Annotated in this window: 52 protein-coding genes and 5 pseudogenes (1 of these 57 running past the window's edge); 37 read left to right on the forward strand and 20 right to left on the reverse strand. The window is 60.0% G+C overall.

Translation table 11 applies throughout. The annotated features are described in order from the left end of the window. Positions 1-183 precede the first annotated feature (183 nt). Both GL286_RS15400 and GL286_RS15405 read right to left on the reverse strand, forming a co-directional pair. Positions 184-1,365, reverse strand: coding sequence for a Fic family protein (locus GL286_RS15400; RefSeq protein ID WP_155096474.1), 1,182 nt, complete (start codon positions 1,363-1,365; stop codon positions 184-186). A gap of 690 nt (positions 1,366-2,055) precedes the next feature. After that, positions 2,056-2,361, reverse strand: coding sequence for a hypothetical protein (locus GL286_RS15405; RefSeq protein WP_155096475.1), 306 nt, complete (start codon positions 2,359-2,361; stop codon positions 2,056-2,058). 465 nt (positions 2,362-2,826) lie between these two features. Here GL286_RS15405 and GL286_RS15410 point away from each other — a divergent pair, with 465 nt between their 5' ends. From GL286_RS15410 to GL286_RS15425, 4 genes are all read left to right on the forward strand, one after another. Then, positions 2,827-3,765, forward strand: a complete 939-nt coding sequence (locus tag GL286_RS15410) for an IS110 family RNA-guided transposase (protein WP_155096476.1) — start codon at positions 2,827-2,829, stop codon at positions 3,763-3,765. Positions 3,766-3,818: 53 nt separating this feature from the next. Continuing rightward, positions 3,819-3,977, forward strand: coding sequence for a hypothetical protein (locus GL286_RS15415; protein ID WP_155096477.1), 159 nt, complete (start codon positions 3,819-3,821; stop codon positions 3,975-3,977). A 142-nt stretch (positions 3,978-4,119) separates the two neighbouring features. Continuing rightward, positions 4,120-5,487, forward strand: a complete 1,368-nt coding sequence (locus tag GL286_RS15420) for a DUF1254 domain-containing protein (protein ID WP_155096478.1) — start codon at positions 4,120-4,122, stop codon at positions 5,485-5,487. Positions 5,488-5,601: 114 nt separating this feature from the next. Further along, a complete protein-coding gene (locus GL286_RS15425; RefSeq protein WP_155096479.1) occupies positions 5,602-6,288 on the forward strand; it encodes a type IV secretory system conjugative DNA transfer family protein in 687 nt (228 codons plus the stop codon). A 127-nt stretch (positions 6,289-6,415) separates the two neighbouring features. Here the strand turns inward: GL286_RS15425 and GL286_RS15430 are convergent, their stop codons facing one another. Beyond that, the gene (locus GL286_RS15430; protein ID WP_155096480.1) at positions 6,416-7,465 is read right to left on the reverse strand and encodes a GSU2403 family nucleotidyltransferase fold protein; all 1,050 of its coding nucleotides are present in this window, start codon (positions 7,463-7,465) and stop codon (positions 6,416-6,418) included. A 205-nt stretch (positions 7,466-7,670) separates the two neighbouring features. On the opposite strand from GL286_RS15430, the gene acs reads away from it, so the two are divergent. From acs to GL286_RS15465, 7 genes and pseudogenes are all read left to right on the forward strand, one after another. After that, a complete protein-coding gene (gene acs / locus GL286_RS15435; protein WP_155096481.1) occupies positions 7,671-9,572 on the forward strand; it encodes an acetate--CoA ligase in 1,902 nt (633 codons plus the stop codon). 122 nt (positions 9,573-9,694) lie between these two features. Next, positions 9,695-9,952 (forward strand): DUF4212 domain-containing protein, encoded by a 258-nt coding sequence (locus tag GL286_RS15440; protein ID WP_155096482.1) that lies wholly within the window; start codon positions 9,695-9,697, stop codon positions 9,950-9,952. A gap of 3 nt (positions 9,953-9,955) precedes the next feature. Beyond that, positions 9,956-11,853: pseudogene (locus tag GL286_RS15445) on the forward strand (sodium:solute symporter family protein). A gap of 52 nt (positions 11,854-11,905) precedes the next feature. Beyond that, a pseudogene (locus tag GL286_RS15450) lies at positions 11,906-13,722 on the forward strand (DUF294 nucleotidyltransferase-like domain-containing protein). After that, complete coding sequence (locus GL286_RS15455; RefSeq protein WP_155096483.1) at positions 13,722-14,228, forward strand: hypothetical protein; 507 nt, start codon at positions 13,722-13,724, stop codon at positions 14,226-14,228. The pseudogene GL286_RS15450 and the gene GL286_RS15455 overlap by 1 nt, the downstream one beginning before the upstream one ends. Beyond that, positions 14,228-14,599, forward strand: a complete 372-nt coding sequence (locus GL286_RS15460; protein WP_155096484.1) for a response regulator transcription factor — start codon at positions 14,228-14,230, stop codon at positions 14,597-14,599. The genes GL286_RS15455 and GL286_RS15460 overlap by 1 nt, the downstream gene beginning before the upstream one ends. Then, positions 14,593-16,488: a 3'-5' exonuclease gene (locus GL286_RS15465; protein ID WP_155096485.1), complete on the forward strand. Its 1,896-nt coding sequence runs from the start codon at positions 14,593-14,595 to the stop codon at positions 16,486-16,488. Before GL286_RS15460 ends, GL286_RS15465 begins: the two co-directional genes overlap by 7 nt. Here the strand turns inward: GL286_RS15465 and GL286_RS15470 are convergent. After that, positions 16,485-17,360 carry a DMT family transporter gene (locus GL286_RS15470; RefSeq protein ID WP_155096486.1) on the reverse strand — a complete coding sequence of 292 codons (876 nt, stop codon included), beginning with the start codon at positions 17,358-17,360 and terminating at the stop codon, positions 16,485-16,487. The genes GL286_RS15465 and GL286_RS15470 overlap by 4 nt on opposite strands. Before the next feature lie 280 nt (positions 17,361-17,640). Continuing rightward, a complete protein-coding gene (locus GL286_RS15475; RefSeq protein WP_211596372.1) occupies positions 17,641-18,120 on the reverse strand; it encodes a MarR family winged helix-turn-helix transcriptional regulator in 480 nt (159 codons plus the stop codon). Positions 18,121-18,401: 281 nt separating this feature from the next. Between GL286_RS15475 and ectA the strand changes: the two genes are divergently transcribed. The 10 genes from ectA to GL286_RS15525 all read left to right on the forward strand — a co-directional run bounded on the left by ectA (position 18,402) and on the right by GL286_RS15525 (position 27,473). After that, positions 18,402-18,944: a diaminobutyrate acetyltransferase gene (gene ectA / locus GL286_RS15480; RefSeq protein WP_211596374.1), complete on the forward strand. Its 543-nt coding sequence runs from the start codon at positions 18,402-18,404 to the stop codon at positions 18,942-18,944. 18 nt (positions 18,945-18,962) lie between these two features. Beyond that, a complete protein-coding gene (ectB, locus tag GL286_RS15485) occupies positions 18,963-20,237 on the forward strand; it encodes a diaminobutyrate--2-oxoglutarate transaminase (protein WP_155096487.1) in 1,275 nt (424 codons plus the stop codon). A gap of 17 nt (positions 20,238-20,254) precedes the next feature. Beyond that, a complete protein-coding gene (locus GL286_RS15490; RefSeq protein WP_155096488.1) occupies positions 20,255-20,647 on the forward strand; it encodes an ectoine synthase in 393 nt (130 codons plus the stop codon). Positions 20,648-20,677: 30 nt separating this feature from the next. Next, positions 20,678-21,601: an ectoine hydroxylase gene (gene thpD, locus GL286_RS15495; protein WP_155096489.1), complete on the forward strand. Its 924-nt coding sequence runs from the start codon at positions 20,678-20,680 to the stop codon at positions 21,599-21,601. Between the two features lie 60 nt (positions 21,602-21,661). After that, positions 21,662-23,107 carry an aspartate kinase gene (locus GL286_RS15500; RefSeq protein ID WP_155096490.1) on the forward strand — a complete coding sequence of 482 codons (1,446 nt, stop codon included), beginning with the start codon at positions 21,662-21,664 and terminating at the stop codon, positions 23,105-23,107. 21 nt (positions 23,108-23,128) lie between these two features. Then, positions 23,129-23,974, forward strand: a complete 846-nt coding sequence (gene ehuB, locus GL286_RS15505) for an ectoine/hydroxyectoine ABC transporter substrate-binding protein EhuB (protein ID WP_155096491.1) — start codon at positions 23,129-23,131, stop codon at positions 23,972-23,974. 20 nt (positions 23,975-23,994) lie between these two features. After that, a complete protein-coding gene (gene ehuC / locus GL286_RS15510) occupies positions 23,995-24,672 on the forward strand; it encodes an ectoine/hydroxyectoine ABC transporter permease subunit EhuC (RefSeq protein ID WP_155096492.1) in 678 nt (225 codons plus the stop codon). A 3-nt stretch (positions 24,673-24,675) separates the two neighbouring features. Continuing rightward, the gene (ehuD, locus tag GL286_RS15515) at positions 24,676-25,368 is read left to right on the forward strand and encodes an ectoine/hydroxyectoine ABC transporter permease subunit EhuD (protein ID WP_155096493.1); all 693 of its coding nucleotides are present in this window, start codon (positions 24,676-24,678) and stop codon (positions 25,366-25,368) included. Beyond that, the gene (gene ehuA / locus GL286_RS15520; protein WP_155096494.1) at positions 25,365-26,150 is read left to right on the forward strand and encodes an ectoine/hydroxyectoine ABC transporter ATP-binding protein EhuA; all 786 of its coding nucleotides are present in this window, start codon (positions 25,365-25,367) and stop codon (positions 26,148-26,150) included. The genes ehuD and ehuA overlap by 4 nt, the downstream gene beginning before the upstream one ends. A 453-nt stretch (positions 26,151-26,603) precedes the next feature. Continuing rightward, positions 26,604-27,473, forward strand: coding sequence for an AraC family transcriptional regulator (locus GL286_RS15525; protein ID WP_170295228.1), 870 nt, complete (start codon positions 26,604-26,606; stop codon positions 27,471-27,473). A 27-nt stretch (positions 27,474-27,500) separates the two neighbouring features. Here the strand turns inward: GL286_RS15525 and GL286_RS15530 are convergent. From GL286_RS15530 to GL286_RS15565, 8 genes and pseudogenes are all read right to left on the reverse strand, one after another. Then, positions 27,501-28,022, reverse strand: a pseudogene (locus GL286_RS15530) (transposase). Positions 28,023-28,329: 307 nt separating this feature from the next. Next, complete coding sequence (locus GL286_RS15535; RefSeq protein WP_170295229.1) at positions 28,330-29,952, reverse strand: MFS transporter; 1,623 nt, start codon at positions 29,950-29,952, stop codon at positions 28,330-28,332. Between the two features lie 14 nt (positions 29,953-29,966). Beyond that, complete coding sequence (locus GL286_RS15540) at positions 29,967-31,826, reverse strand: amidohydrolase (protein ID WP_155096497.1); 1,860 nt, start codon at positions 31,824-31,826, stop codon at positions 29,967-29,969. A gap of 39 nt (positions 31,827-31,865) precedes the next feature. Beyond that, complete coding sequence (locus GL286_RS15545) at positions 31,866-32,267, reverse strand: DoxX family protein (RefSeq protein WP_246184976.1); 402 nt, start codon at positions 32,265-32,267, stop codon at positions 31,866-31,868. Further along, the gene (locus GL286_RS15550) at positions 32,251-32,556 is read right to left on the reverse strand and encodes a GNAT family N-acetyltransferase (RefSeq protein ID WP_155096499.1); all 306 of its coding nucleotides are present in this window, start codon (positions 32,554-32,556) and stop codon (positions 32,251-32,253) included. The genes GL286_RS15545 and GL286_RS15550 overlap by 17 nt, the downstream gene beginning before the upstream one ends. Positions 32,557-32,629: 73 nt before the next feature. Continuing rightward, the gene (locus tag GL286_RS15555; RefSeq protein WP_155096500.1) at positions 32,630-33,316 is read right to left on the reverse strand and encodes a hydrolase; all 687 of its coding nucleotides are present in this window, start codon (positions 33,314-33,316) and stop codon (positions 32,630-32,632) included. A 42-nt stretch (positions 33,317-33,358) separates the two neighbouring features. Beyond that, on the reverse strand, positions 33,359-34,333 hold the full coding sequence (locus GL286_RS15560) for an alpha/beta fold hydrolase (protein WP_155096501.1): 975 nt from the start codon (positions 34,331-34,333) through the stop codon (positions 33,359-33,361). Then, positions 34,323-34,619 (reverse strand): XapX domain-containing protein, encoded by a 297-nt coding sequence (locus GL286_RS15565; protein ID WP_155096502.1) that lies wholly within the window; start codon positions 34,617-34,619, stop codon positions 34,323-34,325. The genes GL286_RS15560 and GL286_RS15565 overlap by 11 nt, the downstream gene beginning before the upstream one ends. A gap of 170 nt (positions 34,620-34,789) precedes the next feature. Here GL286_RS15565 and GL286_RS22880 point away from each other — a divergent pair, with 170 nt between their 5' ends. Next, entirely contained in the window at positions 34,790-35,692 is a 903-nt protein-coding gene (locus tag GL286_RS22880) for a helix-turn-helix domain-containing protein (protein ID WP_211596376.1), read from the forward strand. On the opposite strand, the gene GL286_RS15575 is transcribed toward GL286_RS22880, so the two are convergent. The 3 genes from GL286_RS15575 to GL286_RS22925 form a co-directional block, all read right to left on the reverse strand. After that, entirely contained in the window at positions 35,657-36,577 is a 921-nt protein-coding gene (locus tag GL286_RS15575; RefSeq protein WP_155096504.1) for a helix-turn-helix domain-containing protein, read from the reverse strand. The two genes, GL286_RS22880 and GL286_RS15575, sit on opposite strands and share 36 nt — an antisense overlap. Positions 36,578-36,590: 13 nt before the next feature. Continuing rightward, positions 36,591-37,475, reverse strand: a complete 885-nt coding sequence (locus GL286_RS15580) for an AraC family transcriptional regulator (protein ID WP_155096505.1) — start codon at positions 37,473-37,475, stop codon at positions 36,591-36,593. A gap of 168 nt (positions 37,476-37,643) precedes the next feature. After that, positions 37,644-38,591 (reverse strand): helix-turn-helix transcriptional regulator, encoded by a 948-nt coding sequence (locus GL286_RS22925; protein ID WP_155096506.1) that lies wholly within the window; start codon positions 38,589-38,591, stop codon positions 37,644-37,646. A gap of 938 nt (positions 38,592-39,529) precedes the next feature. On the opposite strand from GL286_RS22925, the gene GL286_RS15590 reads away from it, so the two are divergent. The 8 genes and pseudogenes from GL286_RS15590 to GL286_RS15625 form a co-directional block, all read left to right on the forward strand. Then, positions 39,530-40,705: an IS5 family transposase gene (locus GL286_RS15590; protein WP_155096507.1), complete on the forward strand. Its 1,176-nt coding sequence runs from the start codon at positions 39,530-39,532 to the stop codon at positions 40,703-40,705. A gap of 13 nt (positions 40,706-40,718) precedes the next feature. Further along, positions 40,719-42,194: an ABC transporter substrate-binding protein gene (locus tag GL286_RS15595; RefSeq protein WP_211596378.1), complete on the forward strand. Its 1,476-nt coding sequence runs from the start codon at positions 40,719-40,721 to the stop codon at positions 42,192-42,194. A gap of 67 nt (positions 42,195-42,261) precedes the next feature. Next, on the forward strand, positions 42,262-43,131 hold the full coding sequence (locus GL286_RS15600) for a carbohydrate ABC transporter permease (protein ID WP_155096508.1): 870 nt from the start codon (positions 42,262-42,264) through the stop codon (positions 43,129-43,131). Further along, positions 43,121-43,927 carry a carbohydrate ABC transporter permease gene (locus GL286_RS15605; RefSeq protein ID WP_155096509.1) on the forward strand — a complete coding sequence of 269 codons (807 nt, stop codon included), beginning with the start codon at positions 43,121-43,123 and terminating at the stop codon, positions 43,925-43,927. The genes GL286_RS15600 and GL286_RS15605 overlap by 11 nt, the downstream gene beginning before the upstream one ends. 17 nt (positions 43,928-43,944) lie before the next feature. Beyond that, complete coding sequence (locus GL286_RS15610; protein ID WP_155096510.1) at positions 43,945-44,679, forward strand: glycerophosphodiester phosphodiesterase family protein; 735 nt, start codon at positions 43,945-43,947, stop codon at positions 44,677-44,679. Further along, the gene (locus tag GL286_RS15615; RefSeq protein WP_155096511.1) at positions 44,676-45,722 is read left to right on the forward strand and encodes an ABC transporter ATP-binding protein; all 1,047 of its coding nucleotides are present in this window, start codon (positions 44,676-44,678) and stop codon (positions 45,720-45,722) included. The genes GL286_RS15610 and GL286_RS15615 overlap by 4 nt, the downstream gene beginning before the upstream one ends. Continuing rightward, complete coding sequence (locus GL286_RS15620) at positions 45,719-46,603, forward strand: MurR/RpiR family transcriptional regulator (protein ID WP_170295232.1); 885 nt, start codon at positions 45,719-45,721, stop codon at positions 46,601-46,603. Before GL286_RS15615 ends, GL286_RS15620 begins: the two co-directional genes overlap by 4 nt. Positions 46,604-47,021: 418 nt before the next feature. Then, a pseudogene (locus tag GL286_RS15625) lies at positions 47,022-47,486 on the forward strand (transposase); the annotation flags it as partial. 127 nt (positions 47,487-47,613) lie between these two features. Here the strand turns inward: GL286_RS15625 and GL286_RS15630 are convergent. Next, positions 47,614-48,180, reverse strand: a complete 567-nt coding sequence (locus GL286_RS15630) for a LuxR C-terminal-related transcriptional regulator (protein ID WP_155096512.1) — start codon at positions 48,178-48,180, stop codon at positions 47,614-47,616. Positions 48,181-48,294: 114 nt separating this feature from the next. Here GL286_RS15630 and GL286_RS15635 point away from each other — a divergent pair, with 114 nt between their 5' ends. From GL286_RS15635 to GL286_RS15665, 7 genes and pseudogenes are all read left to right on the forward strand, one after another. Then, the gene (locus GL286_RS15635) at positions 48,295-49,470 is read left to right on the forward strand and encodes a thiolase domain-containing protein (protein WP_155096513.1); all 1,176 of its coding nucleotides are present in this window, start codon (positions 48,295-48,297) and stop codon (positions 49,468-49,470) included. Positions 49,471-49,494: 24 nt separating this feature from the next. Continuing rightward, positions 49,495-51,006, forward strand: a complete 1,512-nt coding sequence (locus GL286_RS15640; RefSeq protein WP_155096514.1) for a class I adenylate-forming enzyme family protein — start codon at positions 49,495-49,497, stop codon at positions 51,004-51,006. 54 nt (positions 51,007-51,060) lie between these two features. Next, the gene (locus GL286_RS15645) at positions 51,061-52,146 is read left to right on the forward strand and encodes a C4-dicarboxylate TRAP transporter substrate-binding protein (RefSeq protein ID WP_155096515.1); all 1,086 of its coding nucleotides are present in this window, start codon (positions 51,061-51,063) and stop codon (positions 52,144-52,146) included. Between the two features lie 4 nt (positions 52,147-52,150). Continuing rightward, the gene (locus tag GL286_RS15650) at positions 52,151-52,693 is read left to right on the forward strand and encodes a TRAP transporter small permease (RefSeq protein WP_155096516.1); all 543 of its coding nucleotides are present in this window, start codon (positions 52,151-52,153) and stop codon (positions 52,691-52,693) included. Between the two features lie 79 nt (positions 52,694-52,772). Then, positions 52,773-54,089 (forward strand): TRAP transporter large permease, encoded by a 1,317-nt coding sequence (locus GL286_RS15655; RefSeq protein WP_155096517.1) that lies wholly within the window; start codon positions 52,773-52,775, stop codon positions 54,087-54,089. Positions 54,090-54,108: 19 nt separating this feature from the next. Beyond that, entirely contained in the window at positions 54,109-54,891 is a 783-nt protein-coding gene (locus tag GL286_RS15660) for an SDR family NAD(P)-dependent oxidoreductase (RefSeq protein WP_155096518.1), read from the forward strand. 85 nt (positions 54,892-54,976) lie between these two features. Next, positions 54,977-55,589 (forward strand): annotated as a pseudogene (locus tag GL286_RS15665) (IS5 family transposase); the annotation flags it as partial. Between the two features lie 183 nt (positions 55,590-55,772). Here GL286_RS15665 and GL286_RS15670 read toward each other — a convergent pair. The 3 genes from GL286_RS15670 to GL286_RS15680 all read right to left on the reverse strand — a co-directional run. After that, on the reverse strand, positions 55,773-56,015 hold the full coding sequence (locus GL286_RS15670; RefSeq protein WP_246184978.1) for a YMGG-like glycine zipper-containing protein: 243 nt from the start codon (positions 56,013-56,015) through the stop codon (positions 55,773-55,775). Between the two features lie 115 nt (positions 56,016-56,130). Then, positions 56,131-57,486 (reverse strand): sensor histidine kinase, encoded by a 1,356-nt coding sequence (locus GL286_RS15675; protein WP_155096521.1) that lies wholly within the window; start codon positions 57,484-57,486, stop codon positions 56,131-56,133. Then, positions 57,483-57,671 carry the final stretch of a response regulator transcription factor gene (locus GL286_RS15680; RefSeq protein ID WP_155096522.1) on the reverse strand. 489 nt of this gene lie beyond the right edge of the window, so only the last 189 of its 678 coding nucleotides appear in the window; its start codon lies beyond the right edge, outside the window; the stop codon is at positions 57,483-57,485. The genes GL286_RS15675 and GL286_RS15680 overlap by 4 nt, the downstream gene beginning before the upstream one ends.

The following is a 57,671-nucleotide window of genomic DNA, read 5'->3' on the forward strand; positions in this document are numbered from 1 at the left end:
CGCGGCGATCACCATGGGGCCGACGACGCGCTCAACCACAAAGCTGGCGGAGGAGGCCCCATGGGCGGCGACGAAAAACGCGCGGCCTGAAAACGAAGACGAGTGACAACTCCTTTGACAAACACCGCTTCGGTGATTACTGCCGCGCCGCATGGCGGCGAGCCGAACGTCAGCGATGGGCCGCTATGTCATTATTGGAATCGGATCCGTGCCTTCGCTGATGATCGCGAGATATCGTTGATAGCTAAACACGCGCCGGCGCCGACGTCCGGTGATTTCTATCACAATGCCCAAGCGTTCCAGATCGGCCAGAGCGGCATTGACTGTCGGTGCGGACAGGCCGGTGTTCTGCACCGCCTGCGTTGCTGTCAGAAACGGATTTTGCTGAAACAGATCGTGGATGCGCAGCGCAGAGCCGGGCCGATCGCTTTCAGCCGTGATGCGCTCGCGGTCCGTCTTGAACAGATCCACTATCCGTGTGGCGGCATCGAAGGCCTGGTTGGCGGTTTCCGCAACACCGGTCAGGAAAAAATCGAGCCAAGCTTCCCAATTGCCGTATTGCCGGACCTCCTGCAGCAGGCGGTAATAGTCGGCACGGTGGGTCTTGAGATAAAGGCTGAGATAAAGCAGCGGCTTGCGCAACACATCATTGACGCAAAGGTACAGGGTCACCAGCAAGCGTCCTATACGGCCATTACCATCCAGAAACGGGTGGATGGTTTCAAACTGGACATGCAGCAAGCCAGCTTTGATCAGCGCGGGGAGTTTGGAGTCTCGCTCGTGCATAAACCGCTCCAGGGCATCAAGGCAGGCGTCCATCTCGGTGACCGGCGGTGGCACGAAGAGGGCATTTCCCGGCCGCGATCCTCCGATCCAGTTCTGCGACCGCCGGAATTCGCCGGGATTTTTAGTGCCACCGCGGCCGCTCTGCAGCAATCGTTCGTGCATTTCACGGATCAGTCGAAGCGACAGCGGCAGTTCCTGCAGCCGTTCAAGTCCATACATCATAGCATCGACATAGTTTGACACCTCGCGGATGTCGTCGATCGGTTCGCCAGCAGCGGCTTCGGTTTCAAAGCGCAAAAGATCCGTCAGGGTCGACTGGGTCCCCTCGATCTGCGATGAAAGCACAGCTTCTTTGCGGACATACATATAGAGAAACAGCTCCTGCCGTGGCAGTAGTGTTGTGATCCCGTCCAGACGGCCCAAGGCGCGTTCAGCGAGGCTCAGTCTGTCGAGCAGTTGCAATACATCGATATCTGGCTTGGGAGGCAGGGGCGGCGGAACAAATGCGCGCACAATCTCGCCCGCGACAGGGGTTTCCAGACTGCGTCCAAGACGCGGATTCAGAGGTGGTTCGTTCATGGCGGCACATTGGCATATGTAGCGTTATTTAAGCAATGGCGCGTTCTGTTTAATAACGGTACTTCTAAAGTAAGCGCACTTAAATAGCCGGAACGAACCAGGCGACGTGGCCTGCCTAAGGTTGACCTTGTTCCGTGATCCCGGATTGGGAGTTAATTTACTCTCAGCACAGGAGATCAGTCATGAGCAAGGAACCACGTCGCCGTTCTCAGCTGCCATTTCATCGAGGATCTCGCTGCGCACTGTCTGAGTGACGGTTAAGCGGAGCGCGACCAAGTAGTTGACGAAGGACGGCTTGGTCCGCAGCGTATCCAGCTCATCAAAGATTTCGCTGCGCGGTGTCTGTGCGGCGGCTTCGGTGGATGCTGCCGCGCAGCATAGTGACAGGCCGAGCGACGGGTAAGGGCCGGCCCAGCCTATCCTGGGGGCAGGACGCCCGCTTCAGCGAAGCCCGCCATTCCTGTCCCACAGCATGTTGGGCGGAACGCTTCGCCGCCATTCAGAGCGGGGCGACGACACTCGGCTGTTCGCAGGTGCAGCATTGCGCGTGATCCGATGCGGCCGCTCGGACTTGGCTGATGCAGCACGGCGGCATTCTCCATTGCGGCCATTGATGCGAAGCGCAGCGAATGAGGTTGTTTGCGAATTCAGAAACGCCTCAACTGGCGGTCAGCCCGTCCCTTCAGGCCATCAACGACCTTCGCTCGTTACTCTGCATCCACCAGGTGTTAGCCATCGGCTCGAGGTGAAAGGATTAGAGATCTCTTCTCCAGCCTTCTCCTTCTTCTGAAGAATATAGCGCATCCGTTCATACTGGTCGCGGCAGGTCGTTTCAGCTGCGATCTGCGCGATATCCATGCGACTGAAGACATGCGGGTTGAGACCCATGATCGCAGCCTCTTGGACATGGCCCGGAGACAGCGGTTTGCTATCTGCAAGAGCCGATCCCGTCGCAACAGAGAAAACCAATGCGACGAGAGAGAGTTTCCTGAACATCTGATGCCTCCACATATGGTTCCAATGCATGTGGTCACTCTGGTGCGTCGTTAGTAGAGCAACTTGCCTGGGTAAGGTTACCACCGACGGAGACAACGCCCATCAATTGGGCCAGACAAGCAGACACCTGTAGAGGAGGAGGCGAAAAGAAGCCGTCGATGCAAGGCCCCGCATCGCGTCCCGCCGCACTTGCGGGGTTTTCGCTGCGAGGCTGGTTGAACGGCCAGATAGGGGAACGACGCCGCGCAAAATCGGCGGTGCTTGTCTTATGGAATTCCCGGCTCCCGAGGCAAAAGGGAGCCGCTGCCCAGCACCGCAAACTGCGGGGCAGCGGCGGGGGTGGCGTCGTGCGGAGCTTGGTCTTGAAGGACCGCGGTCGAGTTTGACGAGCCCCCGTCTTTTCTAACGACCTGAACGGATACGTGGGCTGCGGGCCCGAACGACAAGCATAGGTAGGAAGAAAAGATGGCCAAGGATACCATCGGCATTGATGTGTCGAAAGATCGTCTCGACACCTTCTGGCATTCCCGGGCTGAGGCATGTTGCCTGCCCAATAGCCCAGAAGGTTTCGGTCAATTATGCGACTGGCTGGGAAAGCAGGAGGATGTTCTGATCGTCTTCGAGGCGACCGGCGCCTATCACCGGGGGCTTGAACGGCATCTGAGCCTGACAGGGAAGCCTTTCATCAAGGTCAATCCAAAGCAGGCGCGGCGCTTTGCGCAGGCAATCGGACGGTTGGCAAAGACCGACAGCGTCGACGCCAGAATGCTGGCCCGCATGGGTGTTGTGCTGGACCTGACGCCTCAAGCTGTCGAAGGCGAAGATGTTCATGATCTCAGAGAGTTGCTGACTGCACGTCGCGCTTTGGTCAAAGATCAGGTGACCGCGAAGACGCGGCTTGCCACCGCACTGAACCCGCTGGTGCGCGAACAGCTTGCTCGCCGCATTGAGGACATCGGGGCTGATATCCAGGCGCTGGACGAGGTCATCGCGCAGATCGCCAGACAGCGTGGCACCCTTGAAGAGCGCATTCGCCGTTTGATGACCATTCCGGGGATCGGTCGTCTGACTGCGACCACTATGCTGATCGACATGCCGGAGCTGGGATATCTCGAGAGCAAAAAGATCACCGCCTTAGCCGGACTTGCGCCAATGACGCAGCAATCTGGCAAGTGGCAGGGCAAGGAACGGATTACCGGCGGACGGGCATCAATTCGGCGCGCGATCTATATGCCGGCACTTGTCGCCATCCGCTTCAACCGGGACCTCCACGACAAATATCAGCAGCTGCTAAAAGCCGGCAAGGCGAAGAAAGTCGCTATTACCGCCATCATGCGACGCATCATCATCCTTGCGAACACCTTGCTGCGCGAGAGGCGAGATTGGCTGCCTGAACGCCCTTGACTAAGACGGATACTCGACCGACTGGTTAAGTGCGGGATGCTCGATCGACTGGGATGTCCCGCAGAGCAACGCCCAGTCAGGCCCGTTCCGTTCGTTTCATCACGGGCTTCTGGTCGATCTCGGTCTACGATGCCGAAGGATATTATTTGCCGAACGTCAAGAACGCCTATACGCTGAACAAACTGACCGCGAGGCCCGATGCCACAGCATAACGGTCCAATTCGCAGGATGCGACGGCGCGGTCGTGAACTGCCTACCAACGCCGGAGGGCTGGAACTGAATGGTGCGCCGCTACCGCCCCGAGACCAGCATTCTTGATGGCAAATTGGTTTTCCCAAAATCGGAGGAAGTGCGATGAACCGTCGGACTCTGCTTCAGATAAGCGTCGCGGCCGCAGTGTTGCCAAGCCTGCCGCTGCACGCGCAGGATACAGGCGCCCTAGCGCATGAGGCGTTTCTTTATGCCTATCCGATGGTGAAAAATTACCTCACCCTCTACCAATATGCGCTGGAGGCGGGAGGCAAGCAGTACAAGGGTCCGCTCAACACGCTGACCAGTATCGCCCGAGTCTATACACCCGAAGACACGGCGATCATCACCCCCAATTCCGACACACCCTATTCTTTCATGGTCATGGACCTGCGCGCCGAGCCGCTGGTCGTGACCTTGCCCGCCATCGAGGCGGATCGTTACTATTCAGCCCAGATCATCGATCTCTATACCCACAATGTCGACTATCTGGGGACGCGGATGGATGGCAATGGCGGTGGGGATTTTCTGATCGCAGGGCCGGGCTGGCAAGGTGAGGCTCCTGCCGGGATCAAGCGCGTGGTTCGGATACCGACCGATCTGGGTCTTGTCGTCATCCGCACCCAGCTTTTTGCGCCTGATGACATCGGCAAGGTCGAGGCGATTCAGGCTGGTTACAGCGCACGGACATTGTCGGCCTATGAGGGCAAGCCTGCCCCGGCTCCAGCGCCTGCCATCGACTGGCCCGTGATCGACGACGACCGGATGCTAAGCGAGTTCTGGCCGCTGACGGCTTTCCTACTGCAGTTCGCCCCGCCGCTGGCATGGGAGGGCAACCTGCGCGACAGTTTCGCCGCCGCGCTCGGACTGCAAGCCGGGACCGCCTGGCCACCCGCCAGCCTGCCCGAGGGCACCGCGAGCCAAATGCGCGATCTTGTACGGCCCACCGATCAGGAGATCCGCGACACCGTCGCGCATCTCACGGATTCCGCAAAGCTGTTCGGAACACCCGAGTTCATGAAGGGGCGCTACGTGGACCGCGCCGCTGCCGCGCAGGGCGGCATCTATGGTAACACCGCGCAAGAGGCGCTCTACGTTATCTACAACGTGGACGCGAAAGGCGCGCTGTTGGACGGCAAGGCGCATCATTACGCGTTGCGGTTTGCGGCCGATACCTTACCACCTGTCTCCGCCTTCTGGTCGATCACGATGTATGACAAGGCCCGACAGTTGCTGGTCGACAACCCTATCAATCGCTACTTGATCAATTCCCCGATGCTCTCGGGATTGAAACAGGACGAGGCCGGTGGGATCGTCCTTTACCTTCAGGCCGAAAGCCCCGGCGAAGAGCAGGGGGCGAACTGGTTGCCCACACCGGCCGAGGGCTTTTACGCCGTCATGCGCCTTTACCTGCCCAAAGACGTGGCCCTCGATGGTCGCTGGAAGCCACCTGTCATCGAGATAGTCAGTTAAGCGCCTTCGTAGGGCGTCGTCGATTGGCGTTGCGCCTAGCGGCTCAAGAGTTGCTGGCGATGGAACGCAAGATGGTTAGCTGTACTATGGTCAAAATGAAGATCTATCTGCGCGGTGTACCTCGCCCCGAACGAGAAAAAGACCGCCGAGGAGGTCTCGGAAGGGCTCGGCAAGACCACCAAGCTCGCGATCAGCGACAGCCTTTCGCGCGATGGATCAGGCCTGCTGCGCCGCTCGATCTCACGGCGCAATGAAGAGCGCCCGTTGATGACCCCGGACGAGCTGAAAAAGCTCGATCGCGACAATGTCATCCTGATCCCCGAGCGTCAGCATCCGATCATTGCCGAGCGCATCGTCTATTACGAGGATCCCTATTTCAAAGGGCTGATGGCGGCGCAGAAAGGACCCCTGCCCTATCCTTCACGCGAAGGCGAGGGTTTGCGGCGGCTGCGCGAAACCGTCGAAGACCTGACAAGGCGCATCGAAGCTCGCGGGATCATTTCCTACCCGGCCTCGCCCGATCCGGTGCTGCCCACGGGTCCAGGCGGCGAAAAACCCCTGGATGCAACAGAGAAACCCGACGACGGTTCCGCGCCACCCGCGCAGGCGGAGCCTGCGTCAACGACATCAGAGGTCGCCGCATCGGGTCCAACCGCCCAAGCCATGCTACAGAAAATGAGAGAGGAAAAGCCCGCCTTGAGCGCCGAAGAGATGCTGGAAGAATTGAAGCCGCAGGAAAAACGCGCCCTCGCGACCATGCAGGGCATCGAGCAGAAACTGCTGCGCAAATTGGGCGCGTGAGACCAGCACAGAGACTGAACCAGCTGCCCGCGTCAGCGCGCGATCACTTCCAGTCTGCGTCCTGCCGCTCCGCCGCGACAGCTGCCTTCGCCGCGTCAAGACCAACGCAGGTCAATATCCCGATGCGTCATTCCCAATCTGGCGTGAGATTTTTCTGATCAGCTTTTGCCGGTCCAGCTGTCACCAGATCCGCCACGAGTTTTGGCAAGGCGCTGTGCTTAACAGGGTCCAACCTTTCCTGTGGCAGGCGATCCTCGATCAGGCTGAGAACTGCTTCGGCCTGAACCTTGTCGCGCGCGGCCTTGCCGGGATCACGATCGTCCCTTTGGGCAATCCAGAGCTTATGCGCCGCCCATATGGCCGGGGCAGGCGCGGTCATTCGCACCGGAAATCCACGGTCGTCGATGGCGATGGCCGTGAACGCAGGCGCAGACACAAGCCATTCAAGGCCAATAATCGGGGCCGGAACGGCATCTCCTTCGATGCCGCTGACCTGGCCGGGCATGACTCGGTGTGCCGGTCGCGCCTCGGGACGGATAAACTCGACCATGAACCCGTCCTTATTGGTCAGCCGGAAATCTCCCTTCTGGCGCTGTTGAAACGACGGATCGACAGATCTGGCGATGGCCTCCAGGCCTCGCGCTTCCCCATCAATCGCGATGCGCAGGGGCGCGCGGTCGTCGATCAGAACATCCAGATCTCCGGTGGCGACCATTTCCCCGTTGAATGTCACCGCAGCAGCAGCTTCATAGGCATAGAGCGCATGCGTGCCCACCACCCGAAAACGGGCTGCGGCCGGGCTTTCATCCAGCTTGCGGATCAGCCTGGCCGCGATGCTGGGGACACGCTGGTGGTTGAGCGCCCGCATCACCGCGGCCAGCTGGTTGATCTTGCCGGCCAAACTTGCGAGCCGCTCCTCGGCCTCCTGTTTCTGTCGCAGATAATGCGCAAGAATGGCGTCTGTTTTGTCAGATCGAGATCCGAGGCTTCGGGTCGACCTGATCCCGTTTTTGGTCGTTCTGCGGTAGAGATATTCGCGGCCCGCACGGAGCTCGTAAGACATGTTTCCGCTGAGTTCGTCCTGTGATAGATTTCTGACCCGTTGCCACTCTTCGAAAGTGGCAACGAGATCAACCCGATCACGGATCACACGGCTGTCTAAAGCACTGTAATACATGAATTTGGTACTCCGGCACGCTGTGTCCTAGAGTATAATCACCAAATTCATATTTTTCAATACGATGTGCCGTTATCGTGGCCTCAGCGCATCTTGACCCATCCACCCAGGTCCCCACCAGCATATTAACCTTTGAGCCTGCCGTTGACGTCAAATTTGCCGCGCGAGGGGAGAAGCGCGCAGATCCGCGGGTTTCGAGGATGCTTTGCTGAAACCCGCCGATTATCAGCGGCTTTACGACGAATCGGTTTCCGATCCCGTTGGCTTCTGGGGCCGTGAAGGCAAGCGGATCGACTGGATTCATCCCTATAGCGTGGTGAAAAACACCGATTTCAGCATGGGAAAGGTCTCGATCAAGTGGTTCGAGGACGGAATCCTGAACGCCTCGGTGAACTGCGTCGACCGCCATCTGCCGACTCGCGCCAACCAGACCGCGATCATTTTCGAGCCCGATGACCCCAAGGCTCCGGCGCGGCACATCACCTATGCGCAGCTGTCCGAAAAAGTGAACCGTTTCGCCAATGTGCTGCTGAGCCAGGGCGTGATGCGTGGCGACCGCGTCGTGATTTATATGCCGATGATCCCCGAGGCGGCCTATGCCATGCTGGCCTGCGCGCGGATCGGGGCGGTACATTCCATCGTCTTTGCCGGCTTCTCGCCGGATGCCTTGGCCAACAGGATCAATGACTGTGGCGCCAAGCTGGTCATCACCGCCGACACCGCTCCGCGTGGCGGGCGTCGTACGGCGTTGAAATCGAATACCGACGCGGCTTTGCTGCATTGCTCGGATCGGGTGCGCTGCCTTGTCGTCAAACATACCGGCGACCAGACGACATGGATCGATGGCCGCGATGTCGATGTCCTGAAGCTGATGGACGAGGTGAGTCCGGATTGCCCACCGCGCCCGATGGGGGCCGAGGATCCGCTGTTCATCCTGTATACCTCGGGCTCGACCGGCAAACCCAAGGGCGTCGTCCACACGACCGGCGGTTATCTGGTTTATGCCTCGATGACGCATCAATACGTCTTCGACTACAAGGACGGAGACGTGTTCTGGTGCACGGCAGATGTCGGTTGGGTCACCGGACATAGCTACATTGTCTACGGCCCGCTTGCGAATGGCGCGACCACGCTGATGTTCGAAGGCATCCCGACATGGCCTGATGCCGGTCGTTTCTGGGAAGTCTGCGACAAGCACAAGGTCACGCAATTCTACACCGCGCCGACCGCGATCCGTTCGCTGATGGGGCAGGGTCCGGAATGGGTCGACAAGCACGATCTGTCCAGCCTGCGCGTTCTTGGTACCGTGGGCGAGCCGATCAACCCCGAGGCCTGGGTCTGGTACGACAAGCATGTCGGCAAGGGGCGCTGCCCGATTGTAGATACATGGTGGCAGACCGAGACTGGCGGCCACATGATCACCTCGCTTCCCGGCGCGATCGAGACGAAACCGGGTTCGGCCACCTTGCCGTTCTTTGGCGTGAAGCTTGACGTGCTGGATGCGGCAAGCGGCGAAGTCCAGAAAGGCAACGGGGTCGAGGGTGTGTTGGCGATTTCCGACAGCTGGCCGGGCCAGATGCGTACGCTTTGGGGCGATCACCAGCGCTTCATGGAGGCCTATTTCCAGCAATATCCCGGCTATTACTTCACCGGCGACGGCTGCCGCCGCGATGAGGACGGCTATTACTGGATCACGGGCCGCGTCGATGACGTGATCAACGACTCGGGGCACCGCATGGGCACGGCCGAGGTCGAATCCGCGCTTGTCGCGCATGAGAAGGTCGCCGAGGCCGCCGTCGTTGGCTATCCGCACCAGCTCAAGGGGCAAGGCATTTACGCCTATGTCACGCTGATGAACGGCATCGCCCCCAGCGACGACCTGAAGCGCGAGCTTGAAACTTGGGTCCGTACCGAGATCGGTCCCATCGCCAAACCGGACCTGATCCAATGGGCGCCCGGTTTGCCCAAGACCCGTTCGGGCAAGATCATGCGCCGTATCCTGCGCAAGATCGCCGAGAACGACTATGGCAGCTTGGGCGATATCTCGACGCTGGCCGAACCGGCTGTCGTCGAGGAACTGATCGAGAACCGGATGAACCGGGCCTGACAGAATAAGACAGGCGCGGTGGAAGAGGAGAGCCTCGCGCCTGCCACGTCCACCCGACCGAAGCCGCCGGGGTCGGGCGACCAAACAAGGCGGCAAATTCATCACAGGGAGGAAACGGGGGAATGAGCGATAAACACTCCTCTTATGCCTATTGGGAGGCCAACGTTCGTATCATCGGATGGAGCCTCGTCATTTGGGCACTTGTGTCTTACGGCTTCGGCATTCTGCTGCGGCCGTTGATTTCATGGATCAAGATCGGCGGAAGCGATCTGGGCTTCTGGTTCGCCCAGCAGGGCTCGATCCTGACCTTCATCATCCTCATCTTCTGGTATGCGGCGCGGATGAACCGCCTCGACCGGGAACACGGGGTCGAGGAATAATCCATGGATCAGTTTACCCTTAACCTCATTGTCATCGGCCTGAGCTTCTGCCTGTATTTCGGCATCGCGTTCTGGGCCCGCGCCGGGTCGACCGCCGAGTTCTATGCCGCAAACCGCGGCATCCACCCCGTGATGAACGGCATGGCGACGGCGGCGGACTGGATGTCGGCGGCCTCATTCATCTCGATGGCGGGTCTCATCGCCTTTACAGGTTATGACAACTCGATGGGCTGGACCGGCGGTTATGTGCTGCTAGCGATGCTACTTGCGCCTTACTTGCGCAAATTCGGCAAGTTCACCGTGCCAGAATTCATCGGTGACCGTTTCTATTCGCAGACCGCACGCATCATCGGCGTCATCTGCTTGCTGATTATCTCGATCACCTATGTGATCGGTCAGATGGAAGGCGTAGGCATCACCTGCGCGCGCTATCTGGAAGTGTCGAAATCGACCGGCCTGTGGATTGGTGCCGCGGTTGTGTTCGCCTATGCCGTGTTCGGCGGCATGAAGGGTGTGACCTATACGCAGGTCGCGCAATATATCGTGCTGATCATCGCCTATACCATTCCGGCGGTCTTCATCTCGCTGGCGCTGACCGGAAACTTCCTGCCGCAACTGGGTCTGTTCGGAACCCATACCGGTTCGAACACCGAGTTTCTGATGAACTCGACCAGATCGTGACCGATCTGGGCTTCAAGGCCTATACAACCCATAACGGGTCGACCCTGAATATGGTGATGTTTACGCTGGCGCTCATGATCGGCACGGCTGGCCTGCCTCACGTCATCATCCGCTTCTTCACCGTGCCGAAAGTGTCGGATGCGCGTTCCTCGGCGGGCTGGGCGCTGGTCTTCATCGCACTGCTTTACACGGTCGCCCCGGCGGTCGGTTCGATGGCGCGCCTGAACCTTTCGACCACGATGTGGCCGGGCGCGACGACGGGCGAGACCTTCTCGCAACCCGCCGTGTCGCTGGCCGATATCGAGAGCAAGCCGGAACTGAACTGGATGCGGACCTGGGCCAAGACCGGCCTGCTGAAATGGGAAGACAAGAACGGCGACGGTCTGATCCAGTATTACAATGACGGTGCCGATGCTCAAGGCAAGGCGCTGGCCGCAGCCAAAGCCGGTGGTGATCAGGCAGCGATCGATGCTGCGCAGACCGCCTATGACGAGGCGCTTGCCGCAGGCATCGCGAAACTGCCCAACGCTCCCGCCGATGCAGCAAGCTGGAAAGGCAATGAACTGCCGCTGGTCAGCAATGACATCATGGTTCTGGCCAACCCGGAAATCGCCAACCTTCCGGGCTGGGTCATCGCCATCGTTGCTGCTGGTGGTCTGGCCGCGGCGCTGTCGACCGCTGCTGGTCTGCTGCTCGCTATCTCTTCGGCGGTCAGCCATGACCTGATCAAAGGCGCGATCAACCCGGGCATCAGCGAAAAGTCGGAACTGACTGCGGCACGCGTGTCGATGGCGGTTTCGATCCTTGTCGCGACCCTGCTGGGTCTGAATCCGCCGGGCTTTGCCGCCCAGACCGTGGCCCTCGCTTTTGGTCTTGCGGCGAGCTCGATCTTCCCGGTGTTGATGATGGGCATCTTCTCGAAGCGCGTGAACAAGCATGGCGCGATCTGGGGGATGCTGGCAGGTCTGCTTTCGACCCTGCTTTACATCTTCACCTATAAGGGGTGGTTCTTCGTCTCGGGCACCAACATGCTGCCAGATACACCCGCAGCATGGCTCTTCGGAATCGCTCCGGCATCCTTCGGAGTCGTGGGCGCGCTCTTGAACTTCCTCGTGGCCTATCTCGTCTCGAATGCCACCGAGGAACCCCCGATCCATGTTCAGGAGCTGGTCGAGTCGATCCGTATCCCGCGTGGCGCCGGTGCGGCGACCCATCACTAAAGCAAGAACTGGTCGCGCCCATTTGGGCGCGGCCAATCCCCGAGCGACGATGATGGAACAGATCCACAGCTTTCTTGCCACTATCCACCCCTACGATACCCTGTTGCAGGACGAACTGGCACGGGTTGCCGGTTTCTTCAGCCGCAGACAATGGCGGGCCGGCGAGACGGTCTATCGCCATGGCGAACCGTTGGACGGGCTGTATCTTATAGAAAGCGCCGAGGTCGAGATCACCGACGCGGATGGCGAGCCGGTTTCCTTGCTGGGCCGCAGCAATAGTTTCGGCGAGCGTGGGCTATTGCGCGATGGGCTTGCCGCAACGACGGCGCGGATCAGCCGGGATGGCGCGATCCTGCTTCTGCCCCCGCCCAATTCCACAAACTGATGCAGTCCGAACCGGCGTTTTGCCGTTTCTTCAATCGCGGTCCTGCGCGAGCGCGGCCGCAGCAAGGGCCGCAATTCGCCGATATGCGGGTTGCGGAACTACTGCATCGCGCCCCAGTTACATCTGGTCCCGAGGAAAGTATTTCCGAGGCCGCACGCAAAATGCGTGATGCCGGGATCTCGTCATTGGCGATCACCGGAAGCGATGGAAAGTTGCTGGGGATCGTCACCCTGCGCGACATGAGCGGCAAGGTCGTGGCCGATGGCCGAGACGCCGCCGCCCCTGTGGCCACGATCATGACCCCCGACCCGGTCACGCTAGAGCGAGACGCACTGGGGGCCGATGTCCTCAGTTTGATGGTCGAGCGTGGCATCGGCCATTTGCCGATCACCGAAGCCGGCCGGTTTGTCGGCATGATCACGCAAAGCGATCTGATGCGGGTTCAGGCGGTTTCGACTTCAGTTCTTCTGCGTGAAATCGCCGCCGCGACGGAAAGCCATGCCCTGCGTCGGGCCACGTCACGCATCCCGGAACTTCTGTCCAGTCTCGTAGCTGTCAGCCAGCGCCACGAGGTCATCACACGCCAGATCACCAAAATCGCCGATGCGGTGACCCGCCGCTTGCTGGCGCTTGCCGAGGCACAGCTTGGTCCCGCCCCTGCCCCTTGGCTTTGGGCCGCCTGCGGCAGTCAGGGCCGTCAAGAGCAAACCGGCGTCACCGATCAGGACAATTGCCTCATCCTTGCCCCTGAAGCGGACCCGCACCATCCGTGGTTCCGCGATCTCGCGCGGTTCGTCACCGATGGGCTGAACGATGCGGGCTATGTCTATTGTCCGGGCGAAATGATGGCCTCGAACCCGCGCTGGCGTCAGCCGATCGAAGTCTGGCGCGGCTATTTCCTTGGCTGGATCGCGCGACCTAGCCCTGAGGCCCGGATGCTGGCGAGTGTCATGTTCGATTTGCGTGCGATAGCCGGGGATCCCGAGTTGCTTGACGGGCTTCAGACCGAAACCCTGGCAGTGGCGCAGCGGAATTCGATCTTCGTCGCGCATATGATCGCGAATGGGCTGAAGCATCGCCCGCCTTTGGGCCTGATCGGCGGCTTTGCCACGATCCGCTCGGGCGAACATCGCAACCATATCGACATGAAGTTGAACGGTGTGGTTCCGGTCACGGATCTGGGCCGCATCTATGCCTTGCAAGCCGGATTGAAGCAGGTGAATACGCGGGCGCGTTTGGTGGCTGCGGGCGAAGCAGGGGTGATTTCGACTTCGGGCGCGGCGGATTTGATCGCGGCTTATGACCTGATCCAGTCGCGCAGGCTGGAACATCAGGCGCGACGCATTCGCGGTGGCATGCGCCCCGACAATTTTCTTGCGCCCGTCGATCTTTCCGACTTCGAGCGCAGTCATTTGCGTGACGCTTTCGTCATCGTCCGCAGCATGCAATCGGCCATCGGCCACGGAAAAGGAGCCTTGGGATGATGAGCGGCATGGCAGGAGATATCTTTGGCATGGTTGCCGTCGGCATCGGCGCGGCGGCTCTGATCTACGCGGCTGCGCATGCCCTGCGCAAAGCCGGTGTCAAGGTGGCAGGTTGGATATTGCCAGCCTTCATCGGACTTTCGATGCTGAGCTTTACAATCTGGAACGAATACAGCTGGTATTCCAGAGTTAGGGCACAATTGCCCGATACGGTCGAGGTGCTCCAAACGGGCACCGGCGGTAAGGCATGGCGGCCATGGGCCTTCGTGATACCAATGGTGAACCGATTTGCCGTGATCGACCGCGCTGCGGTGAATGAAGGCGTCGACGGGTTGCAGCGTGGAGAGGTTTTGTTCGTCGAGCGCTGGCAACCTACGCGCAGTGTGACCCTTGATTTCGACTGCGCAGGTAGCCGCCTGCGTGCTGTTTCCGACGAAACGGCGAGCGAATGGCGATCAGGAAGTGCCGACCCTGCCTTTGCCGCGATCTGCCGAAAGGGTAGTTAATGGCACAGATCCTGATCGTCGAAGACGAAGACAATATCGCCACGGCACTTGAGTTTATCGTTACGCATTATGGCCATAGCCACCGACGCTTGGCGACCGGAAGCGAAGCGATGCAGGTAATTCGCGACGAGCATCCCGACCTTGTTTTGTTGGACATCATGTTGCCGGACATCTCGGGCTATCAGATCGTCGAACAGCTGCGTGCTGATCCGATGCTCACGAATGTGCGGGTCTTGCTGATGACCGCGCGTGGCTCAGTGCTCGAGCGCCGCAAAGGTCTGGCCCTTGGCGCTGACGGGTTCATAGCCAAACCCTTCGAATTGGCCGAGTTACGCGCCGAGATGACGCGCCTGCTCGCCTCGCCATGTTGAATCGGCTTTCATTGCGGCTACGGATCTTTCTGATCTTCTCGGTCTTGTTGGCGGGGCTGCTTCTGACGTTCGGAATTTGCCTCTTCGTGATCTGGCGCAGGCTTGGCCCGGACACATCCGATCTGATCCCCAGCCTGATCGCGGCTGCTATGTTAGGTCTATCCGGAGTTGTCTTGCTGATTGTCTGGATCTGGTACTTGTTTGACAGCCATATCGGCCGACCAATGGAAATGCTGGCCGGAAGCCTGCGTACCGGGACCGCCCCCGAGCCAAAGGCCGGTCGCTATCTCGGCGATCTGACCCCGGCATCCCGCGAGGCAATCAAGTCGCGCCATGTATCCGATTCCGCGGTAACCGAAGCGGTCGAGAGTCGGCTCTCGGACCTTGCCCGCGAAAAGCAGATCCTCGAGTCGGTATTGGGAGACATCGGCGCGATTGCATTGATGACCGACGCGGATGACCGGGTGCTATTCTTTAACACCGCTGCAAAATCAGCATTACCGGGGCTCGTGCTGGGCTGCGCTCTTTCTCGACACCTTCGCCCGATGGCGCTCAAAGTCGCCGAGCGGCGATTGACCGCCTCCGCTGGTGTAACCGAACTCAACGTGATGACCCAATCAGGTCATCGGCTATCAGGAACCCTGCGCATGGTTGGCGAAGAACGGGTGCTGATCCTGCGCCCCGCCGGACAACCAGAACGCACACTTGCGGCAGAGCGCCTGCGCCGACATGCCGCAACCCTCGTTCCAATTCTGGGTGCCGCCGAGGACGCTCTTCCGCCTCGGGTTCGCGAAGCCGTCCACAACGAGGGGATGGCTTTGATCTCGGCGTTGCGGGAAATGGAGACGGGACCTGCAGGAATGCAGGTCTCTGCCCATGCGCTCGCCGCTTCGGTCGACTATGCACGGCTTGGCAGGATAGACGATATTTGCGTCAAAGCTGAGGCTGGCGGCCTAACCGCGTTGCTCAGTCATTTGTGCTGTCGGCTTGATCAGTCAGGACGCGCAGCGACCCTCGATATTCTCGCCGAGCAGGACGAAGCGCTTATATCACTGCATTGGCCTGGCCCGACACTCACCATGGCAGAATTGGACGAGTGGCTCCTGGACGAGCCTGATGCCGATCGTCCGGGTGTCAGTGGAGCGGCGTTGACGGTTGAATTGGGAAGCGAACTTTGGACCGAATCCCTGTGGGATAAGGGGCGAATCCTGATGCCCTTGCCCGCCACATTGGGGCAGTGCGCCTTTCCAACAGAATTGACTTACTGCCCCAACTTCGGCAGCGCCGAAACCCTTTCCCAGATGACCTTTGTCGTCTTCGACACAGAAACGACTGGCTTAGACCAGACTGACCGCATCGTGCAGATTGCCGGCCTGCGCATCATGGCGGGCCGTCTGACCGGTGAGCGCTTCGAGACGCTGGTCAATCCCGGGCGATCGATTCCCGCTGCAGCCACCGCCATCCATCATATCTCAGACGAAGCGGTCGCCAGCGCGCCGGATCTGGGCGAGGCATTGGCCGCGTTCCGGCATTTTACCGAAGGCGCCGTTCTGGTCGCCCATAATGCGCCCTTCGACATGGGCCATTTGCGTAGGGCAGAGTTGGAAACGGGTGTGAGTTTCCCCAACCGGGTGGTCGACACGGTCCTGTTGTCGGCGATGCTCTGGGGGCAAGGCGCTCAACATACGCTTGATGCCTTGGCAGACCGGCTCGACGTGGTGATTAGCCCCGAGGCTCGTCACACGGCTATGGGCGACGCCGTGGCGACGGCCGAGATTTTGTTGCGCATGATCTCCGGGCTCGAAGCCAAAGGCCTTGGCAACCTCGAGGCGATCAGCGCCGAAGCCCACAAGTATAGCCGCCTGATCGCAAACGCCGATCGCGCTTAAGGCGCATCAGGTGCAAACGAGCGCGCCCGTCGACGCCGTAACTCTGCCGCGTGAACAGCCATGGCGACACCGCCCAGCACTCCGGTGGATGCCAGGATGACGCGTAGCGTGACGGGCTCGGACAAAAACAGATTGCCACCAACTGTGGCAGCCACCGGCACGGTCAGTTGAATGAAAGCCGCAGTGGTGCGCGAAAAATGCGGAAGCGCGGCATACCAAAGCGTGTAGCCAATTCCCGATGCGACCGCTCCCGAGCCAATGGCACAGGCCCAACCGATCAAGCTAGGCGGATGCAGCAGCATCCCTATCAGCGTCAGTCCCAAGGCAAAGGGCAGGCAGAGCAGGAAATTGCCGGTAGTATCGGCAAGCGAGTCACGCGATCCACGCCCAAGCAGCGAATATGCCGCCCAGCACAACCCGGCTATCACCATCAGCCCCAGCCCCAAAGGATCAGGAGCAGCAAATCCGGGTGAGGCCAACAGAATGAAGCATGCGAAGGCGAGGGCGAAACCAACCCACTCGGCCGGGCTCAGCCTTTCCCCGGACCGCACCGACCAGAATAGCATCCCGGCCTGAACCGAGGCGAAAAGGATCAGTGCCCCTGTACCGGCGGCAAGCATCAGATAGCCAATTGAGAAGAACAGCGCATATCCGAAAAGCGCCGCAGCCCCAGCTCGACTCCCGGTCGGTTCACGATCCCGGCCGGTCCGCAGCGCGAGAATGATAGTCAAAGCGATTGCGCCTGATGCCAGTCTGATGCCGGTATAACCCAATGCGTCGGCCTCGGCGGTTGCGAGTGCCAATCTGTTCAGAATGGAGTTGGCAGCAAAACCGAGCATAGCGAGGGCAGTCACAGTTAGAAGCCTGAGCATGGTTTCTCCTCTCCAGATGCGGCTGCCTGCCTGCGCTTGCGAACCACCGATGTGACGCCGACTATGTGTCAGACTCTCGTTCGGCGATGTGAGCTGACTTCTCGTCCATGTTGTTACTGGGTCTCATCGCCGCCCGCCTTTCAGGTCCGAGGGAGGTTCGGTGCCTTCAACCTCCCTTGATCAGTCGCAAGTGGAATCAAGTGGTTTGGGCGTCACAACTGAGCGCACATCTGATCTAGCAGATAACATAGGGCTCCGAGACGAGCTAAGCACTAGCTGCTCAAATCTCGGAGTGCTCTGCCGAAATTTCGACGGTTTCATTTGGGTTTGACAACATTGTGGCTATCCGTTCGAGGGCCGAAATCAGCATGAGTTGCTCCCAACCTTCCAGCGCCGAGAATTGTTCATGAAATCGCGCATGCGAGCCGTCCGGGGCGATCGCCAGCAAAGCACGTCCGCGTTCCGTCAGCGATAGCCAAGATTGACGGCGATCTTGTTCACCCTTGCGGCGACGAACGACTCCCAAAGCCTCCAGCTTGTGGATCAAGACCGTTGCCGTGGCTTGGGTGATACCCATCCGTGAGGCGATAAATCCCGCTGTCTGTTCGCCAGCCTCTTCCAGTAGATGCATGAAAACAAGTTGTGAAGGAGTAAGCCCCGTTTCACGCATCACCGTTTTGCTGTTCTCTTCGGTACTGCGCAGAATCTGCCTCAGCGCGGTCAGCGCCATCTTCGTTCTGTCTTCCAACGCGAAATCCATGCCTCGAACCATTGCGCGAATATAGCTTTCGCACCGTATGAACCCAAGGCGAATTCTGCCTCGCAACTTGCATAGACAATACTAATTAATTGGGATGGATTCGGTTCCGATTCATTTTGCAATCATAACCATATTTTGCGGAAATCTAAGTTGTTTTTCGGATAAATACGTCTATTTTACAATATTTTACTAAATATCTCCGTGAAAACAAAGAATGCTATGTTGACACTTAGTTATGACTAACTAACCATATAGCGCGATGCAACAAGCAGGACTGTTTCGTGACGAGATCAAAGCCGCAAACAAAGATTGACGCGATCAAATTTCGTGCGCCTGAGAAGAGCGACGGGGCAGCAGTGTGGGAGCTGATCGCCCATTCCGGCTCACTCGATCAGAATTCGCTATACTGTAATCTTCTGCAATGCAGCCACTTCGCACCGACATGTGTGCTGGCCGAGCGGAATGACAATGTCGTCGGGTGGCTGTCTGGCTATGTGCCGCCGCAGCAGCCCGATACCTACTTCGTCTGGCAGATCTGCGTCGACGCAGAGACCCGTGGGCAGGGGCTTGCCCAGCGTCTTTTGCGCCAGGCCTTGGCCCGCGATGCCTGCCAAGGAGTCCGCAGGGTCGAATGCACGATCACCCGCGACAACACGGCCTCTTGGGCTCTTTTCGTAGGACTGGCTCGCGATCTCGGTGCGGTTATCCAGTCGGAACTGCATTTCGATCGCCAAAAAGATTTCAGGGACCGCCATGCCAGTGAGCATCTCGTGAGCATCGGCCCATTTTGCCCGGACCGGGTTGACCGGCTTCACGCCGCTTAAACAATTTCGGAGAAAATCATGGATAAGAGAACCAGCACTTTCGAACGCGTCGAAAGTGACGTGAGATCCTATTCCCGCAGCTTCCCGCGCCTGTTCGATCGCGCGCAGGGCGCCAGCATCTACGATCACAATGGGAAGGGCTATACGGATTTCCTATCCGGGTGTTCGTCGCTGAACTACGGCCATAACGATCCCGACCTGAAGCAGGCGCTAATCGAATATGTGTCGGGTGATGGCATCGCTCACGGGCTCGACATGTTCACCGACGCCAAGGAACAATTCCTCGCGGCCTTTGAACGCGTCATCCTGCGGCCCCGTGAAATGGACTATCGCGTCCAGTTCACCGGCCCGACGGGGGCCAACGCAGTCGAGGCGGCACTGAAGCTGGCGCGCAAAGTGACCGGACGCCAGAATGTGATCGCCTTTACCAACGGCTTTCACGGCGTGACGCTGGGCGCACTGGCTGCGACCGGAAACGGCAAGCACCGTGGCGGCGCGGCGACGCCATTGACCGGCGTTTCCCGTGCGGCGTTCGACGGCTATTTCGGTGAGAATGTCGATACTGCGGACATGCTTGATCAGCAACTCTCTGACCCCTCCAGCGGAATCGATGCCCCTGCGGCGATCATTGTCGAGACTGTGCAAGGCGAGGGGGGACTGAACGCAGCCTCACCCGAATGGCTGCGCCGCATCGAAGCCATTGCCCGCAAGCATGGCGCGCTGTTCATCATTGATGACATTCAGGCCGGTTGCGGACGCACGGGTGGCTTCTTTTCATTCGACGGAATGGGGCTGTCGCCTGACATCATCACCATGGCCAAGTCGCTTTCGGGCATGGGTCTGCCGCTGGCAGTGACGCTGCTGCGTCCCGAACACGACATCTGGTCACCCGCTGAGCATAACGGCACCTTCCGCGGCAATAACCACGCCTTTGTCACGGCCCGCGCCGCGCTGGAAAAGTTCTGGGCCGACGATGAATTTGCCAAGCAGATCGCGGGGAACGCAGCCTATCTGAAGCAGCGGCTGGAACGCATCGCGGGCGAGGCCGGTCTGAGCCTGCGCGGCCGTGGCATGATGATGGGCATCAATATGGGCTCGGGCGAGGCGGCTGCCGCAGTCTGCAAGTCCTGCTTCCAGAACGGCCTGATCATCGAAACGTCGGGCAGCCATGACGAGATCGTCAAGGTTTTGGCTCCGCTCAACATTCCCCGCGACGAATTCGCTGCCGGGCTCGACACCCTTGAGGCAGCCGTCGCGACCGAAATGCGCCACACGCGCATCGCCGCCGAATAAGAAGAGGAGATTCCACCATGATCGTCAGAGACCTGAACAAGGCCCGTGAAACCGACCGTCTGGTAAAGGCCGATGGTTGGGACAGCACCCGGTTGCTACTGGCTGGTGACAATATGGGCTTCAGCTTTCACATCACCCGGATCGCCCCCGGCACCTCGCATGTGTTCCATTACAAGCATCACTTCGAAAGCGTCTATTGCGTGTCCGGCGAGGGCAACATCGAGGATCTGGCCACGGGCAAGATCCATCAGATCACTCCGGGTGTGATATATGCGCTGGATCAGCACGACAAGCATCGTCTGAGCGCGACGAGCGAGCTTGTTCTTGCCTGCAGCTTCAACCCGCCTGTCACCGGCCAAGAAGTCCATCGCGAGGATGGTTCCTACGCCCCGGTCGCGGAACTGGCCTGAACTCGAAACCAAGCGAAGAAAGGCGAATTCATGCTTGATGCAAAAACCGCCAATCAGGACGATTATCCTACCCGCCTGCCGAGAGAGCGCTGGCTAGAACGCCGCGATCCGGTTGTCTGGCAGGAGTGGTCCGAAAAAGCCCCACTGACCCGCGAGCAGTTCGATTTCTTTGACAGGAACGGGTATCTGATACTGCGCGATCTGTTCTCGGCTGGTGAAGTCGCGGCGCTGCGCGAGGAATCCACGCGGCTGCGCAGCGGTGGCGGAAACATTCCCACCGAGGATGTTATCACCGAGCCCAGCTCGGACGAGGTGCGCACGATCTTTCGCCTCGATGGCCACAGCGCGCTCTTCGACCGCCTGTCGCGGGACGAACGGGTGGCGGGTCGCGTCCGCTATCTGCTGGATGATGATCTGTATCTGCACCAGTCGCGCCTGAACTATAAGCCGGGCTTTACCGGCAAAGAGTTCTACTGGCACTCGGATTTCGAGACATGGCACGCCGAGGACGGGATGCCCCGGATGCGCGCGATTTCGGCCTCAATCCTTCTGACAGATAACAGCGCGCTGAACGGTCCCCTGATGCTGATGCCGGGTTCGCATCGCAGCTTTGTCGCCTGCGAGGGTGCGACGCCGGAAAACAACCACGCCACTTCGCTGAAAAAGCAGGAGGTTGGCGTGCCGAAACCGGATAGCCTGACGCGACTGGCAGAAGAGTTTGGCATCGACTATGCCTCGGGCGAGACCGGAACGGTCATTCTGTTTGACTGCAATACGATGCATGGCTCGAACGGGAACATCACGCCCTTCCCGCGCTCGAACGCGTTCTTTGTCTATAACGCATGGTCGAACCGCGTGATCGCGCCCTTCGCCGCCGAAAATCCCCGCCCGGCCTTCCTGAGCGAAAGTGAGCCCAAGGCACCCATCGCTATCGCGGGCGGGTCACTGGCCTGAGCCTGCCGTCCCCAAACGAGACGCGCCCCGGATGACGGGGCGCGCGCAGAGGGAGAGAACATGCCCCATACCCACACGGTCGAAAAGATCGGCGGAACGTCCATGTCGCGCAGCAAGGAATTGCTGGACACGGTCCTGATCGGACCACGCAAGGGCGTCGACCTTTACGGCCGCATTTTTGTCGTCTCGGCCTATGCCGGAATTACCGACGCGTTACTGGAACACAAAAGATCCGGCGCGCCCGGCATCTTTGCCAGCTTTGCCAGCGCCGAAAGCGGCGCGTCGTGGCAAGAGGCACTGGACACACTTCATACGCGTATGACGGCTTTGAACACCGAGATCTTCGGCGACCAGAGCCTGCTTGCCACCGCAAACCGCTTTGCCATCGAACGGATCGCGGATGTCCGGTCGTGCCTCGTCGATCTGTCGCGGCTGTGTTCCTTTGGTCATTTCCAACTGGACGCCCATCTGATGACCGTGCGCGAGATGCTTGCCTCGGTGGGAGAGGCGCATTCCGCCTTCAATACCGTGCTTCTGCTGCAATCGCGTGGCGTGAATGCGCGTCTGGTCGATTTGTCTGGCTGGAACGACGAAAGCGCCGACGATCTGTCGACGGTGTTGCGCAAGGCATTCGACGGCATCGACCTGACCCGTGAAATGCCGATCGTCACCGGATATGCGCGCTGCCGCGAAGTTCTGATGCGCAGCTATGATCGCGGCTATACCGAGATCACCTTGGCCCGCATCGCCGCTGTCACCGGAGCGTCCGAGGCCATTATCCATAAAGAGTTCCACCTGTCTTCGGCCGATCCCCGGATCGTTGGCGTCGATGCGGTGCGCGTGATCGGCGAGACGAATTACGATGTTGCCGACCAGCTTTCCAATTTGGGGATGGAGGCGATCCATCCCGGCGCAGCGAAAACCCTTCGTCAGGCAGGCATACCGCTGCGTGTGAAAAACGCCTTTGAACCCGAGCACGACGGCACGGTCATCCGCTCGGATCTGGTGGCGGACAGATCGCAGGTGGAAATCGTGACTGGCATCCGCAATGTCTTTGCGCTGGAATTCCACGATCCCGACATGGTCGGGGTCAAGGGCTATGACGAAGGCATCCTTGACGCGATGAAGCGCCACAAGGTCTGGATACTTTCCAAAACCTCGAACGCAAATACGATCACCCATTTCGTCAAAGGCTCCATGAAGGCGATCCGCCGCGTCGAGGACGATCTGTCCCAGCGTTTCCCCGAAGCAGCGATTTCCCTGCAAAAGGTCGCGCTGGTTTCGGCCATTGGGCGGGATCTGCGCACGGCCTCGGTCCTGTCGCACACGATGGACGTGCTGAACGAGGTCGGGATCGAGCCGTTGGGCATCCACGATCTGATGCGCAAGGTCGATCTGCAGGTCGTTGTCCAGGACGAGGACTATGAGGCAGCGATCATCGCCATGCATCGCGGCCTTATCGAAACCCCGACGCGCGTCAAATCAACCATGCGTGCCGTGGCCTAAGATCCAACAGGAGAAAACAAAATGATCAAGCACACCTATCTTTTCGCCCTTGCACTGGCCGGCATGACCGGAACCCTGAACGCCGCCGATCTGGCCGAGATCAAGGAAAGCGGCACCCTTCGCGTCGCCGTCGCGAATGAAATCCCCTATGGTTACATGGACATGAACGGCAAAGCCGCAGGTGCCGGTCCCGAGGTCGCCAAGCTGGTCGCCGCGAAACTGGGAGTGAAGCAGATCGAGTGGATCACCACGAATTTCTCGTCGCTGATCCCCGGCCTGCAAGCCGATCGTTTCGACATGGTCGCGGCGGAAATGGCGATCCTGCCCGACCGCTGCAAGCAGGTGCTGTTCTCCGAACCGAACACCTCGTATGGCGAGGGGCTGCTGGTCGCTGCGGGCAATCCCAAAGAGATCCACGCCTATGGCGATTTCGCCAAGAACAAGGATCTGAAGGTCGCGATCATGTCGGGTGCCGACCAGCTTGAGATGATGCAGGCGCTTGGCGTGCCCGAAGGCAACATTGTGATGATCGCCTCGAATGCCGACGCCATTTCGACCGTTTCGACGGGCCGTGCGGATGCCTATGCCGCGACCGGACTGACCGCCTCGGGGCTGGCCGGGCAAAGCGACAAGGTCGAGATCGCCGGAAAGTTCACCGATCCCATGATCGACGGCGAGGAAGTGCGCAGTTGGGGCGGCTTCGCCTTTGCCAGCGGCAACGAGGAGTTGCGCGACGCGGTGAACGAGGCGCTGGCCGAGGTCAAGAAATCCCCCGAATGGACCGAAACCGTCACCGGCTACGGCTTCACTCAGGCGGATGTGGAAGGCTCGACCGCTCACACCGCCGCCGAGTTGTGCGGCGCCTGAGCGCATCGCGGTAACGGCGCATGACACCGCATTGGATCGAATACCTGCCCCCTCTGATCGAGGGGGCATGGGTCACGCTGCAACTGACCGTGTTCTCGACATTTCTGGGTGTCGTGATGGCCTTTCTGTTCGGGGTCGGCAAGCTGTCGCACAACCCGTTCATTCGGGCCTTCTCGGTCGCCTATATCGAGGTTTTCCGCGGCACGTCGCTGCTGGTGCAGCTGTTCTGGCTGTATTTCGCGCTGCCCCTGACGGGGCAGGCCATCGGTATCGACCTGCGCCTACCGCCGGTCGTCGCGGGGGTTCTGGCGCTTGGCCTGAACATCGGGGCCTACGGCGCCGAGGTCGTGCGCGGCGCGATCCAGTCAGTCCATCCCGGCCAGCACGAGGCGGCACTTGCGCTGAACTTCACGCCGCGCCAGACGATGCTGGGCGTGACGATCCCGCAGGCCGTCCCCGAGATGATGCCCGCCTTTGGCAATCTGGCGGTGCAGAACCTCAAGGATACCGCACTTGTGTCCCTTATCAGCCTTGGCGACATGACCTTCCGCGCCGAGCAGATCCGCAATTTTACCCAGGACAGCACAGTGATCTATACCATGCTTCTTTTCATGTATTTCGGCATGGCGCTGGTCCTGACGGCCATCATGCGCCTTCTGGAGCGGCGCGTCGGTCAATGGCGTCCGGGCAAGGGGTGATCCATGCTGTTCGGTTTTGAATGGGACACCACGAACGCCCTGACACTTGCGTTATCCATCCTGCCGATCCTGATGGTCGGGCTGTGGGTGACGCTGCAGGCGACGGTGTTGGGATTCTTTGTCGCTTTGGTGATGGGGATGGTGCTTGCGGTGCTCAAGGGCGCGCGATCACGTCTGGTCTCGTGGCCGGCCTATGCCGTGACCGAGTTCATCCGCGACACGCCCCTGTTGGTGCAGCTGTTCTTCCTTTATTATGTCCTGCCCGAATACGGCATTGTTCTGCCTGCCTTTCTGACTGGAGCCCTGGCGCTTGGCATCCAGTACAGCGCCTATACCTCCGAGGTCTACCGCGCCGGACTCGAGGCCGTGGGCCACGACCAACGCGAGGCCGCACGCGCGCTGAATCTGTCGCGGGCGCGGACCTTTACCCATGTCATCGTTCCTCAGGCCATCCCCCGCATCATTCCGGCGATGGGCAATTACCTTGTCTCGATCATGAAGGATGTGCCGGTCCTGTCCGTCGTCACCGTTCTCGAAATGCTGAACGTCGCGCGCATCGTCGGGGACCGCACTTTCGATTACCTCGTGCCGCTTTCGATGGTCGGAGGGATTTATCTGATCCTGACGCTTGTCGCCTCGTCCGGCGTGCGTTGGCTTGACAGGAACCTTCCCAACCAGGGGATACCGCTGAAATGAATGACCCGATCATCCGCTTTGACAATGTCGTGAAACGCTTTGGCGATCATACCGTTCTGGACGAGCTGAATTTCGATATCCGCAAGGGCGAGAAGGTGACGATTATCGGCCCCTCGGGCTCGGGAAAATCGACCGTGCTGCGTATCCTGATGACGCTAGAGGGTATCGAGGGCGGTGTCGTCCATGTCGGAGGTGAGCCGCTTTGGCACGAACACGGGCCGGTGGGGCTGGTCCCCGCCAGTCAGGCCCATCTGCACCGGATGCGGGGCCAGCTTGGTATGGTTTTCCAGCAGTTCAACCTGTTCCCGCATATGACGGTCTTACGCAATATCACCGAGGCGCCGGTCAAGGTTCTGGGACTGGGCAAGGCCGAAGCCCGCGACCGTGCCGAGGAACTGCTGGAACTGGTCGGCCTGAGCGACCACGCGCAGAAGTATCCGCATCAGCTATCGGGCGGTCAGCAACAGCGCGTCGGCATCGCGCGTGCGCTCGCGATGCGGCCCAACATCCTGCTTTTCGACGAACCCACATCGGCGCTGGACCCCGAATTGGTCGGTGAAGTACTGAACGTGATCGGGCAACTGTCCGAGGAGCATGATCTTACCATGTTGCTGGTAACACACGAAATGCGTTTCGCCCGCGAGATCTCGGATAGGATCCTATTCTTTGATCAGGGGCGCATCGTCGAGGAAGGCAGTCCGGCGCAATTGTTCACTTCACCCCAGCGCGAGCGAACACGTGAATTTCTGGGCAGCGAACTCGACAGAGTTTTAGCTGTCTAGGGCGTATTCGATCATAGGCATAGAACACGTAAAAGAGGAGCGGAAGGCGCGGCCCATTACGGCCATTCGGCCTCGATTAACGGCATAAACAAGGTCACGACCAATTAGGACTGCCAGATCGACATCTGATTTGGTCCGGATAAGCCCGCTGACGCGCCAATTTCCAATTAAATTCAAATCCTGCCGGGGCGGAGCTTCATCGCCACATTGCGCCTCTACGACACTGCTACTGAATTCTATGACCAAAGCTGGAAACCGGACGACCTGATTTGAAACGCAGCCGGCGAGTTGCGCATCACTGTCTTTGGCGAATATAATAGCTCCGCGCCACGCCGCTTCCCGTAGAGGACCAAATTTGGCAATCTGGCCCGGGGTGAGCGTTCGCCGCCGACCAGAACTGCGCAATCATTTCAACTGGACCTCATGCCAAACCCCATTACCAGCAATCAAGAGATGGAATTTTTCCGCGCCCGACAGGCGGACATTGTCATCGCTCCGATCTTCGGAAAGTCCGAAGTGACGATGGCCCGACTTTCGTGCCCGCATGCTGGGCATGGAGTCATCGATCCACCCCTGCGCGAAGATGCCTTTTTCTTGGCTTTCAACCTTCGCGATTACGAGGGCCATCTTTGGGTTGACGACCGGAAGGTCGACTGCACGATTTCAAGGCGCGGCAACTTCACAATTTACGATTACCGCAGGTCATGGCTGGCCGATATGAAGTCGGCCTTCGACGGTCTGGGCTTTCATATACCTCGCGCGGCGCTGATCGCATTCGAGGAGGATCTGGGCGGGTGTCGCATCGACACACTGGATGTGGCTCCAGGGCAGGATATTGAGGATGATGTCGTCAAGCGCCTGATAGGGGCCTGTCTTCCGTCACTTGACGTTCCCAACGGCGCAAGCCGCCTATTTCAGGATCACATCGCCGCGATCCTTACCTTCCATCTTTGCACCACATATGGAAATCGGGAGATCCGGACCCCGGCGCGTGGTGGTCTTGCGCCCTGGCAGAAGAAGCGGGCGATTGAACTGCTTGAGGCGGATCTGGCGGCTGATCTCTCGTTGTCCTGTGTCGCCGCGGCCTGCGGTCTGTCACAAGGCTATTTCACCCGAGCCTTCAGACACTCCGTCGGGCATCCACCGTACAGATGGGTTCTGTTGAAAAGACTGGAAAAGGCGAAAGAGCTACTACGAACCACCGAGATTCCGATTGCCGAAATCGCGTACCTGTGCGGCTTTTGCGACCAAGCGCATCTGACCCGGGTGTTCAGCACAAGGATGAACACTACCCCCGGGCAGTGGCGGCGCGTTTCTCGATAACGGCTAATCGCGGCTTTAGAGGGCCTTTCAAAACCATGTCGTCAGCACGCGAAAGCAGATGATGGCGCAGGCCAGGATGGTGAAGGCGAGATGAATGTCGGCGCTTCGCTCGTATCTGATGGCGAGACGGCGGAATTTGGCGAGCCAGACGAATTTTCGCTCGACCACCCAGCGATGCTTGCCGAAATGGGCGCTGCTTTCAACGCTCTTTCGGGCGATGCGATGCTTGATGCCGCGTTTGGTGCAAGCCTTGCGACAGCGGGTATAGTCATACCCTTTGTCGGCATGCAGCTTGCGGGCCGATGGCGTGCTCGGTCACGCTTGCCACGAGTGCGAGGAATGGCGTCGAGCAACAGGTCACGCCCGAGCTGCAGCCCAGCTCAGCAGGCAACATCCGCCAGGGGATACCGCTCTGCAGGACAAACATGATCCCGGCCAGAACGGCCCGGTTCAAGATCCGAGGCCGCCCGCCTTTCGCTGACCAAGACGTGGATGGCAACAAGGGTTAATCACGGGACAAAGACCGTCAGAGACAAGCGTGGCAGACATAAAACGCTAATCTAACGGGACGAATCCGCCTGCAAGTGGTTTTGAAACTCCCTCTAAGGAAAAGATTAACCAGATTAACCATCCACTTTAACGAGCAGCCGCATCGGAAAATCGTCTCGCTGAATGCAGCGCCACCTTACATTTTGAGTGCGCATCGCTACACCGGCAAAGACAGGCCTACGCCGCCAGCCGGACCGGCATGCGTTGAAACGGTCGCTCAGTCTTACCGCAGCGAAATCCTCGGCGAGATCGCAGCGGTGCGGACAATGTCAATGAAGACAGGTAACGTCCATATTGCTGTTTCACCTCACGGCCGTGTGGTGTGCGAAAATTCTATGCCGCCCGACCCTATGGGACGAAGCAGATGCCTGACAACCGGCGCAACTCCCTCGATCTGAAATGCGTGAATCTGCTTTTGATCCAGCGCATCCGCCTGCGTGACGCGCTCATGCTGGCGTTGATGTTCGATCCAGCTTTCTACAACGAAGCACTCGATCACGCGGCCCGGCTCTGCGACATCCTCCCAGACATCCCAGCGAATGGCCCCATCGCGATGGCGCACGGTTTTGAAGCGGTGCAGGGCGGCGGTGAATTCGGCGATGCGGGCGGGATCGACGCGATACTCTATCTCGATCAGCACCGGGCCGCGATCGCCATGGGGCGGGACCGAGACCACCGGCTCGGCCCAATGGCGCGAGGGGGAAAGGTCGGCCCCGGCCTCGCGGGGCAAGGGCGCGATCCGCGTGAGCAGCAGGGATGCCAGCAGCCCGACCCCCGCCGCGACAAGCGCCGTGGCCACGCTGCTGCGGCTGGCGATAACGCCCCAAAGGATGCTGCCTCCGGTCATCGCGCCCTGGAACACCAGCAGATAGACCGCCAGCGCCCGCGCCTTGACCCATCCGGGCGAGGCCATCTGCGCTGCGACATTGAGCGAACTCAGCATACCGATCCAGGCGAACCCCGCGGCGACCATCACGCCCCCGGCAAGCCAGGCATTCGGGACCACGGCCAGCGCTAATGTCGCCAAAGCGAAAAGCACTGTCGCAAAACCCGAGATCCGGTTCGCCGCCAAGCGCTTGCGCAACCTCTTCAGCGCTAGGGCCCCCATCACCGCCCCCGCCCCCATGCAGCCCAGAAGCGCGCCATAACCTGCTGCATCAAGCCCGAGCCCGTGCCTCCCGACCAGCGGCAGCATCGCCCAAAGCGCGCTGCTGAACAGGAAGAACCCGGTCGCACGCACCAGCACCAGTCGCACGGCGGGCGCGTGGCGGGCGTAGCGATAGCCCGCCTTGAGAGCGCCGACAAAATGTTCCGGCGGCAGGGTGTGGACGGTCCCGGCCCGTTTCCAGCGGTAAAGCACCGTCAGGACCGCGGTGACGGACAGCGCGTTCAAGGCAAAGACCGCCGGGACCCCCGCCAATGCGACGATGACCCCACCAAGCGCCGGCCCGATGGCCCGCGCGATGTTGACGCCAAGGCTGTTGAGCGCGACGGCATCGGGCAGAGTCGTCTTGTCGACGAGTTCGGGCACGATGGCTTGGAAGGCCGGCGCGGAAAAGGCGGCCGCCACGCCCAGCACGAAGGTCGCCACCAGCAGAACCCAGGGCGTGGTCCAGCCTAGCACGGTGGCGAGGGCCAGCGTCGCCGCCGCGACCAGACCCAGCAATTGCGCGGCCAGCAGCAATCTGCGCCGGTCGAGAATATCGGCCAACGCCCCCGCTGGCAGCGCCAGCAGGAACATCGGCCCGGTCGTCGCCGCCTGCACCAGCGCCACCAGCAGTGGGCTGGGCGAAAGCGAGGTCATCAGCCATCCCGCCCCGACATCATGCATCCACGTGCCAATATTCGAGATGATGGTCGCGATCCACAGGGCGCGAAACAGCGGAAAGTCGAGTGGCCCCTTTGCAGCGGGTCTGACAGCCTCGGTCACGTCGCTTTTTCTCCTCAAACCGCCCAACAGCCGCAGCCGAATGCGCCCCAGAAGCTGCGCGCATCGGCGCTTGGCACCTCGGCCCCCAATGCCGCCGCATGGTCATGGCCATGGACCGCGCAGTTGGACGCGCAGCCGCAAGCCGAGGCGAACTTCGTCGTCTCCAGGCCTTGCCGCTCGGCGCGATAATAGCCACCGAACTTCGCGACCGGAGACCAGTCGGGCATCGGCAGGGGCAATTTCGGAGCGAGGGGACCAAAAGGCCCCGCGCCATGGACGACCTTGCCGCCCAGCATGGTCAGGTCTGCACGCAGATGCACGATCTCGGCCTCAGGGACGGTGAAGTAATCGTCCGACAGCAGCACCAAATCGGCCAATTGACCGGGTTTGATCTGGCCTTTCTTGCCCTGTTCATTCGAGAACCAGGTATTGGCCTCGGTCCAGAGCCGCAGGGCGGTCTCTCGGTCCAGGCGATTTGCAGACGGGTAAAGCCGCGTCCCCCCTAGCGTCGTCGATGTGACCAGCCAAGACAGCGAGACCCAAGGGTTGTAGCTTGCCACCCGCGTCGCATCCGTGCCCGCCCCGACCTTCAGGCCGGCATCGAGCATCTTGCGGATCGGCGGGGTGGCCTCGGCGGCTTTCGCGCCGTAGCGATCGATGAAATATTCGCCCTGATACATCATCCGATGCTGCACCGCGATGCCGCCGCCAAGCGCCGCGATCCGGTCGATGCTGCGGTCGCTGATCGTCTCGGCATGATCGAAGAACCAGTTGATACCCGCAAGCGGCACGTCACGGTTCACTTTTTCGAAGACATCGAGCGCGCGAGAGATCGTCTGATCATAGGTCGCGTGCATTCGCCACGGCCAGCGGTTCTCGGCCAGAAGGCGGATGACGGGTTCCAGATCTGCCTCCATATTCGGGGGCATTTCGGGGCGGGCGACGCGGAAATCCTCAAAATCCGCCGCCGAATAGACCAGCATCTCGCCCGCGCCATTATGGCGATAGGTGTCATCGCCCTGACCGGGCGCGACCTGCTTCACCCAGGACGAGAAATCCGCCATCTCGTCTTTGGGCTTTTGGGTGAACAGGTTATAGCTGATCCGAACCGTCATCTGGTCCTCGGCATGTAGCTTTTCGATGATGCGGTAATCATCGGGATAGTTCTGGAAGCCGCCGCCTGCGTCGATGACCGAGGTGACGCCCAAACTATTCAATTCCCGCATGAAATGGCGCGAGGAATTGATCTGGTAATCCGGGTCAAGCTTCGGTCCCTTGGCCAGCGTCGCGTAAAGGATCGTGGCATTCGGCTGAGCCAGGAGCAGCCCCGTCGGGTTACCCGAAGCATCGTGCTGGATCTCGCCGCCCGGCGGGTTCGGCGTATCCTTGGTATAGCCCACTACTCGCAAGGCCGCCGCATTCAGCAGCGCGCGGTCGTAAAGATGCAGGATGAAGACCGGGGTCTCGGGGGCGATGGCATTCAACTCGTCCAGCGTGGGCAGGCGCTTCTCGGCGAATTGATGCTCGGTAAAGCCGCCGACCACCCGGACCCATTGCGGCGCGGGGGTGCGGTCCACCTGCGCCTTGAGCATGGCCATTGCCTCGGAGAGCGAGGGCACGCCATCCCAGCGCAGCTCCATATTGTAGTTCAGCCCGCCCCGGATCACATGGGTATGGCTGTCGATCAGGCCTGGAATCAGGCGGCGGCCACCGGCATCGATGATCTCGGCCTCGGGGGCCGCGGCACGGATCTCGACTTCGGAGCCGACGGCAAGGAATTTGCCATCACGGATGGCGACGGCCTCGGCGGTCGGGGCCTCGCGGTCGAGGGTGGTGACCTTGGCATTGACGATGATCAGGTCTTGGCTTGGCATGATGGGATTCCCGCACAATAAGTTGGGACGGGCGCGGCTTCAGCCGCGACCCGTCAGGTCCATCCAGGCGACAAGCAGAAAGCCCCCGGCCAGACCGACATGTTCGAAAAAGGCATTGGCGGCAAAGAACCGGGCCTGACTCGGCGGCAGCTGCCAGAACCGCAGCGCAACGAAGGTCGCCATCAATGTGAAGCCGCAAAGCGCCAGCGCGCCGAGCCAGCGCAACCTCCCGCTGAGGATTAACGCCGGGGCCAGCAATTCCAGCACGATCACCGCCACAGCGAAACCCGCAGACGGCGACAGGCCGAAATGCGCCATCTCGGCCGTGGCAGCAGGGAAATTCAACAGCTTGACCAGACCGCCCTGAATATAGGCCGCGGAGAGTCCAAGCAGCGCGAGGAGGTGCAGAGCGCGGGCAAGCGGCTTAGAACTGGATGACATCGGCCCATTCCGGATGGCGTTGCACCTGCGCGCGGACAAAGGGGCAAAGCGGCACGATATGCTGGCCCTTGGCGCGGGCATCGGCGATTAGCCGGTTCACTAGCGCCGAGCCCGCACCCGTGCCGCGCATGGCATCGGGGACATAGGTGTGATCGGCGATGATCAGGTCGGCCGAGACCTTCGAGATGGTCAATTCGCCCACGGCCTCGATCCCGGCAATCCGGGCGACATAGCGACCCTTGCTGCCCTGATCCTCATAGGACACCTGAATCTGCGAGGCTTCACTCATACCGTCCTGCTCCATGGCGTGCAAAGGGCGTGGAAGGGAGGTTCGGCGCCAGAACATCAAACCTCCCATGTCGTCACTTCACGAGGTTCGGGCCAATCGTCCCGCCATGGGCGACACGTTCGGGGGCCTTGTGGACCATGGTATAGGCATAATCGACGCCCATCCCATAGGCCCCGGAATGTTCGCGGACGATGTCCATGACCGCGTCATAGGTGTCGCGCCGCGCCCAGTCGCGCTGCCATTCCAGCAGAACCTGCTGCCAAGTCACCGGGATGACGCCGACCTGCACCATCCGGTCCATCGCGTATTTATGCGCGTCCGCCGAGGTCCCGCCCGAGGCATCGGCGACCATATAGATCTCGTAATCGGTGTCGTTCATGCAGGAGAGCGCAAAGCCGAGGTTGCAGACCTCGGTCCAGAGACCCGAGACCACGATCTTCTTGCGGCCTTGCGCCGCACCCAGCGCCAGCGCGTCGCGGACATTCTGATCGTCCCATGAGTTCATTGAGCTGCGTTCCAGGATGGTGTTTTCCGGAAACACGGCCAGAAGCTCGGGATAGGTATGGCCGGAAAATGCCATCGTCTCGACCGTGGTGATGGTGGTCGGAATGCCGAAGGCCTTGGCTGATTTTGCCAGCGCCACGACATTGTTCTTCAGCGCCTGACGATCCATCGACTGCACGCCAAAGGCCATTTGCGGCTGCTGGTCGATAAAGATCATCTGGCTGTTCTGAGGGGTCAGGACTTCGAGTTTCGACATTGGGTAATCCTTTGAAAGAAAGATGTTAACTGGATCAGACCATCAGGCCTTGATGAAGGCCAGAAGATCGGCATTCAGCACGTCGGCATTCACCGTCAACATGCCGTGACCGTAGCCCGGATAGGTTTTCAATGTTCCGTTTTTCAGCAGTTTCGCCGATTTCAGCGCCGAATCCGCGATCGGCACGATCTGGTCGTCCTCGCCATGCAGCACCAGCACCGGGACAGTGATCGCCTTGAGATCCTCGGTCTGATCGGTTTCCGAGAAGGCCTTGATCCCGTCGTAATGCGCCTTGGCGCCGCCCATCATGCCCTGACGCCACCAGTTCTGGATGACGCCCTCCAACGGTTCGGCCCCGTCGCGGTTGAAACCGTAGAACGGACCCGCCGGAACATCGCGGAAGAATTGCGCCCGATTGGCGGCCAGAGCGGCCCGGAAACCATCGAAAACCTCGACCGGCAGCCCCTCGGGATTGGCATCGGTTTTCACCATCAAGGGCGGCACCGCTGAAACCAGCACCGCCTTGGCGACGCGGCCCGCAGGCTCGCCATGCTTGGCGACATAGCGCGCCACCTCGCCACCCCCGGTGGAATGGCCGATATGAACGGCATTCTTCAGATCCAATGCCTCGACCACGGCAAAGGCATCGGCGGCGTAATGGTCCATGTCATGCCCCTCGGAGCCTTGGCTCGAACGGCCATGGCCGCGGCGGTCATGGGCGATGACGCGGTAGCCCTGCGCCAGGAAGAACAGCATCTGCCCGTCCCAGTCATCCGCGCTGAGCGGCCAGCCGTGATGGAACATGATCGCCTGCGCGTCCTTGGGACCCCAATCCTTGTAAAAGATCTCGATGCCGTCTGAGGTCGTGACAAAGCCCATATCGGTGGCTCCTGTGGTTGTGGGTTCAAGGGGACCGGCCGATTGCGCGAGGCCGGGGCGAAGGGGAAATGCACCTGCGACGGCAAGGGCAGCGGCCCCCAGCATCGCGTCGCGTCGGGTGATGGGGTTATCCCGCATGGTCTTGCCCCGCCGCATTGCCTGGGCCGCGCAAACTCGCCTGATCCTGCCCGCCCGTGGGCAGTTGACCAAAGACATGCGGCCCGCATTGGCGGCTGATCCAGGACATGGTGAGCCGTTCCGCGGACATGAATTGCCGCAGCAGCGGCACCGACTGTTCTCCGATCAGGATGCCTAAAAGACCGACCAGCGCGACGACAGGCGGTGCCGGAGAACGGATGTTCAACAGCCCGTAGATCGCGCCGACCAACAGACCCGCAGCAAGGGACAGCACATAGATTTTCATCACCTCGACCTTTCGAGCCATGCAGCACGGCGCTGCCTTGTGCTTGATGCCTTGCGGATCGGATTATTGATTGTCTCTCGTGGTCGTATTTTGACGATAACTGTCCAATACGTCGGACAGGCGCTGCGGTTAAATTTCCTTGCGACACACGTAATGGAAGGATGGGAACCGTGGCGAAAAATAGCATATCCAATGAAAAAATGGAGTATCTCGGCGTCAGCGGAACCCGGACAATCCGCTCGACCGCGCTGGACAAATCTTCAATCACCGCGACGCGCCTGACGCGTGACACGCCGGATCACGGTTTTGTCGACGCGCATGTGCAGGAGGATGCCTTTATGCTGGCATATCAATTGCAGGAGTATCAGGGCGATCTGTGGGTCGATGGCAAAGCGGTCGATTTTCCCTGTTCACGCCCCGGACACTTCACCTTCTACGACTATCGCCGGTCGTGGCAGGCCAATATGAAATCGCCCTTCGATGTGGTGAATTTCTACATCCCCCGCAATGCGTTGGCGGCACTTTCCGAGGATATGCGGGGCCGGATCGAGGGGTTTAGCATCGCTCCGGGACAAGATGTCGAGGATCCGACCATCCGGGGCCTTGTCGGTGCGCTAAGGGCGGTCTTCGATACGCCTTCGCAATGCAGCCAGTTGTTCTTCGATCATGTCGGACTGGCGCTTTGCATGCACCTGGCCGCGACCTATGGCGAGGCGCAAACCACCCCGCTGCATCACCCGATGGGATTGGCCCCTTGGCAGGTCAAACGCGCCCAAGAGATGATCGACGCAAAACTTGACGGAGAGTTGCTGATTGCGGACCTCGCCTCGGCCTGCGGGCTTTCGGTGTCCTATTTCACCCGCGCGTTCAAGATTGCGACCGGCATGCCGCCATATAAATGGATGACCAAGCGACGCATCGACAAGGCCATGGATCTTTTGAAGGGTTCGTCCCAATCGATCAGCGAGATCGCATTGAATTGTGGTTTTGCGGACCAGAGCCATTTCACACGGGTATTCACCGGCGCGGTGGGGGCGTCACCTGGAAAATGGCGTCGCGGGTTCCGCCAGTAGTCCCGGTATCGGCCTTGCGGCGGCATGCTCGCGACGCCAGTTACCGGGCGGCATGCCGACGAGAGCGGTAAAGATCCGGGACAAGTGGCTTTGGTCGGCAAAGCCACAATCCAAGGCAATCTGCGAAATCGGCATGTCGGTCCTCAGCAGATCCTTGGCTCGTGCCACGCGATATTCCAGCAGCCAGCGATAGGGCGTCTTGCCAAAGCTCGCGGAGAAGGCCTTGATGAAATAGCCCTTTGACAACCCACATTCGGCGGCAATCTCGGCCAGAGAGAAGTCGCCGTCGACCCGTGCGACCAAGGCTTCCGTCGCACGCGCCTCTTGCGTCGCGGATAGGCTGCCCTTGCGGCCCGTGGAAAAGCACAGACCTCCATAGCTCTGACCCAGATGCACCAGAATGGCCAATTCGATCTGTTCGAGAAACAGCCTGGCTGCCATTCGAGGGTTATCGAGTGCTGGCAAAAGTGCCTGGGCCAATCCGAACATCGCCGCATCGCGCGTGGCAGGCGCGGCCTGCAGGCCCGAGAATTCACCTCGCCCCAAATCTTGCGCAAACTCACGCATGCGCTGCCACGCCAGGTCAATGACCATCCTGTCAAAGCAGGACTGCCGCATACTCCACTTGCGGGCCATATCCGTGATCGTGAGAGACTGCGACGGAACCGCACCCTTTTGGAGCAACCTCTCGCCGCTCCAAAGCTCGACCAAGGCGCAGTCACGCAAATATACGGTAATCTGCAGGTCATTCTCGGCAATTCGGGGCATGCAGAGCACTGAGTCAGTCCCGCTGTAACTCTCGCGGCGAACCAGCATCCCCCGCATTCGAAGCGAGCAGACACGGATGTCACTCGGTTGAACAAGCTGCGAGGGGTGATGGATCATGCTCGCCTCCGGATCAGTGAAGGGTGAATTTACGCCAAGCGTCCGGCGTCATTCCGGTTTCGTTGTGGAACTCTTCCTCGAACCGCGTCAGATCCCTGAAGCCAGCTGACCGAGCGATTTCCTCGATAGGAAGCAAACTTCGGCGCAACCTTGTCATGGCACGACGGATGCGGGCATGGGTCAGCCATGTCTCGGGGGAAATCCCTGCTCGCGCCCGAAAGGTCGCATCGAATGTCGCACCCGTCATGCCAACGGCACTGGCAATCTCTGCCATCTGGAACGGCTCGCCCATGCGGTCATGCATCAACCGTTGTACGGTTTGCAGCCAATCTTGGGCGATATGCAGCGGCTTCTGGGCAAAGCCATGCAGCAGATGAGCGCAGATCGCTATCGCAAGATGCTGAAACACCGCCCGCGAGTCGCCGTACCTATCCGCGAACATTGGCAGCATGGCCTGCGCGAGACTGGCAATGATCGGATCTGCCTCACCCCGCCGACAACGAAGGCGCGGTGCCGCGTCAGCAGGATTTTCCGAGATTTCGCGTAGCAATTCCTTTGGAATCACGAATGCCAAAGCATCGAGGCGGCTTTGCAACTCGATCGCTGGGCCCGAGGCAAGATCCACCAAACATACCGTATGGCGTTCATATCGGCGGGGCGATGAAAGCGTCTCATCGGGCATGATGTCGCAATGTGTGGCCGACTCGAAGTAGAGCATCAGAAAATAAGCCTCGGTGACGGGCAAGCGGATGATCGGCCGCTCGTTCGCAATCAGGCTCCGCTCAAGTCTGCTCATAGTGAATGGGGCGGAAAGCAGCGGCACGACCGAACGGCATGGCGCGTCCGGCATCCCGAAATAGCTCCCCATACAATCCGAAACGTTCGTCCGATGCGTCAATCCGGTTCCTGACCCATGCTGTGCTGGCGACGCAAAGCCTCGCTCGTTCGGTTAGATTTCGGGTTTGATCACCCTTGTCACGCTGCCTATTCGGACATTAGCCAGTCTGCGCGGGCAAATATTGTCTATTTCTGCCGCCAATGTAGGGCAAAGCCCCTGGATTAGGCTCTACCGCGCCCGTTGACGCCAATGACCGGGCGATATGCCCTCGACTTTGCCGAAAACCCTTGTGAAATGGCTCTGGTCAGAAAAACCGCAGGTCAGCGCGATCTCGGCCAAAGAAAGATTGGTTCCGGAAAGCAGCCGCCGCGCCTGTTCGATCCGCTGGGCCAAAAGCCATTGATAGGGCGTGACACCAAGGCTCGTCCGGAACGCCCGATAAAACGCATTCCGCGACATCGACAGAGTTTCCGCAATGCTGGCGATCGTGGCACTGTCCTCGCCAACCGTCAGCAGCAGTTCCTGCGCCTGCCGGATAGCGCATACGGACAAACGATGGTTTGCATCCGACACGTCGCCCATTGCGCGATGGCGATGCAAAAGATGCGCGCCAATCGCAATCGAAAGCTGCTCAACGAACAATGCGTCTGCCGCGTCCGGTTTAGCCAAGGCTGGCAGCATCGCAGATGCAAGATGCCGAAGCACCTGATCCTCTTGCGCCTGAACGCGATCAAGGTCTTTTGCCGGTCGTTCGACCAACGTCTCGGTATTTCGCAAAAAATCTGGGGAAAGTTCGATCAGAAAGAAGTCGAAGGTCCCGTCCATATCGGCCGAATAGGCGCTGTCGAAATCACGGATATAGATATCACCGCAATCAAAGAGATGTGTCTTGGTCCTGCCAGGCAGTCCTCCGGCTCTTTGATGCCCGTCAGTCAACGAAAGCCCGACCAGAAGGCCGCGATCCTGGGCTGCCGTGTCGACATGGGACTTGTGACGGCCATGCGCAGATTTGCGACGAAACACCATATGCGGGAGGCATATCACCTCGTCCCTCGCCAAGGCAGCAGTCGCGCATCCAAGTGAATCCTTGAAGCCCGCTCTGGATCCTGAATGACTTGCCGCCCCATGCATGTCCGGCGCCTCCGAATTTGAGGACAGAATTCCCGCCTGATACATAAGTTATTGCGAAACAGCGACAATTACTTGCCGTTGACAGAAGAATTCAAAGTGCCCTGCAAAATTGTCAGGCAGTATGGGCGATGCGGTGACCAAACTGGGCGAGCACCGGAATGGGACGCTCCGAGCCGGACATGAATTACGTTGCCGAAGTATGGATCCCCTGCTCGCGGCAGAAGTAGAGCGAGATGGCCGGGCGCTCTCTCAACAGCGCCGATCCCGCCCTGCAAGAATTCAAACGCGCAAGGCGGGTCTCGCGGGCGCGCTTTGGCGGATGCAAAACGGCATGGTCCTGACAGTGGAGCCTTTCCTGTCCAATGGCGGGCTCATGGCGATCGAAGCCGATGACAGTTGGACACTCTACAGCCATCCTCGAGCCTTTGCCGTGCAATGCGAGCACACGGTTGTTGCCACGAACCGAGCACCGATCATAATCACTCTACCAAGCTAATTAAAAGTCGGCTTTGGGCTCCCGAGCAGCATGCTGCGTCTCAGCAACGGGAAGGTTCGGCGACCTCAACCGTCTCGCGCCTCATGGCAGGCTAGGCCGGCCCTTACCTGCCGCTCGACATGTCACCATGCCGCGCGGCAGCATTCACCGAAGCCGTACCTCAGGCACCTTGCAGCGAAATCCATGATGAGATCGCAGCGAAGCGGACGAAGCGGTCGCTCATGCTATTGCGACAAGGTAAGGTGCGGGGTGCGGCATGATGGGCAGATTGCCCTTTGCGAGAGCCACAGCCGCATTCACACCACCGTTGTAGAGACGCTGATCGAGGTTTATCATTCTGGTGTTTCCGAGCGGAAACCTAGGGTGAGGCAGACGCCTCCCGATGGTGGCGGTCCAACCTTTGCTTAGCACGTTGCTGAAAAACGCCGGGGTCGACGCTGGACGGAGAACATGATTCACGGTTCCTGCAAGACGAGAGGGAAAGTGGATGCGGGGATCGGACGAAGCGAGCGGTTCGCTTTTCAGCTATGTTGATCTTGAGCAGCGCATCCCTGTCCGGCATCCGTTGCGCAAGATCCAACAGGTGGTGAATGACGCGCTCGTCAGCCTCGATGGTGAGTTCGATCGGCTTTATGCCATGGGCGGTCGCCCCTTGATCGCACCTGAACGTCTGATCCGGGCCAGCCTGCTGCAAATCCTGTTCTCGATCCGCTCCGAGCGGCAACTGATGGAACAGATGCAGTATAACCTACTCTTTCGCTGGTTCGTCGGCCTCGGGATCGATGATCCAGTCTGGGTCCCGACGGTCTTCACCAAGAACCGCGACCGGCTGCTGACGATCGAGATGTCGCGCAAGGTAATGGCGGCAATCCTCGCGCATCGCGACGTGGCACCGCTTTTGTCGGACGAGCATTTCTCGGTCGATGGCACGCTCATCAAGGCCTGGGCGTCGACGAAAAGCTTCCGACCGAAGCCGGAGACGGTCCCGCCCGGCGATGACGGTGGATCCGACAATCCGCCACCGTCAATGCCTACCGACCTTGAAACCAACGAACCGTCCAATCCAGAGCCCACCCAGATGACCACCCCGAAGCCTGCAACCGAGAAGGCCGAAGAAAACTTCCGGGGCGAAAAGCGCTCGAATGCGACCCACGCATCGGTCACGGATCCGGAGGCGCGGCTCTACAAAAAGTCCCCCGGTGCCGGTGCGATCCTTTGCTTCATGGGGCATACGTTGATGGAGAACCGGCATGGCTTCGTGGTGCAGGCCGACTTGACCCAAGCGAACGGGCATGCCGAGCGGAAGGCGGCTCTCGACATGCTCCATCGCCACGCGCCCGGCTCGACGAAGCGGCTGACGCTCGGCGCCGACAAGGCTTATGACACCCGCGATTTCGTCAAGGAATTGCGGCAGGCCTGTGTCACACCGCATGTGGCGCAGAAGGCGAAATTCTCAGCGATCGACGGCCGGACTACCCGTCATGCAGGTTACGCAATCTCGCAACGGTGCCGAAAAAAGATCGAGGAGCCGTTCGGATGGGCCAAGACGGTGGGGCCAATGGCGCAAACCATGCTGCGAGGCGTCAAACGGATCGCTGCCCAGTTCACGCTGACCATGGCAGCCTGCAATCTTGCGCGCCTGCCCAGATTACTCGCTTCATAAGGCGGAGCCGCCATTGCGGCGGGCCAAATGTCGGGTGCAGCAGCCCTCACTGGATATTGAAGAACAGCCTTTCACCTGCCGTGCGTTTTTCAGCGGCGTGTTAGATGGAAATCGCTTCCGCAAGAGCGGACCATCCCAACTGGCTTCATCCAAGTTTCACACAACGATCAGCTTTCTGTCGCGCGGCGCGGGTATCCCGATTGCAATCACAATTGCACGAGGCAAGACCATGCAATCAAATCTCATTCACCGCGCAGCCGGCGCCGCTGTGCTGCTGTTAACTACCACCCTGTCGGCTCAGGCCGATGTTACCGTCGAGTTTTGGCACAGCTTCGGCAAAAAGCAGGGAGAGGCGCTCAACAGCATCATCGAAAAATTCGAGGCCGCCAACCCGGGCATCAAGATCGATGCCGAGCATGTCGGCAATTACGAAGAGATCGTGACCCAACTGCAGGCGGCGATTCCGGCTGGCCGCGCGCCGGATGCGGTGATCATGGAGGTGACGCGCTATGGGCTGTTCGCCGAGCGCGGCATTCTGACGGATCTGACGGCCTATATGGATGCCGATCCATTGAAAGAAAACCTCTATCCCTTCGCGCAGGAGATCGGCCTGTATAAGGGCAAGAACTATATCGTACCCTTCAACTCCTCGACCCCGGTCACCTATGTGAACCGTGACCTTTTCGCCCGTGCGGGCTATGCTGAACTGCCGCCGCTGACCACCTTCGCCGAGGTGTCAAAGGCCGCGCAGACGATTCAGAGCAAACTGGGTGACGAGGGCGTGTTCGGCATCGCCGCGCCGGGCCAATTCACCCGGTGGGGCCTTGTGATGGGCAATGGCAGCGAACTGATCGACCGCAGCACCAATGAGGTATTGCTCGACAGCCAGAAAACCATCGATGCCTATCAATGGATGTCCTCACTCGTGCATGAGCAGAAAGTCGCCTCGGCGGACGGCGTGACCGATGAGGATGCCGGAAGCGACGCCTTTCTGGCCGGAAAAGTTGGGATCATCTTCAATTCCACCGGTAATTTCGGCGGTAACTTCAAGGCCCTTGGCGACAAGTTAGGTGTGCTGCCGATGCCCTGCAATAACGGTTGTGCCGTGCCGATCGGTGGCGCAGGGATCGGCATCCTCGATGCCGCCGATCAGGAGGTGAAGGACGCGGCGTACAAGTTCGTCAGCTTCGCCGCCAATCCTGAATCCAACGCCGCATGGTTCGCCGCCACCGGCTACATGCCGATCAACCGTCTGGCCGGCGAGCAGCCCGCCGCGATCGAGGCGATGGCAAACCAGCCGGGCATCGACGTAGCGATCAAGCAACTGGACGTCGCCTTCGGCCGTGCTCGCCCGCCGGTCGTCACCTGGATGCGCTCGAGCGAATACGACCTGTGGCAGGCGATGGCGCTTGGCCAACGCGAGGTGCCTGCGGTGATGACCGATTTCGCCGCGCGTACGCGGGCCGAAGCGACGCGCCTGTCCAACTGATCCGCGATCCATCAACCACGGACTCGGGCAGTAGCCCCGGGTCCGTCCTGCCTTTCGGATAGCACCCATGTCGCGCAAGCTGACTCCCTATCTTCTGGTGGCGCCGCTGATCGTCTTCATCGCGTGCTTCACATATATCCCGATCTTCACCAGTCTCGATCTAAGCTTCCGGGAATGGGACTTCCTGTCGGCGGGTCGGCCATGGGTCGGTCTGGACAATTACCGCCAACTTCTTGTCTCGCATGACTTCTGGAATGCGCTGCGGGTCACGACGCTGTTCGTCGTGATCTCGGTGCCGATCCGCCTGGTACTGGCGCTGGCGGCGGCAAATTTCCTGCTGCGCGAGACGCGATCAAGCCGGGTGCTGCGTGCGGCCCTGTTCCTGCCTTACGTCACCTCGACCGTGTCCATTGCCGTGGTGTTCTCTTGGATCTTCGCTACCGACTACGGGATGGCGAATGCAGTGCTGCAGGGCCTCGGCCTGCCAAAGATAGGCTGGCTGCAAGACCCGACATTGGCGCTATTGGTAATCGTGATCGTCAATACCTGGAAGCAGCTGGGCTATGATGTAATCATCTATATCGCCGGCCTTCAGGCAGTGCCACCGGAGCTATATGACGCGGCGGCGGTGGATGGCGGCGGGCGCTGGCACGTGTTCCGCCGGGTGACGGTCCCGCTGGTGATGCCGACCACCTACTTCCTGCTGGTCATCTCTGTGATCGAGGCCTTCCAGATATTCACAATCGTCGACGTGATGACGCGCGGCGGACCGGCCGGAGCCACGAACATGCTCGTCTCCGAGCTCTACAAAATCGGATTCTCGCTGTTCGACATCGGTCAGGGTTCGGCGCTGGCTGTGCTGCTGTTCCTGCTGCTGGTGGTGCTGGCGCTGGTCAAGTCCCGGCTAATCGGGCGGAAGGTGCACTATGAAGCGTGAGCGCCTGACTGCCTTCGCTGCCTTGGCCGTCGGCCTGATTTTTCTCTCGCCAGTGCTCTATACGATCTGGATGTCGTTCCAGACCTCGGATGCCTATTACACCGGCAGACTGGAGTTCACCTTCGACAACTACGCCACCGCGTTGGGGCAATACGACTTTGGCCGATATCTGTTGAACAGCGTGCTGGTCTCCGGGGCAGTGACGCTGGTGAGCCTTGCCCTGTCGGTAATGGCCGCCTTCGCCTTCGCCCGCTTCACCTTTCCGGGTGGAAACCTATTGTTTGGGGCGGTGGTGGCAACGCTGATGATTCCCAGCCACATCAGCCTGATCCCCAATTATCTGACACTGGCAAAACTGGGAATGCTCGACAGCTATGCCGGGTTGATCCTGCCGGCGATCTCGAATGGCTTCGCTGCCTTCTTCCTGCGCCAGTATATCCGGGGCATCCCGAAGGCGCTGGACGAGGCGGCCTATATGGACGGTGCGACCCCTCTGAAGGTCCTGTGGCGGGTAATCGTTCCGATCGCGCGGCCAGCGATCCTGTCGATGGGGCTGTTCCTCTTCATCACCGAATGGAACAGCTACATCTGGCCGCTGGTCGCGGTGGGCGAAAGTGAACTTTATACCCTGCAGGTCGGTCTGGCGCGGCTCTACCGTATTAACCCCGGCGAGGGTTTCCTTGACTGGCCCCTGATTATGGCGGCCTCGACCCTGACACTGCTGCCGGTGCTGCTAGGCTTCGTGCTTGTGGAACGTCATCTGGTGCGCGGCATCACGATGGGGGCGGTGAAATGAAGAATGGAATGAAGAACATGACACGAATCGCAGCCCATCGCGGCGGCACACTCGAATTCGGCGACAGCACTCCTATCGGCTTTGCTGCCACTGCCCGGATGGCGCTGGAAGAGGTGGAGTTCGATCTTCACCCCACGGCAGATGGCGAAATTGTAGTCCATCACGACGCGACGCTGGACCGAACCACGGATCGCATCGGCGCCATCGCAACGCTGCCGACGGAAGAAGTTCTGGGAGCAAGGATCAACTATGGGCATGGCGGGCACCCACTGACCCTGAAGCAGCTGTGCGACACCTTTTCCGGTAGTCCGGTCGCCTTCCGCTGCGAGATCAAACCGGGGGCCGACGGCCGCGCCTATTGGGACTTCGTGCCGCGTGTGATCGCGCTTCTGGCGGCAGAGGGGCGGCTTGAAAGCACCGTCTTTTCTTCGTTCCTGCTCGATGTGCTGGTGCAGATCGGGGGGCTCTGTGATCAACCGCGACTGTGGCTGGTCAGTCCAGCGGTTCTGCGGCAACTGGGCACAAGCGGCGTGATCGAACTCGCCCACGGACGCAGCATCCCCGAAATCGGCGTGCATATCGACGAGGCCGACACCGCACTGATGGCCGAGGTTCATGCCTCTGGGCTCGAGTTCGGCTGCTGGGCCGCGCATGATGCGGTGCAGATCGCCAAGGCGCTGGATCTGGGGGTCAAGGTCTTCACGACCGACCGGCCAAGCCTTGCCATCGCCCTGCGGGAGGCGCGGGCATGACCGGGATCGCGCTGCGTGACATCCGCAAATCCTATCCGAACGGGCCGCAAGTGCTTCACGGAGTCAGCCTGGACATCCGTCCCGGTGAATTCGTGGTGGTCGTCGGCCCCTCAGGTTGCGGCAAATCCACCCTGCTGCGGCTGATCGCCGGGCTGGAGACGACGGCGGAGGGCGAGATTGAGATCGGTGGCCAGCCCGCTGGTCACCTTGCGCCGCAGGACCGCGATATAGCCATGATCTTCCAGAACTACGCGCTCTATCCGCATATGAGCGTGCGTGAGAACATTGCCTTCGGGCTGGAGCTGCGAGGTATGCCGCGGGCCGAGCGGCGCGCTCGGGCCGAGGAGGTGGCGGCGATCCTGCAACTCTCCCCCTATCTCGACCGAAAGCCCAAGGCCCTGTCGGGTGGACAGCGCCAGCGGGTGGCAATGGGTCGGGCGATGGCACGCAAGGCCGGGGTATTTCTGATGGATGAGCCCTTGTCGAACCTCGACAATGCGCTACGCGTGGCGATGCGGACCGAGATCAAGGAACTGCACCGCAGGCTCGGCGCTACCATCATCTATGTCACCCATGACCAAACCGAGGCGCTGTCTTTGGCGGACCGGATTGCGGTGATGAAGGGCGGTCATCTGCAGCAGTTCGCCACGCCGGATGAAATCTACGACCGACCTGCGAACATGTTCGTCGCCAGCTTCCTCGGCCAGCCAGGGATCAACTTCGTTAAGGCGGAGCAACTGCCCGATACTCGCGGCGTTGTGGGTCTGACGGCCGGTTTGCGTCCAGAAGCGTTGATGGTTCACGCGGACCGACCGGAAGGTGCGTCGATCGAGGGCAAGGTAATACTGACGGAAATGTCCGGTGCCGAACTGATCGTGCATTGCGAGACAACCGTGGGGCGGCTGGTCGTTGCCAGCCAGCGCCGAACCCTGACAGCGCTCCCGGAACGGATATGGATCGGATACGATCTTGACGAGGCCCTGTGGTTCGATACCACCAGTGGCCACCGGGTGCAGCCTCCGGCGGAAAGCAGGAGCATGTGACGAAACCGAGAGAACTGCCTCACGTAATCACCGATCTGGTGGCGCGGTCTGAGGCGCGCCTCACCGATGCTGATGCCCGTCTGCTGGATATCTTGCTGCAGGATCCGATCCGCGCCGCAATGGACAGCGGCAAGGAGATCGCCGCGCGCGCCGGGGTGCATCCGGCCTCGGCCGTGCGGCTGGCGCGGCGGCTCGGGTTCCAAGGGTATCCGGAGTTCCGCGCATTCTTGCAGGATAAGCTGATTGATGACGCTGGCGGCGATTTCGACAATCCTGCGGCCCGCATCTCGGCCCGGCTCGTCCGAGCGGAGAAGGGCGGAATTTTGTCCTCTATCCTCGACAGCGAAATCGGTGCGCTTGAACAGGTGCGCCATGCGGTGAGCGATGCCGATGTGCGCGGCTTTGCAAAAGCTCTGCATGGGGCGCAGCGGATCTTTGTCTATGGACTCGGCCATTCGGCGGCGTTGTCAGCGCTGATTGCACTGCGTCTGCGCCGATCCGGATATGATGCGGTGGATTTGGCGGCGCTGCCGCATCTGGCGGAATTCTTGACCGAGATGACCGGGCGCGACGTCCTGTGGTTGCTGTCATTCCGAGATCCGCGCCCGGTTGTCTCGGCCCTGCTCCGGATCGCCACGGATCGGAGCGCGACGCTGCTGTTGCTGAGTGACATGAACGGCCTTCGGATCGAGCCTGCACCAGAGCGATCAATCACCGTATCGCGTGGTGGGGTCGGGCACTCGCAGTCGCTTGTCGTCCCGATGACCATTGCCAATGCCGTGATCCTTGATCTTGCCGCGATCGACGAAGGGCGATCGCTCCGCTCCCTGGAGAAGTTTCGGAGCTTTCGCGCTGCACTTCCCCCTGAAATTCCCCGGTAGGAAACAAGAGCCCGGGATCGGTTCGAATTGGCTACCCCGCTGACTTGGCTCTTGATCTTGGGACGCCTCGTTTGGCCTAAACCATTGCCGCCGTTCACATGTGGTCCATGCTGACCTGCCGCATTCCCAAGAGCGGCCGCTCATCCACGGTGCAGCGAAATCTTTGGCGAGATGACAGCGGAGCCGGACAAACTGGCCGTTTGCGTCCGCGGCACGTGAATGTTCGCACATGCGACATGAACGGCCAGCGGGGGGAAGCGGTCGAAACGGCAGCGCAGCTGAGTAACGGGCGAAAGTTGGTGATGGCCTGAATGGTGGCATATCAATGCGGTGTTCAGATGCCGTCAATTCTTAGTCGAGAAAAGCATTCGCCACATGTCATTGACTACCACTAGACCCCATGATCGGGCGGACAATCCACGCAGAACTGGCGGCATTGATGGCTGGGTTTGCGGACGAAAAGCTTGAGAATGAGACATCCCGATTGGTGCCCCATGGGCACCTGCCCGAGCGCGGGGCAATGACCGGTACCGGTCCTGTGCCCGTGAGGGTTCCGCGGGTGCGCGATCGTAAGCCGGGGAAGGAGAAGATCAGCTTTACGCCCAGCACACTGCCGCGATATCTGCGCAAGGCGAAATCGGTCGAGGAACTGCTGCCCTGGCCTAACCTCAATGGCGTCAGCACTGGTGATTTCAGCGAGGCGCTGGCGGCTCTTATTGCCCCGAACGCCAACGGGCTGTCGGCCAAAACGATCTCGCGGCTGAAGGCGGACTGGTGGAACGACTACGAGGCTTGGCAGAAACGCAGCCTGGGCAACCGACGTTTCCACTACATCTGGCCTCACGGGGTCTATTTCAAACCGCGTTTGGCTGAGGAAAAGCAGTTCTGGGTTTCGCCTAGAAACGAGATACTCCGTCCCACTCTCAAGAAGCCTCGGTGACGCTAGATGCTGTCGAAACCCGTGCCTTGGGTTGAAATGTCGGCGACCCGCTAAACCGGCGCACCGACAATCACGTCTGTATGATCATTTTCGCGACCAGCTCGGCAGCGTTCTGCACCCCCAGTTTTTTCATTACCGAGCTCCGATGCACCTCTACCGTCCGGGGGGATATGCCCATGGCAATCCCGGTTTCCTTGCTAGTGTAGCCGTTGACGGTATAACGCGCGACCTCGCGTTCGCGTGGGGTCAAAGTCGCTGCATCAGAAGGGCGGTGTTCTAGGTGCTGGAATGTCCATACCATCAGCCGAAAAGGATCGTTCGGGGTCAGGGTGCGCCCGCACGCCCGCGTCCAGATGATCTCGCCGCTGCGGCACTGCATGAAACGTTCATCGCTGTAGCGCGGCCGCTCATCCAACCAGCGACGCCAACGCGTCCCGGTCTTTTCGTAATCTACGCTCGAAGGGTAAAGGATACGGATTGACTGACCCTCAAGCTCGTCGCGGGTCCAGCCAAAAATGCGCTCCATTTCTGTGTTGACACGCTGGATCACTCGATTGGAGAGCACCGTCAAACCGATGGGCGCATCCATGAATCCGGTGAAGCAGAGATCGGTTTCCGAGATGTGGTCGTGATCCATCGCCCGTCCTTTCGCTGCATCTGCATCTACGTAGTAGCTACGTATTTTAATACGTAGATCCCCGAATACCAGCCGACTCTTCTTTCCGTCACTGTCGAGGGGGGAGGACGACACATGACGCGTGACATCTATATCACCGGTTCCGGCCACACTCGTTTCGGACGGCTCCAGTCTTCGCTCGAGGCGCTGATTGTCGAGGCGGCGCGCGAGGCGATAGAGGAGGCACAGATTCCGCCGGCGGATATTGACGCCGTATTCCTCGGACACTTCAATTCCGGCCTCGTACCTGATGGGTTCGCCTCATCCCTCATCTTACAGACTTTTCCCGAACTCAGATTCACACCCGCCTCACGATGCGAAAATGCGTGTGCCTCGGGTGCCGCTGCCATTCATGCCGGGATCAACGCCATTCACGCCGGAGTTGCCCGCAACGTGCTGGTCGTGGGCGCCGAGAAGATGACCCATCGTGCGACCCCCGATGTCACCGCAGCGCTTGCAGGTGCAGGGTATCAGAATGATGCAGCGGAAGCCGCGCTCAGCTTTCCCCAGGTCTTCGCCATCGCAGCCCAGCAATACGGCGCGCAATACAGCGACCCCTTGGATGCCATGGCTCGGATTGCGGCAAAGAACCATGAAAACGCAATGAAGAACCCGCTGGCGCAGATGCACAAACCGCTTGCCTATGATTTCTGTCAGCAGGTCAGCGACAAGAATCCACTCATCGCCCCGCCGCTGCGACTGAGCGATTGTTCGTTGGTGACGGACGGAGCTGCGGCTATCGTCTTGAGCGCTTCAGATGCCCATGCCGGCCGAGCCTCGGCCCGCGTGCGCATCGCCGCCGCCGAACATGTATCCGATTACCTGCCAATGAGCCGGCGCGATTTCGTTGCGTTCGAGGGTCCCGAGCGCGCCATTCGCAGCGCCTTTCAGTCCGCAGGTATCACGGTCAGTGACTTGGACTTTGCAGAGGTGCACGACTGCTTCACCCCCGCGGAGCTGCTGATCTACGAAGCGATGGGCCTTGCGCCAAAAGGTGAAGGTGCGCGCGCGCTCGAGGAGGGGACCGTGTTTGCCGACGGGCGCACCCCGGTAAACCTGTCGGGCGGGTTGAAGGCAAAGGGGCATCCTGTCGGCGCGACCGGCGTGTCGATGCACGTCCTGGGATTCCGGCAACTAACCGGACGCGCGGGCGAGATGCAGCGTAGGGGTGCGGAATGGGGGCTTGCCTTCAACATGGGGGGCGCGGCCGTCGCCAATTACGCGACGATCCTGCAGGCCGATCGGGCGTGATGAAGATTCAGGGGTCGTAGAACGATGAATATCGCAAATTGGCTATATCAGACGGCCTTATCCTGGCCCTCTCGCCCGGCGCTCTTCAAGGGAGACCTCCTACGGCAGGATTATCAAGCGCTGTTGCAGTCAGTATCCGACCGGGCTGCCTGGATGCAGGAGGAACACGGGATCAGAGCAGGGGACCGGGTCGCGATTTTTGCCAAGAACGCACCAGAGTATATTGAGGCGTTGCACGCGTGCTGGTGGCTGGGTGCCATCGTGGTTCCCGTCAATTGCAAACTGCACCCCCGCGAGGCCGAATGGATTATCCGCGATTCTGGAGCGTCGCTGACTCTGACAGAGGACGGGGCAACCTTCGTGGACGATGCCGATATTTACGAGGCCGCGCTCTGCGCGCCTGTGGTGGGCGGGCATGGCGTCACGGCACCCGCGCATGTTGCGGATCACGATCTTGCTTGGCTTTTCTATACGTCAGGCACGACAGGTACGCCAAAGGGCGTGATGCTCAGCCATGACAATCTCCGTCACATGACGCTATGCTATGCACTGGACGTGGATGCCGCGCGCAGCGACGATCACTTGCTCTATGCCGCGCCCATGTCTCACGGGGCGGGTCTGTACATGTTCGCGCAGATCCGGGCGGGCGGGGCACATCTTGTACCCGACTCGCGGGGGTTCGACAGCGACGAGATCATCAGACTTGCCCGAAGCCGAGGCAATCTGGTGTTCTTCGCTGCCCCAACCATGATCAAGCGCCTGATCGCCACGGCACGCCAGCAGGGCTATGGCGGTGAGGGCATCCGCACCATCATCTATGGCGGCGGGCCGATGTATGCACATGACATCGACGAGGCGCTGGCCTGTTTCGGGCGCCGGTTCGTGCAGATTTACGGCCAAGGCGAGACGCCGATGACCATCTCGGTCCTACCACGCGATCTTGTGGCGGATCAGACCCACCCGCGCTGGCAGGCCCGACGTGCCTCGGTCGGCATCGCGCAGGGCGCAGTGACGCTGGCGGTGCTGGATTCTGAAGGAAATCCCCTACCTGCCGGACGTACCGGAGAAATCTGCGTCCAAGGGCCGACGGTCATGAAAGGCTACTGGCAGAACGAACGGGCCAGCGCGGAGACACTGAAGGACGGCTGGCTGCATACCGGCGATCTCGGCCATCTTGATGAGGACGGCTTTCTGTATCTCACTGACCGTTCCAAGGATGTGATCATTTCGGGCGGCACGAACATCTATCCGCGCGAGGTCGAAGAGGCGCTTCTGGCGCACCCGGCCGTGTTCGAGATCGCCGTGATCGGCGAGCCGGAGCCGGAATGGGGCGAACAGGTCGTGGCCTATGTCGTTTTCGAGCCAGGCAAAAGCGCCGGCATTCCCGAACTGGACAGCTGGTGCCGACAACAGATCGCGGCCTTCAAGCGCCCCAAGCGCTACGTGTTCGTCCAGGACCTGCCCAAGAACAGCTATGGCAAGGTTCTGAAAACCGATCTGCGGTCCCGCACGGGAGCCGAGACAACCCCAGCCTAGGCGGGGAGCACGATCCCCGGGCAGGAGGAGCCCGACACAACGGAGGAGACAATCATGAAAAGACGTGACTTTCTGAAAACCACCAGTGCAATTGCAGGTGCGGGAATGATCTCGGGCCTGCCCAGTTTTGCCCATGCAGCGACCTCGCTGAAATTCGACAGCTATGTTAGCGAAACCGCCGGCCCGTCATGGGTGGACCGCTGGTTTCTCGAGGAACTCGCAAAGCGCAGCAATGGCGAGATCGATATACGCTATTACTGGGCAGGCAGTCTGAACAAGGTCGGCGAACATCTCGGCGCGGTTCGCGATGGCACCAGCGAGGTGACTTTGATCTCTCCGGGCTACTATCAGGCTGAACTGCCTGTTACGCGCGGTCTGGAATGGTACTTCCGCATGGAGCGCGCCGATGAACTGCAACTGGTTTGCCGCGATGTGTATGAACAGTTCGAACCCCTGCGCCAGGAATGGGAGGACCGTCACCGCAGCAAGGTGCTGTACTGGACCAACTGGAACTATGCGCCGCTGGTAATGCGCAATCCGATCACCTCGATTGACGACATCAAGGGCAAGAAGATCCGCGGCTACGGCGTCGCCACCGACGTGATCGAAAGCCTAGGCGGCATCGCCGTGCCAATGGCTGCGGGCGAGGTCTATCAGGCGCTTGAACGCGGCGTGCTAGACGGGGCTTACGGTTTCGACTTCGTGACCGCCGTAGCCTACAAGCTGCACGAGATCGCGCCCAATTTCTACGATATCGGCGATGGCCCGCACGCACCGTCCGTTATCATCATGAACCGGCAGGTTTGGGAGGGTCTGCCCGCCGAACATCAACGGATCTGCACCGATCTGGCCAATGAACTCTACGCCGGAAAATTCGCCGAGATCTACAACAAGGTTTTGGCCGACTACACGCAGAAAGCCTTGGATGAAGGCGTGGTGCTGTCCTCCTTGTCGGAGGAGGAGAAGGCCCGGACAAAGGCCATCGTGCAACCGGCTCAGGTCAACAAGTGGATCGAGACCGTGGCGCAGACCAACGGCATCGATGGCAAGGCGATGCAGGCAGTTGTGGACGAAGCGATCGCCCGGCACGCCGGAACGGGCACGATGAAACGCCAGGTCGAAATCGCGGAAGGACTGTAGACCGATGCTGGCGCGTCTGAATCGCCTGAGCGACGGCATCGCCCGCATCACGTCATGGCTGGCGCTCGGCTTCCTTGCCTTCATGATGGTGGGCATCACCGTGGACGTGGTGGCGCGCGCCACCTTAGGGCGCTCGGTGCCAGGGCTTTTCGAAGTAACGGAAATGTCCATGGTGATGGTGGTCTTCATGGGGCTGGGTGCAACCCTGCTGGATGACGGACACATCCGGGTAACCATGATGACAGATGCGTTGCCCGGCCCGTATTCGCGCAGCTGCACTGCGCTGGCCTGGTTTTTCGCCGCGCTGACTTTTCTGTTGCTAGCCTGGCCCGCGACGCAGGAAGCGGTTTATTCGTTCTCGATCCGCGAATTCCGATGGGGCTATTTTCAGGTTCCGGTCTGGTGGGCCAAGATCGCGGTTGCCGCGGGGCTTTGGTTTGCCGCCCTGCAGGCGGCGTTGCACAGCCTGCGCATCGCGCTGAAACAGGTCGAACTGCCGCCAACCGGAACCGCACGTGCTGGCAAGGGGGAAACAGCCCTGCACTGAGCAGGGCTTTGCCTCCGAACGCGCGGGTCCCGGCGCTTTGGCGCGGGACCGCGATCCCACAATTCACAGGACAACGACAATGGATGTGACGATCATCTCCCTGCTTGCCGTTGGGTTAATTTTTTTCCTCATGGCTCTGGGAACCCCGGTCTTTGCCGCACTGGCCCTTTCGGGCGCCTTCGGCATTGTCATGGTTGAAAATCTGGCCTTTTTGCTGGCGCGACTTAAATCCTTCTCTTTCAGCAACACAGCCAATTACGCGCTCACGGTCATTCCGCTGTTCATCCTGATGGGCGCTTTCGCGCATCACGCGCAGGTCGGAAAGCGATTATTCCATGTCGCCAACAAGTGGGTCGGGCACTTGCCGGGCGGGCTGGCAATGGCGAGCATTCTGACCTCGGCAGGCTTTGCGGCGACCTCGGGCTCCTCGGTCGCCACAGCCGCCACTGTCGGCGCCGTCGCCATCCCCGAAATGAAGGAAAAAGGATACGATCCGCGACTGGCCTCTGGGGCGGTTGCCGCAGGCGGCGTGCTGGGTGTACTGATCCCGCCATCCGTACTGCTGATCTTTTACGCTGCCCTGACAGAGGTATCTGCCGGCAAGATGCTGATCGCGGGCTTCGTCCCCGGGATCATCACCATGTTCGCATTCATGATTGGGGTGGCCCTGATCGGACACCGCGTTCAGGATCGGTCCATCCGCGCCCTCAAAGCATCGTGGGGGGAACGCCTGACCTCGACCACACAAGCCTGGCAGGTTCTGGTGCTATTCGTGATCGTGTTGGGGGGCATCTATCTGGGCCTTGTGACCCCGACCGAGGCGGGCGCCGTGGGCGCGGTTGCCGCGCTGCTGATGCTCGTCTTTGCACGGCTGAACGGTCGGGATCTTCGTTATGCGCTGTCCGAAAGCTTTCGTTCGACTGCCACCACAACGGTGATGATCCTCTTTACTATGATCGGGGCAGGGATATTCAGCTTCTTCCTGACTCTCGTACAGGTGCCACAGATGGTCGCAGGTGCAATCACCGAAAGCGGCATTCCTCCTCATCTCGTCGTAGCGGTGTTGCTGTTGCTCTATATTCCGCTTGGGATGTTTCTTGATGCGTTTTCAATGATGGTGATCACCCTACCTATCGTGTTTCCCACAATCTCGGGTCTGGGCTTCGATCCGATCTGGTTCGGCATCCTTTGCGTCAAGATGTGCGAGATCGGTCTGATTACCCCACCCGTCGGCCTGAATTGCTTTGTGATCGCAGGGATCGACCGCGACACGCCGCTGCAGGACGTGTTCCGGGGCGCACTCTGGTTCGTAATGGTGGAGATTGCCGTCGTCGCGATTTTGTTCGCGTTTCCCGCAATCATTACCTGGCTGCCCGACACGATGATGGCCCAATGACATGACCGAAAGGAATACTATGAAACAGCGAGCCGAATATGGTACGGCTTTTATTACGGGCGGCGGCTCGGGTATCGGACGCGCAAGTGCTCTACTATTGTCACAGCGCGGCGCTCGGGTTGCGATCAGTGACTTAAACCTCGACGCCGCAAAGGAGGTTGCTCACGAAATCACCGCTATGGGTGGGGAAGCCGTCGCGGTGGCGTTGAATGTCACACATGTCGATGCTCTACCCGATGCTGTTAGCTGGGCAGAGGCGCGGCTTGGACCGACCGATATCCTGGTAAATAGTGCCGGCGTGATTCTTGTTGAGCCGCTATTGGAGTTCTCTCCTGAGACATTCAACACGGTCATGGAAGTGAACGTTACTGGCACATTCCGAGTCAGCCAGCACTTCGCTCGCGGCATGTCCGACCGTGGGTATGGACGGATTATCAACATCGCCTCAGTTTCGGGTATGCGCGCCGGCATCGGGCGGGCCGCCTATGGGACATCAAAAGCCGCCATCTTGGGTCTTACCCGCCAATTCGCCTTGGAATTGGCGGGGCGTGGCATCACGACTAATGCTGTTGCGCCCGGAGTGATTGAAACGCCTATGACGACGGCATGCTATACCGAGGAAACTTGGTCGCGTGTGTTGGCAATGGTCCCGACGCGACGCCGCGGGACGCCGGAGGACATCGCTGAGGCCGTGGCTTACCTTGCCAGCCCATCGGCTTCGTATGTCAACGGCGAGGTGCTAACCGTGGACGGCGGCTATATGGCTGCTGGCATGACCCAGACCGGCACTCTACAAATCTGAAGCGCGACTTTGGTCGTGCCTTATGATTCTGGACCGGGGGTGGTTTTGCTCCCGGTCTGGTTGATTTGTCATTCGGTGCTGCGGCTCGGGCGTGACCTGTTGGCGAAGGCTCAGGGAGTAGCAGCTGGCCGATGTCTGGGATCAGCTGCATCGGGTCTTGCTTGCACCAACTGCATCGCGCCTCATCTCGACTGGAGCCGGGCCTGCATGGACAGCGCGTCCATCGCGGCGAAAAGGGGGGCGAGGTCACCGGCCCTAGCCCCACGGATCGCGGGCGCCTCGGCACGAAGCGCCACATCGTCACCGACAGATGCGGTATTCCCCTGACAGTGCGCCTCAGCGGCGCAAACGTCCATGACAGCAGGATGATTGAGCCCTTGCTCGACGCCATTCCTCGCATTCGGGGCAAGCGCGGCCGACCACGCCATCGGCCCGGTAGGCTCCATGCCGACAAAGGCTATGGCTATCCCCGCTGTCGGAGGGCTTGCACCATACACGGCATCAAGCATCGTATCGCCCGAAAGGGTGTCGAAAGCAGCGCCCATCTCGGAATGCATCGCTGGGTCGTCGAGCGAACATTCTCCTGGCTCTCCAAATTCCGCCGCCTCGCTGTCAGATACGAGCGAAGGGCCGACATTCATCTTGCCTTCACCATCTCGGCCTGCGCCATCATCTGCTTCCGGGCCCTGACCACATGATTTTGAAATGCCCTCTAAGTTGCGGAAGCTGACGTCTTAGCCACAAGCCGACGATCATCGTGGACGAATGTTTCCGATGCGGTATCTACGGAGAGGTGAGGGCAGTTCGGCTCGGCCAATCAGGCTGAGAATTCAGCCTGATTGCGATGCCATGTTAGGTTTGCCCCATGGCAATGGACAGGTTCAGTATCTGCGCTGACAGACACCGGCATCGTCACACAGAGCACCCGCGCCTGCGCCGATGAGTGCTCCTTTTGCCGGATCCTCTTTGAATGCCTTTGCGATCAGCGCGCCTGCTACCGCACCGCCCGCAGCACGTTGAGCATCCGGAGAGATAGTCGATCCGCCATAGGGACTGGGCTCGCAAGCGGCCAGTCCCGCAATCAGGAAAGCTGCGGCGGAAAGACGAAGAGCGTTTTTTTTCATGATCATTGTCCTCATAGTTGGGCCGGCTTTTCCGTGGCCTCGAAGGTCTGATGAGGGGCAAGAATTACGCGGACATTACGGCGTTGTTATCCTACTTGCCTTTTTTCAGTTCTAATCAGGGTGTGCTCTGCCCATGCTGGACTGGCAATCTGATACGAAACGTCGCCCCGAACGAACCATCCACAATAGCCACATCGCCGCCATGTGCCTGCGCGATATCGCGCACCATTTTCAGGCCAAGGCCCGCCCCAGCACCATGCGGATTTCGACGATAGAACGGCTCGAAGACATGGCTCCGGTCTTCTAAGGGTATGCCAGGTCCCTCATCCTGAACTTCGATGATGCCCGAGGGGTACAGCCGAACCGCGATGGTGCCACGTCCATCACCATGCTGCACGGCATTCTGAAGCACATTGATGATCATTCTGTCTAAACTCTCGCGGTCACCTGTTATCCGCACAGGTTGCTCGGGCTTGTCGAGCGAAAGATCATAGCCGCGAGCCACGGCATAGGGTGCCAAGTCGGCGACCACCCCCGACAGGATCTCGCCCAGATCCAATCTGTCATGCGTCAGACTGCCTTGGCGGAACCGCTCGATCTCCAGCAGTTGGTGTGCCATGGCGGACAAGCGGCGGATGATCTGGCGAAGGTTGTCTCGATCAGGGCCATCCGGTAGCGCGTCGATGCGAAGCTGGGCTATGGCGATCGGCGTGCGCAATTCATGCGCTGCGTTCATGAAGAACTGCTCAGTCGCTTCAATGCCTGCATCCAAGCGGCTCAGAGCTTCATTCATACCTTCGATAATGGGGACGATTTCATCTGGCAGATCGTTGGACGGTAACTGGCGTCCACGGCTGTCATAGTCGATTTGTGCGACTTGCCGAGACACGTCTAGTATGCTCGCCAAGCTACGCCGTACGAAGGCTGGCACGATGGCGAGCGTCAGCAGAATGAGTACTGTTACTGGTACGACGATTACCATCAGGGCCAACAGAAGCGTGGCTTTGAAATCGCTGATGAACGCGCCGCCTCCAACCAGCAGGACGAGTTCACCTGCCGGACCAGAACGGCGCTCAAATTTGGCGGTAAGACTTGGATCGTCCTTTGCACTACGCATATCCATGGCTTTAAGGCGCGGGGCGTCGTCTATCATGTTCAGCGCAAATGCAGGCGGTGCACCTGACATCGCTCGCGCTCCATCCTCGGCCTCTACGATGAACCAGAAGGCTGGCGATGCCTCGCGTATCGCTTGCAAAGATTCGGTTGGGCGCACCACCAATGCGCCATCGTCATTTCGGACAATTGAAGCCGCCACCGCTCGTCCCGCCTCGCCGGAAACGATCACCCCGGAAAATGAAGCGTGGAACACAAGTCCGAGCATGATTACGGAAAGCACCACAAAGGCGACGATCTGGAAAAGTATCAGCCCCCGCGTGATCCGCCATCTCAGGGTCTGGGCGCGCCCGCTCATTCCTCCACCTCTCGAATGAAATAGCCTACGCCCCGAACATTGTGGATTTCAGCTCCAGCCCCGGCATCAGCCAATTTGCGTCGTAGCCGAGACACGTTGGCTTCGAGAGAGTTGGACTGGATTTCGTCGTCAAAGCCATAAACGGCATCTTCAAGCGCCGCTTTGACAACCGTGCGACCCGGACG

It is taken from the genome of Paracoccus aestuariivivens (assembly GCF_009711225.1).
Classification (GTDB): Bacteria; Pseudomonadota; Alphaproteobacteria; order Rhodobacterales; family Rhodobacteraceae; genus Paracoccus; species Paracoccus aestuariivivens.

Excerpts from the sequence above, each read along its gene's own strand:
- GL286_RS15400 (WP_155096474.1), bottom strand. The coding sequence starts at position 1,365 with ATGAACGAACCACCTCTGAATCCGCGTCTTGGACGCAGTCTGGAAACC.
- GL286_RS15405 (WP_155096475.1), bottom strand. The coding sequence starts at position 2,361 with ATGTTCAGGAAACTCTCTCTCGTCGCATTGGTTTTCTCTGTTGCGACG.
- GL286_RS15410 (WP_155096476.1), top strand. The coding sequence starts at position 2,827 with ATGGCCAAGGATACCATCGGCATTGATGTGTCGAAAGATCGTCTCGAC.
- GL286_RS15415 (WP_155096477.1), top strand. The coding sequence starts at position 3,819 with ATGTCCCGCAGAGCAACGCCCAGTCAGGCCCGTTCCGTTCGTTTCATC.
- GL286_RS15420 (WP_155096478.1), top strand. The coding sequence starts at position 4,120 with ATGAACCGTCGGACTCTGCTTCAGATAAGCGTCGCGGCCGCAGTGTTG.
- GL286_RS15430 (WP_155096480.1), bottom strand. The coding sequence starts at position 7,465 with ATGTATTACAGTGCTTTAGACAGCCGTGTGATCCGTGATCGGGTTGAT.
- GL286_RS15440 (WP_155096482.1), top strand. The coding sequence starts at position 9,695 with ATGAGCGATAAACACTCCTCTTATGCCTATTGGGAGGCCAACGTTCGT.
- GL286_RS15455 (WP_155096483.1), top strand. The coding sequence starts at position 13,722 with ATGAGCGGCATGGCAGGAGATATCTTTGGCATGGTTGCCGTCGGCATC.
- GL286_RS15460 (WP_155096484.1), top strand. The coding sequence starts at position 14,228 with ATGGCACAGATCCTGATCGTCGAAGACGAAGACAATATCGCCACGGCA.
- GL286_RS15465 (WP_155096485.1), top strand. The coding sequence starts at position 14,593 with ATGTTGAATCGGCTTTCATTGCGGCTACGGATCTTTCTGATCTTCTCG.
- GL286_RS15470 (WP_155096486.1), bottom strand. The coding sequence starts at position 17,360 with ATGCTCAGGCTTCTAACTGTGACTGCCCTCGCTATGCTCGGTTTTGCT.
- GL286_RS15475 (WP_211596372.1), bottom strand. The coding sequence starts at position 18,120 with ATGGATTTCGCGTTGGAAGACAGAACGAAGATGGCGCTGACCGCGCTG.
- ectB (WP_155096487.1), top strand. The coding sequence starts at position 18,963 with ATGGATAAGAGAACCAGCACTTTCGAACGCGTCGAAAGTGACGTGAGA.
- GL286_RS15490 (WP_155096488.1), top strand. The coding sequence starts at position 20,255 with ATGATCGTCAGAGACCTGAACAAGGCCCGTGAAACCGACCGTCTGGTA.
- thpD (WP_155096489.1), top strand. The coding sequence starts at position 20,678 with ATGCTTGATGCAAAAACCGCCAATCAGGACGATTATCCTACCCGCCTG.
- GL286_RS15500 (WP_155096490.1), top strand. The coding sequence starts at position 21,662 with ATGCCCCATACCCACACGGTCGAAAAGATCGGCGGAACGTCCATGTCG.
- ehuB (WP_155096491.1), top strand. The coding sequence starts at position 23,129 with ATGATCAAGCACACCTATCTTTTCGCCCTTGCACTGGCCGGCATGACC.
- ehuC (WP_155096492.1), top strand. The coding sequence starts at position 23,995 with ATGACACCGCATTGGATCGAATACCTGCCCCCTCTGATCGAGGGGGCA.
- ehuD (WP_155096493.1), top strand. The coding sequence starts at position 24,676 with ATGCTGTTCGGTTTTGAATGGGACACCACGAACGCCCTGACACTTGCG.
- ehuA (WP_155096494.1), top strand. The coding sequence starts at position 25,365 with ATGAATGACCCGATCATCCGCTTTGACAATGTCGTGAAACGCTTTGGC.
- GL286_RS15525 (WP_170295228.1), top strand. The coding sequence starts at position 26,604 with ATGGAATTTTTCCGCGCCCGACAGGCGGACATTGTCATCGCTCCGATC.
- GL286_RS15540 (WP_155096497.1), bottom strand. The coding sequence starts at position 31,826 with ATGCCAAGCCAAGACCTGATCATCGTCAATGCCAAGGTCACCACCCTC.
- GL286_RS15545 (WP_246184976.1), bottom strand. The coding sequence starts at position 32,267 with ATGTCATCCAGTTCTAAGCCGCTTGCCCGCGCTCTGCACCTCCTCGCG.
- GL286_RS15550 (WP_155096499.1), bottom strand. The coding sequence starts at position 32,556 with ATGAGTGAAGCCTCGCAGATTCAGGTGTCCTATGAGGATCAGGGCAGC.
- GL286_RS15555 (WP_155096500.1), bottom strand. The coding sequence starts at position 33,316 with ATGTCGAAACTCGAAGTCCTGACCCCTCAGAACAGCCAGATGATCTTT.
- GL286_RS15560 (WP_155096501.1), bottom strand. The coding sequence starts at position 34,333 with ATGCGGGATAACCCCATCACCCGACGCGACGCGATGCTGGGGGCCGCT.
- GL286_RS15565 (WP_155096502.1), bottom strand. The coding sequence starts at position 34,619 with ATGAAAATCTATGTGCTGTCCCTTGCTGCGGGTCTGTTGGTCGGCGCG.
- GL286_RS15575 (WP_155096504.1), bottom strand. The coding sequence starts at position 36,577 with ATGATCCATCACCCCTCGCAGCTTGTTCAACCGAGTGACATCCGTGTC.
- GL286_RS22925 (WP_155096506.1), bottom strand. The coding sequence starts at position 38,591 with ATGTATCAGGCGGGAATTCTGTCCTCAAATTCGGAGGCGCCGGACATG.
- GL286_RS15590 (WP_155096507.1), top strand. The coding sequence starts at position 39,530 with ATGCGGGGATCGGACGAAGCGAGCGGTTCGCTTTTCAGCTATGTTGAT.
- GL286_RS15600 (WP_155096508.1), top strand. The coding sequence starts at position 42,262 with ATGTCGCGCAAGCTGACTCCCTATCTTCTGGTGGCGCCGCTGATCGTC.
- GL286_RS15605 (WP_155096509.1), top strand. The coding sequence starts at position 43,121 with ATGAAGCGTGAGCGCCTGACTGCCTTCGCTGCCTTGGCCGTCGGCCTG.
- GL286_RS15610 (WP_155096510.1), top strand. The coding sequence starts at position 43,945 with ATGACACGAATCGCAGCCCATCGCGGCGGCACACTCGAATTCGGCGAC.
- GL286_RS15615 (WP_155096511.1), top strand. The coding sequence starts at position 44,676 with ATGACCGGGATCGCGCTGCGTGACATCCGCAAATCCTATCCGAACGGG.
- GL286_RS15630 (WP_155096512.1), bottom strand. The coding sequence starts at position 48,180 with ATGGATCACGACCACATCTCGGAAACCGATCTCTGCTTCACCGGATTC.
- GL286_RS15635 (WP_155096513.1), top strand. The coding sequence starts at position 48,295 with ATGACGCGTGACATCTATATCACCGGTTCCGGCCACACTCGTTTCGGA.
- GL286_RS15640 (WP_155096514.1), top strand. The coding sequence starts at position 49,495 with ATGAATATCGCAAATTGGCTATATCAGACGGCCTTATCCTGGCCCTCT.
- GL286_RS15645 (WP_155096515.1), top strand. The coding sequence starts at position 51,061 with ATGAAAAGACGTGACTTTCTGAAAACCACCAGTGCAATTGCAGGTGCG.
- GL286_RS15650 (WP_155096516.1), top strand. The coding sequence starts at position 52,151 with ATGCTGGCGCGTCTGAATCGCCTGAGCGACGGCATCGCCCGCATCACG.
- GL286_RS15655 (WP_155096517.1), top strand. The coding sequence starts at position 52,773 with ATGGATGTGACGATCATCTCCCTGCTTGCCGTTGGGTTAATTTTTTTC.
- GL286_RS15660 (WP_155096518.1), top strand. The coding sequence starts at position 54,109 with ATGAAACAGCGAGCCGAATATGGTACGGCTTTTATTACGGGCGGCGGC.
- GL286_RS15670 (WP_246184978.1), bottom strand. The coding sequence starts at position 56,015 with ATGAAAAAAAACGCTCTTCGTCTTTCCGCCGCAGCTTTCCTGATTGCG.
- GL286_RS15675 (WP_155096521.1), bottom strand. The coding sequence starts at position 57,486 with ATGAGCGGGCGCGCCCAGACCCTGAGATGGCGGATCACGCGGGGGCTG.